The sequence below is a fragment of the Paenibacillus sp. J22FR21 genome (assembly GCF_056269135.1).
Map to the genome: position 1 here is coordinate 57,672 of NZ_JBWDNJ010000012.1, position 57,671 is coordinate 115,342.

A 57,671-nucleotide genomic window follows, 5' to 3' on the forward strand; every position below is an offset into this window, starting at 1 on the left:
TAATCTCATTCAATGATCCATTGGCAAACGAGCACCGATCAAACGTACAACTGATTAGCTCACCATACCTTAAATCCTGTGTGCCAAATTTCACTCCTGCATATTGCTGATTACTATACTGGAACATGAGGTGCCTCCGTAAACTACATAATGTCTCTCACCGTAAAATCACCTTTTTACTATAGCATACGGAAGTCAAGTACCTGTCAGTTCCCCTTGAATAGTCAAGTCTATTATTTTTTCTTCATCTGTATCGGACAGCAGTAAGCGCGGCCTCTGCATCCGATGAGCGTCCATACACGATCCAATGCTCAGAAATGAGCGGATTAATCTGCGGCCCTTCTCCCGATACTTCGGTTTCGGTGTCCTTGTCCAGATCTCCTAGGTAAATGTCCGAATTGTGGGATTCAGCTCCTACATCATGCGTGGAGGAACCGTTTCGTTCATCCATCCAGGCGACAAAATGACCATAAATGACGGGGGTCCTTTGAGCCGCATCCAAATAGGTCACTTGGGTCGTTTTTCCTGTACCTATGTCATGGACGAAAACATCTCCTGCGTAGGAATCGTTAAAAACCTCCCAAGTTACAAGGCTGCCCGATACTTGGGGACGTCCTTCCTTGTAGTCTTCTGCTGCAATGGGAATGGTTTCGCCGGTTTCGATCCGATATAGATAAATGTCCGTGTTGTTCTCCGGCACATTCTCTCCTGCTCGTAGCACCCGTTTCGTCACACGATGCCCATTCTCCCAAACGACGTTTCCTGCATCAATATCTGGATTCGTATGACCGCCGCTCTCTGATGTAATCGTCTTCTGCTCACCAGTCTCCATATTGTACAAGACAAGCTGCCAATGGGACGGGTACTCTTTGATTGCGTCGCTGGCATTATCCATCCAAACGATGTAATTCCCCCATATCTTCGGGTTGATCTGCGCCGATGGGTCCTTTGTCAGTTGGCGCTCCTCTCCTGTGGACAGATTATAGAGAAAGATATCGGCATCAGAAGCATCGTAGCTGCCCAAATCTCCGAGAGGCGTTTTCTCGTTACGCAGGTCAGACCACACCACGAAGTTACCCGAAATATCGAAGCCAGCATCATCTTTAATCGAGATCGAGGCTAGAAGTTTATTCGCGGCCAGGTCAGTTACCGTCAATCCACTCTTGTCTCTTGTGACCACCCTGTCCCCGTCTAGGGCACCTTGCCAGCCGGCCAATTCGCGCTTCTCCAGCGGTTGAAATGAATCACCTTTGGCTAAGCCTTTGACTAAATCGCCGGGCTTCGAAGTCGCCGTCCCGCATCCGCTTATAACCAGCAGCAGTATCAGCACGGAGCTGATAACCCCGTTGTATCTATTACTCATCATAATAGGTCCCCTCGCAGCATCTTTTGCCATATTAGACGATGATGACCGCTGCAAGGTTACATCGTAATAGAAGTCCAGCCTTTTCCCGCACGAATCGCTTCACACTAGCTGGATTTCAAGTAAAATAGCAGCCCTGCTCGGTCGACATCAGAAAATTGTAAAGGATCATCCTTCATTAGTTCTCTCAATAGATCTACTGCAATCCATCTTGGGTTCTTGGTTTCGTCACCGGATAGCAATAATTCCCCTTGTACTTTGCAGCGGAAGTACGCTCCAACTGAATCAAAGGGGCCTTTAACTGTCTGGTATACCGCGAATGGTTGTATGCATTCCACTTCAAAGCTCGGATCGATACCCACAGTATCAATCCTTGTCTGTTCACCTTCAATTTCCACTACATCCAACCCAGTCTCTTCTTTTACTTCTCTAATAAGCGCTTGTAAGAATGATTCGTACGGCTCGATTCTCCCGCCCGGAAGTTCGATCCGCTCAGGTCCGCCGGATTTACTCCTTGTCTGAACTACGATTTCGATTACTCCATTTAAAGTTCGTTCTATGATTGCACGAGAATTGACGAAAAACATGTGATTCACAGCTCCCTTGTTTACTGAGTAATGATTAATAAAAAGCCAACATATCACCTAGCCAACTAGATAGGTTCTACACATATATTATGGCACAAACAAATGTATAAAAAAGGAAGACATCCGGATACCGGCTGTCTTCCTTTTATCTTTGTCGAGTAGTTGTTGATTTCTCTTTAGTTTACAGGCTGTGTTTTCTCTTTCGTTATCCTATTGTTTGGACGTTTTAGATCTAAGCCTACTCCAATACGCCCAATTAAATAGCTCCCCCACGAAAATTGGTTAAGGACAGCCACTGTACCCATTGAACCTCCAAGAGCGAAAATAAATAGAATCATTGCGCCAATCATGTTGTTGGGTAAATCTAAGAAATGATCAACAACAAAAAGCACTAGCGGATGGAGCAAATAGATGCCAAATGAATACTGGCTTATTCTCACAATAAAGGATGGCATTGCTCTTAGTCTAGCCGCAATAATTAGCAACATGAACACTGTGCTCAATGTGAAAAAAATCATATCAAAGCGCTTAGAGGATATAACAGGAATAATATCACTCACTAAAAGATAAATCGCAGCTAAACCTGTGAGCGTGACTAATGCGTAAATATAATATTGATACCTTCGCAACCAATCTAGGCATCTCATATAATGGATACCCAAATAATAAGCGACTACAAAATAGAAAACCCAGCCAATAAAAGGCATCCTGTAGAACGTATCCCAAATATAGATCGCAGTTGGATGATCAGGCGGGCTGATTAAGTTAAAGAAAGCAAGATAGAGAATGTTCACCGCACCGGCTATAATCAGAATCCATTGTGGACGGAACCGATTAAACACATATCGGACGAAAAACATATGTAGAAGATAGAATTGAAAAATAATAGCGACGAAATAGGCTGATGTTTCTCCAAGAACGAAGCCTTTAAACAAATTAGCTACTAAAGCTGAGATATCCCCTTTCCCACCTGAAGCAAACGTGTTCTGAATCGAATAGATAATTACAAAACAGGTATACGGTATTGCGATATAACGTAGTCTTTTTCTCAAAAATCCATGTGGCGTATGAGTGGGGTATGCATTTGCTAATACGATCTCGGAAATGAGGATAAACGCAGGCGTGCCGAAAGATAATAGCAACCTTAACCCACCAAAGAACCAGCCATCCGCGACGTCAACGCTGTGTAGAAAAACAATACTCAGGCATGCGACAGTTCGTATCAAAAATACCTCTTTCAAGCTAACCTTCCCCACTAATTCGCCTCTTTTCCATATTTGTTCCTGTTTACCGTATACGAAATGTATCAATAAATAAGAGTGATGTAAATAGAAAACTATGAATTGTCTTGTTAAAATTAAATAAATAAGTGACTACGAATCGTAACTCATAGAACTACACTTCCAACAAAAGAGGCTGCCCATTAGGACAACCTCAGAAGTTATACACTTTGTTGATTCCTACCCGCTCCACATCTGCCTTATTGTTTCTCTTTATTATAGTGAATCTCAACATTCTCATTTTTTAGAATCATTTCATGATCCTTCAATTCGATTTCGTAGATTGAATTGTTTATTGAAATTTCGTTGTCTGACTTCCATTCATAGTTCATTGTGGCATCTGACTCTTTTACTATTTTAACCGTGCTGCCGTCCTTCATTTCATTTACATAGTTCCCTAAAGTGATTTGTCCTTCTTTAACTTCCAAGTGATTGAAGTGAGACAATTCTTCGTCACTACCCGCTCGTTGAGAAGCTTGATCGGATATCCAACTCCCTAGAATTTGTGATTTATGATCTGTCGAGCAGCTAGCTAACATCATTGATACAACAACTACAACGAGAAGAGTCCCTATATGTTTCATTTCCAGCTCCTGACGATAGTTCAATTCTTATTATTGCTCCTCAATAGCCCAGAAACGATTCCCGTAAGGATCGTTGAACATCATGACTTTATCGCCGGCGCCGCCGATGGAGATCGCCCCGGCCGACACCCCGCTTTGGATTAAAGCTGCTCGCAGTCCTTCGATATTATTCGTTTCAAACTGAATCGAATAATGCGGATTCTGTTTAATGTTACCTGTGTACCACATGCTGCTCTCTTCATCTTCTGCGCCATAAAGTAGAATCTCTGAACCGGATGCCAGCTTAAGTTTAGCAATGCCCGATTTCCAAACCAGCTCAAATCCCAGCACGTTCACGTACCACTCGATCGCCTTCTCGTAGTCGTCGAAGTTGCCCGATTGTGTGACCGGAATGCCTAGTACAAGTCCTTTTACGCCCATTGTGATTGTTACCTCCATTTATTTGATTAGTTCCCGTTAACGAAGCATTGCCATTCAGCAAAGGCCATATAGTTTAGTTAAGGACGCCACTTGAATACGAAGGAGTGCACATGCTGTGAAAAAACACATTACTGCAAGCTTGTTGTGCGCACTGCTGCTGTTTACGTCCGCCTGCACCTCGGATTCCTCTACCAACAAGGATCAGCCGATTTCGAACACAGCACCAAGCACAACGCCCAACACCAACAATGAGCCTACGACAAGTCCTTCTGACAACACAACCAATACGGACACGGTCAAACCTGATGATGAACCCTCATCCACGGGTACCAATGATCCGGCGACCAGTCCATCGGAAGATCCATCCACAACGCCTACCGATGATCCAGCAACGACGCCTGCACCGGATCCGGATCCAGACCCGACCCCGACCTTTCAATCGCCGTATGTCTTTGAATATCCCGATGCCGTACGAGGCATCTATGTTACGGGGTGGTCAGCAGGCGGCGCGCGCATGGAATCTCTGCTGAAGCTCGTAGATGACACCGATCTGAATGCTATGGTTATCGATATCAAAGACGACGATGGTTATATCACCTTTAAGCCTGAAGGCGAATTGAAGGCGAACGGGCAAGCCTATATGAGAGATCCGGATGCCATCGTCAAAACACTGCATGACCACAATATCTATCCGATCGCACGTATTGTAGCGTTCAAGGACACTGTCCTGGCTAAGAAACATCCAGAGCTGTCCTATGTGCTGGACGGCAAAGTATGGCGGAATGGGAACGGTGATGGTTTTATCAATCCATTCTTAAAATCAAACTGGCAATATAACGTGGATGTGGCTATTCTGGCTGCCAAGCTTGGATATCAGGAAATTCAATTCGACTACGTTCGATTTCCTGAAGGCTTCGAGAAGAAAGATAAGGTTCTTTCCTATTCTATGGGGGAGTACAAAGATAAGAAGCCAGCCAAATTCATTGAGGAAGAGAAAGCTTATGCAGAAGAGATGGCTGCTTATGAGGCGGGGCTTCCTCCCCTTCAGAGCGCTTATGACACGGCAACTACAACTTATAACGGTGATAAAACCGATGAGAACAAGAAGGCGCTGGATGCCGCCCACAAGGCGCTCAGCGACTATAAGAAAACCTTACCGAAATCGCCGGACTTCAGCGAGAAGGCACGTTTTACCCAGCTGCGCGTCGATGCCATTACGGACTTTGTTCATTTTGCGAAGGAGCAGTTAAAGCCATATCGGGTTAAAGTGTCGGTCGATATCTTCGGCTATTCCGCCACGCTGCCCGAAGCCCCCGGCATTGGGCAGAACTTTAGCCGCATATCGGAGAATGTCGACGTCATCTCCTCGATGATTTATCCGAGCCACTGGAGTGATGGGTATTTCGGCATTAAGCATCCGGATATTGAGCCGTACCGACTTGTCCAAGAGTATGCCAAACGCGAGAAGGAGAAGCTTAGCGCGCTCGAATCCCCTCCGATCTCACGGCCGTGGATACAAGACTTTACAGCCTCTTGGCTGGCAAAAGGAAGCTACGTCCATTACGGCAAAGAGCAGGTGGATGCGCAAATTCAAGCACTACACGACTCAGGCATTAATGAATACCTCCTGTGGAATGCCGGTAACAAATATACCGCTGGCGTTAACTATACCCCTTAGCTGGCAAAAGCCCCGTTCGAATTCGAGCGGGGTTATTCTTTAAACGACCCTCGGTTCGTTAGAGGTGCTTCGTGCAGTTGAAGAGAGTGCACTCCCATTCATCATTGTGATTAGCGATGATAGTCAAGGAGGTATTATCGATGTATGTAGATTCAAATCGCTGTGGCATTAGTCGCTGCAGTGATAGCCCGATCAACGCTCCGTGGCTAACGATTAATATCCTCTGATCCCGGTGCTTAGCTGCAACTTCTTCGATGAACGCTGCTCCCCGCTTCGCCACGTCATCGAACGCTTCGATGCCTAGATCTAGTGAGCTCCAATTGACGCCCCATTTTGCAACCCGTTCTTCTTCTGTGGTTCCCTCGATCTGACCGCAATTAATCTCTCTTATTCGTTCTTCCGTTAGTAAGCTGTCGATCCCCAACGAGCTGCGTACTGCCTCGGCGGTTTGCTTCGCTCTGGTTAGTGTGCTGGAGATGATGATGTCCCAGCTTTCGCCCGATAGCCTGTCGGCTATGGCCTTCGCTTGGATCATTCCGGTTTCGTTAAGAGGGATATCCGATATCCCCTGAGCCTTGCCAAGCTCGTTCCAATCCGTCACGCCATGCCTGATAAGCCCGATGGTTGTCATGTTTATCTCCTTCCTAGTCAATATGAAAAACCGCGATCTCTATTTTATCTATAAATTAAATTCAGATCTAATTCTCTCCGCGACTTCCTCTGGACTCAAGTTTGTGTTGTTGATTTTCATATAATTCTTGTGCTCAATCTCTCCGTCCAATGAGTTCAAACGATGCTGTTCCACTGCACTTCTCATTCTTTGCTCCGATTGTTCCACATTTCGTTTGGAAGGCTTGTGCTCCAGTCGATGGGGTGTCTTGTTACGCTCAATTCTCTCTTCCATATCAGCTTCAAGTTCAACCAAGTAAACTTCTCCGCCTTCTCGCTCAAAAGTTTCGCTGACCTTCTTCACATAATCCCAATCCGCTTGCTGATCGAAAGCCCATACATACGTGAAGATCAACCCATACGCGTCACTCTTGGCAACGGTTTCGAATATCTTCTGACGAAATAGATTCGTTAGCTCCCACATCTCGGGCGTAAATCCCAGTAACGGAACGAGTAATTCAATGGTCATGTGGTTATGAAATAGCTTTAACTCCGTGATCTTCTCTAACTCTTGTCCAACGGTCATTTTGCCAACTGCCATCGGCCCGAATACTAGAACCAGCTTCATGTTGTTTCACTCCTGCCTAAGTTGTTATTCACGTCGCTTCCTCCTCGTTCAACCAACCTTCAATCTCAGCTTGTTGCTCCGCATATCGCCTTAAGGAGTTAATCGTTCCGATCACTTGCTCCGTCCCCATCTGCTGCTCTTGTTCATCCGTGCACTCCAGCCATAGGGACCGTTTGAAGCTATATTCCAGCCAACCCAACATCCCTGCAAAACCGTTGTCTAGCACGACTTTCCAATTCGCCTCAAACGTTTCGCCCGTCTTCTTATAACCGCTTAAGAATGCCTGAAATCTACTGCGGTCTAGATGACCAGCTTCATCCGCTGACCAATAAATAGCAGTCTCAATTAAATTCTGCATGGGATTTATTGCTCCTGAGGCTTCCCAATCAATAAGAATAGGTGAGTCTTGGTTCCACAACACATTCTTGGAATCTAGATCCGCGTGACTGATCACTATGTTGGATGCCAGCAACTGCGCCGCATGGTTCGCCTTGGCGTTCCAGTCGTAGAGCTGATCCACGACACCCTTAGCCAAGCTTACCCACACCGACTGATTGCTTTCACCTAACTCTATATAGGAATTCCAATCCGTCGCATGCACACCGCCGATGCTCCCATTCGCCTTGATACCTAACGAGGAGAAGTCCATCTTATGGAGAACGCCGAGAGTCTCACCTATCCGTTCAGCGTGAGCACTCGTTATTTCAGGCGGCTTCAGACTTCGTCCCTCTACCCAATCGAATACGAGAAAATAGTGGTCATCTACTTGCTGCACGGAACTGCCGTTAAATCGCTTGGCCGGTAAAGCAGGTACGTTATTGGCTGCGATCGCAGCAATCATTTCGGAATGAATCATATTGGACATCGCGGTAGGTCGGAGCATGATTTGCGGGTTTAGTGCTTTAATGGCATATTTCCCTGTGGTTGTTTCCATTGCATACATGCGATGTAACAGCCCGCCTACCACAGGTACTGGCTGACTGACCAACTCTCCTAGCTGCAAAAGCGTGCACAGTTTCTCGAGTATCATGTTCATCTAAGATCACCTTGCTTGTACCAACTAGGTACGACGCTTTCGAAATGGGTATGATCGTCCAGCAGGATACGAATACGGTCCATCATCGAATCGAGATGCTCCGGAACGACCTTAAGCGTCCACGTAATCGTGCCAAATATCGTCATTGCCGTATACAGCGCATATAGCTGCCAGAAATGCTCCGGAACTTTCCCGTCGAAATACCCATCGATTTGCCCAATGGAGAACGGAATGCTGACCTCACGGCTAAAGTAAGCGATTTTCAAAAAGTCATGATACGGGTCTCCCCAGTCATACCGATTGAAATCGATCGCCGCGACATACGCTCCATTATGGACGAGCAGATTGGCAGGATGAAAGTCGTCGTGCTGGAACCTGTTCGGACGCCCTTCCAGCAGCGGTAAATGCTTCTCGACAAAGGCAACAATAGCCTCTTCCTCAGGAACCTTAACCCCACAGCGGAAGTATTCATCCATATGACGTTTATGCTTCGCAGCCCTGTGCGTGGACCACGTTTCCGTATCTTCCGGCGCTTGCACCTCGTGCATCATAAGAAGTTCTCGCCCGGCTTCGACGCCTACTTTATACTGTTGATCGACCGTCATCAGTGGCAGCTCTTCAAGAGCATCCAAACCCTCGACATATCGCAAAACCATATAACATCGATCAAGCGTTTCGATCGTACCGAATGCAATGGGTTCAGAAGTACGCACGCCGAGACCATGTATAAGACCGACTGCCTCAAACTCGCGGCGTTTGGATTCGGACTGTTTGAAAGTCGCAGTACGCAGAACATAAGCCGGACTGTCGCCGTCTTCGTAAACGAGATATTTGCCATCATAGGAGAAGCCTTTATGAATCTGTGAAACAGCTGTCGCTTTCTGCAATTGCGGAATATGCTCTAAAACTTCATTTACATGCATCGGGGTACTCCTCTCTCGTATAACTTGCCCATAAGGTGAAGAGAGGCAGCTGATCAAAGTGATCGCTGCCTCCTATTCAACCAGTTCCAAAACCTTCCAGCTTATAATTACTAGATTATCTTACAGCCGTTCCCATGTAAACAATTAGTTTCTGGTCTTCCTCATAGAGTTGTTCCTATCAAAATACTCGTCTTGCCGTGACGAATCGAGTTTTCCATTGCCCAGTAAACTCCTCGATATGGACGCCAAGCTTGTCCGAATAAGTGTGAAGGATTTTGCCATCCCCGGCATAGATGCCTACGTGTCCGATATCGAGACCGCGTGCGCTGAAGAACATCAGGTCCCCTTGTCGCAAGTCATCTACTTTAACTTCCTTCCCTTCCTTCGCTTGGTCGTAGGAGAGACGAGGCAGATCGACCGAAAGCACCTGATTAAACACATGCTTGACGAAAGAAGAGCAATCGAAGGTTTTCGTTTGGTTCGGATCTGCGCCGAATTCATAATGCGTGCCGAAGTAGGTTGAGCCAAATGCGATGATTTGAGCGGCTTGCATCATGGTCAGGCTCGGGCTCGAGTAGTTCGTGTACTTAGGTTTAGCCGAAATAAATCCGATCGTCTTGTCTACGGTCTGTACCTCGAGCCAGTTGGCATCGATTTCGCGAATGACATGAATCCGCTGGCCCTTCGGAAGCATTCGGATCACAGACGCCTCATCGGTTGAATTCGGCAGCGACCTAAGATTTGCACCGTATGTAATCTCTGTTTCAAACGTATTCGCAGACGAGATCGTGATGGTTTGAGAATAGGCATGCCACTGGACGACATTGCCCAGCAGCTCGCTAATGAACCGCAGCGGAACCATCGAAGAGCCGTTGATGACTTTACCGGGCACGGGAAGCGCCAGCTTGTCGTTATTCTTATAAGCAAACATATTGCCCATTTGGTAGGTTATAAGGTTGCTTTCTTTAGTAGCCGTCACCGTATGCCTGGGCTCGTCCCAGCTAACTTTAGCACCTTGTGCTTCGAATATCGGACGTAACGGAACGTAGCTGACTCCGTTCTCAATCACCGGCTGAACCGGCAATACAAGAGGTTTCCCATCGAGCAACAAGGCTGGCGATTGTTCATTCGCCGCCGCAAACACGCTATTAGTATGAATCACTGTCAGGAGTACAAGAAGAGACATGATCGTCACGCGTTTAATGGGTTTATTTCCCAAATTAATGACACCCTTTCCTTATGATGTAACTATTAGACGCAAGTAGAGGGTGAATTGTTCTGATCCGGATTATGAACATATCTTAATAATTAAATTGCCGATTCCTTCTGCAGGTTCGATAACTCCGCAAAATACTCCAGAACCACCTCACGGAACTCCTGAGCAGCCCGTGAAATGTACCGACCTTTGTTCCACAGCAAAGCGATCTCCAGTACCAATTCATGATCCTCGATTTGGAGATAATGGATATTTTGCCGTGAATGTCTGGCTGTACTTGGTATGAAGGCTATGCCAATTTCGGCCTCTACAAGATCACTTAGCCTTGCAGGTTCATCACCCTCATACACATACTTAGGCAGAAATCCGGCCAATTTACATAAAGAGTCCACGAAATTGCGAACACCATAGTCTTTCTTGACACCAACGAACCACTCATCTCTAATCTCTGTCAGAGATATGCTGCTCCGATTGGCCAGACGATGACCTTTAGGAACTGCTAATAGAATGGGGGCAATGTATACAGTCTGACTCGCTAAGTCGTTATTCTCTTGTATAGGGGGCAAAGTTATACCAAAATCGACCTCTCCTCGATGAAGAAGCGTAACCATTTCTGCGCGCTAACCATCTGCACAAATCTCCTGTTTCCCCTGTTCCAATTCAAATAAAGCCCGCTCCGCTCGGAGAAGGAATTTGCTTCCGAATTCATTTAACTTAAGCTTTCGCCCCGTTCGATCGAACAGAGGAGCGCCCAGATCTTCCTCGAGACGTTGAATCGTCTTGCTTAGCGAAGATTGCGTAACATGTAGACTGCGTGCCGCTTCCGTCACATGCTCCTGCCTGGCAACTTCGAGAAAATAGTGCAATTGAAGAAGTTCCATTCTATTCTGATCCCCCGATCATTCCTTTAAGCCAATGAAATCATACCATATGTGCCCGGAATCTTACTCTTCTGCGACGCACAAAAACGCCTCATCCTGCTGACGAGCCAGGCTGAGGCGCTGTAAGATATCTATTATTGCTCAACGGTTATCTCATATTTCTCGGCAATCTTCTTCAAATATTGCTCGACATAATCATAATCTCCAACCTTGTCGCTGGCTATGACGACCGTGCTCTCCATGCCTCTGACATGCAGCTTGATCACTTTCACCTCAACGGTTCTGAGCAGCTTTCTTACCGACTCTCTCGCCAATTCTAACCGCTCAAGCTTGCTGTACTCGATCCTCTTAGGTGCGCTATCCTTCTCCAGCTTCAGCACCATTTCCCCCGCGTCCAAGTTGACATCCACTGCTTTCAGCAATTCGATCAACCTCCTGGTTTGAAACAGAACTGGTAAACCCGTCTTATTTGCCATTGTATTCAACCTTCTCTGCATATATGCCTCTATTTGATTCCTACATCATGTAGGGTATATTATGGATACAAATTCAATATGCGGTAACTGAGGTGCAACAATATGGAGTTCATTCTTTATCTATTTCTCATCTTATTACTCACGAAGATCTTCGGACATCTCTCCACGCTGCTAGGGCAGCCTTCCGTACTCGGTAAACTAATCGTAGGCATCCTTGTTGGTCCGGCAGTCCTTGGGTGGATCGAGAATAATGAATTCATTCATTACACAGCGGAAATTGGCGTTATCTTACTCATGTTTATTGCAGGCCTGGAAACCGATCTTGAACAGCTCAAACAAACGTGGCGGTCTGCTTTTGCCGTGGCTGTCGGAGGAATCATTCTACCTTTTCTGGGTGGTTATGCCGTAGCGGAAGCCTTCGGCCTCGATCCTAACTATGCTCTCTTTATGGGGGCCGTATTTAGCGCAACATCGGTAAGTATTTCGGTGCAGGTACTGAAGGATTTGAACAAGCTTAACTCTCGAGAAGGTACAACGATCCTCGGGGCAGCAGTCATCGATGACGTCATTGTTATCATTCTACTGGCAGTTATGATGAGTTTCCTAGGAAGCGGAAACGATATCTCGATCGGGATGCTAATTAGCAAAAAGTTGCTTTTCTTCATCGTGACGCTCTTCGTCGGATGGCTGATTGTGCCAAGGTTCATGAAGCTATTCGCGCGTATCTCGGTTACGGAGCCGGTTATCACCATGGCGCTTGTTGTTTGTTTCGGTTTTGCTTATTTTGCAGAACAGATGGGGATGGCTGCTATTATCGGTTCTTTTGCCGCTGGCATCGCAATTTCCCAAACCTCGTTCAAGCATACCGTGGAATCCAAAATCGAACCCATCGCGTACTCCATATTTGTGCCTGTTTTCTTCGTCAGTATCGGATTGAACGTGTCCTTCGCTGGGGTAGGGAATCAGATTGGCTTTATGGTGGCTTTAACCCTAGTTGCTGTTCTAACGAAACTGCTAGGCGGAGCACTCGGAGCAAGAATAACGGGAATGAATTCCCGCTCGTCCTTAGCCATTGGGTCAGGTATGATCTCCCGAGGAGAAGTTGCGTTGATCATCGCAGCCACTGGTTTACAAGCTTCATTACTTCCGGCGGAGTACTTCACCTCTGTTGTCATTACCATTATCTTAACAACCTTGATCGCACCGCCATTGTTAAAATATTTCTTCAATAGAACCGCAGCACAAGGAGGGGCTCACGATGCTATCAACTGATATTCTCATCGGGATTGACGGCGGCGGGACGAACACGCGAGTGTTAGTTTGTGATCTTAAGGGACACGTTCTTGCTTATTGCGAGAAAGGGGCTGCTTCCCTCCATAAAGATATATTAGCTGTACAGAATGTACATAACGCTATTACAGAAGCGCTGGCGCTTGCTAATAAAGAGAGGCATCAGGTGGCAGGAACTGCCGCAGGGATCGCAGGATATGATGCAGCATCCGATCTCGAATGGGTGATTCCTTTAACCGATATCCCCGGCTTAACTGGTCCACATTGGCATGTAAATGATGCCGTGGTAGCTCACTATGGGGCCTTATTAGCTAAGCCCGGGATTGTTGTAATCGCAGGTACCGGCTCTATTATCGTAGCTATTACCGAAGAAGGCCGGTTTATAAGAAATTACGATTTCCATCACTACGCAGCAAGCGCTGCTCGATTTATTGCATACGACGCCGCCTATGAGATGCTTGCAGGACATACCGATCAATCGGACGAAGAACTCATGAAGTCCATGCTGCAGCACTGGCATGTACAATCGGCAGCTGAATTCTCCATGCTGGCACGAGGTGGATTTATGGAAGATCGTCAAGAGCGCGACAAGAAATTCGGACAGTTTGCACCGACGATAACCCGAGCAGCTGAGCAAGGAAGTTCTCTCGCGATCAGAGTTTGTGACCGAGCGATTAACCAAATTAAAGTTGGCATTGAGCTTCTGGCTGCTTCTTTTTCAAGCGATACGGTTGAGGTTACGTTGATAGGAAGCGTCGTGAACAGTCCTTATTTCTCTCATACGTTAAGCGGCATGCTCTTAAACGGATCAAACAGAAGGTACCACCTTGTAGAACCCACACTTCCTCCTGTTGCCGGAGCTGTTCTATACGCAATGAATCAGCTGCAGATTCCCATTACACCCGAAATCATTCACAACTTACAAAAGAATCCCTCTTAAATAATGAACCCCCGCTCATTCATTGAGCGGGGGTTCATTATGCAGCAAGTAGCTACTTCACCATATGCACCGGATAGTAAGCCGGGATTGGTTTCGTATAGTTCTCTCTTGCGAATTTGATTTGGTTAGGTGTCCATTGCGAGTAGAACAGGCGGGTGTCATGATCATCGCTGAGCGCGAGCACCTCAGGAACCGTCGCCCAGTTGGTCAGCGGGTAGCTCGATGCCCGGGAGTGGTAGTTATGCATCGTCCGCCGGCCGTGCGTACAATCCGCTCTTCCGCCCTTGCGCGTATGATAGGTCGTTATATTGTACAACACGGCGGTACCGGCTTGCCCCCGTATCGGGATCTCCCGGTAAGCTTCCCCCTGCTTCTCCTTCGCTTCATCAAGCGACCCATACATATGGCTATTCGGTACTAAGCAGAACGCCGGGCAGCACTCGTGAACATCTGACAAATAATAGATGACACAAGTATAGGTGCTGATATAGGGATTCTCCGGATCGTAAATCTTCCCGCCTATCGTTCCGTAATAGCTGATATCACGGTGGAAATTCATCTCGCTGGCGCTCGCTCGGTCTGCGGAAACATCCCGAAAATCAAATTGGGCAAAACGAGCTTCCCCGAGCAGCACCTCCTGAATGAGTGGAAAGATCCTTGGATGACGAATGAACGGATCCATCTCAAGCGGATGCTTCTCGAGGAAGCTGCCTGTACCGACTGCGCCTTCAATCGGTTGATGCCAATGCTCCGGAGACTCTTTCAAGGAGGCCTCTACCAATCCGTTCAAGTAGTCCAGTTCCTCCTGCGACAACGCATTCGGTATGACTGCGAAACCATTTTCCTTGTAGTGCGCCAGAATCTCTTCTTTCGTCGTTTGGACAGCATTCGAACCCATAAACCATCAGCCTCTCTTTCATAGCCTTATAAGATGAATATTATGGCGATACCCACTCGTAGAGAATATCCGGTAAATTTTCTTCATTTTCATGGCCCCTGGCAATAACTTTAAATCCATGCTTTTCATAAAATCGTTGCGCATTCACATTCACTTCAAACGTGTATAGGTTTAATTTGCCGCTCGATTGCGCTTTGGCTCTATTTAATAAGGTCTGTCCAATTCCGATCCCCTGATGATCGACATGAATATAGAGCTGACTTACTTCACTCTCATTGTAAGCAATGATGCCAGCTACTTTCTCATCTATAAGCGCTAAGTCAATATGAAACCGCTCCGGCAACATATTGTTCAGAAAGTAAATGTGATCGTCCAAACTGTGGAGTTCCTTCTGCCCAATCGCCTTCTCCTTACTCGCACGCCACATTTCTATCGTTTGCTCGGCGTACTTGGAGTTGTACGGAGTAATGCTAATAGGATGTTGCATCATGGATCCCTCCTTCATCGAACAATTCAACATTCATGATATGGGTCATGCATGTTAGATATAACTCAAGACTTGTTCGGCATTTCTCTTCATATCCTCTGTACGTTCCTTAAAAGCGCAGTAGGCGATATGGTCAAGCCCAATGTGAATGAGGTAGCAAAGTAGGCGTTCCTTCATCTGTGTTGGCTGGCCCCCGCGCTGCTCCCAGTGGTGGTCCAGCATGGCTTGCAAGTCGATCCCGTGCCACTGCGGATACCATGGCCACCAATAAAGAAACCAAGCATGGTCGTAGAGCGGATCGCCGTAGAACGCATTTCCCCAATCGAAAACCCCGGTTAGTTTCCCATTGTTCACCAACACGTTTCGGTTTAATAGATCATTATGGACGATTCCTCGGATCTCCGGGAGCTGCGCGGCGTTTTTACGAAGCTTTATTACGCCGGCATCAAAGATACTTGCCTCGCGTGGCGAAGCGTCTAACCGTTCGCGCCAGCCAGCAAGCCTCTCCCTTGGCTCAGCTACCGATAATAGCTCAGCTCCCCAGCTCGGACCAGTTCCCTCCGGACGCCAAAGTCCAACTTCTTGGGTGCTAGTAATATCCTGCTTCTGCAGCTCGTAGAGTGCATCGAACAAGTGCGGAAGGACAACCCGCATCTCCGATTCGTCAAGCTCATCGAGATGCTTCTCGCCTCGAACCCGTTCAGATACGGCGAAGAATCCGTTCTCCGTCTTACCCACCTCTATCACCTTCGGAATCGGCAGCGCAGCCGTGGAAAACGCCCCCATGACGCGATCCTTCTCAAAGTCCTCCACATAGGCGCCGAAACGAATAATCATTTCATGTCCATCGAGCGTAAAGGAATAGGCTTTCGACCAGTCACCGGATGCCAGAGGCGCGAGATGCTCAGCACGGCTGCCGAAGTGATCCTTCACAAAACGGTTCGCTTTTTGATTGAAATCATCCATTAGTGATCCCTCCAGATATAAAACTATTCGCATTATGGATAAATTATCCTGCTAATTCGCACGACGAAAATTACCAGTTTAACGCAGCAAAAAAGAGCTTATCTCTGTGCCCTAATCCACTGACTATCTTGATTATCTCTCCATGCAATGGCAAAGTGAAGGCTGCGCGAGAAAGTCTCGGGCAGCCGCTTTGTTGTCTATACATCATGAATAACATTTTAACGGTTGCCAGCGTGGCTATTTCATACAAATAAGCCTTTTTGAAAATCTAACGGTTGCCACAGTCGTTATTTGCAACAAATGGATCGATTCCAAGGGGAAAATGATTAAATAAGCTCGCTGGCAACCGTTAGACTATAAAAAGGGCTAATTTATGGCAAATAACCACTGTCACAACCGTTAGCGTTAGAATGCGAAGACAAAATATGCACTCATTACGGAGGTACATAGAACTACCGTACCGGAAGCTAAAAAACGACGTTGTATAAACACGGGTTTCTCGACAGAAAAAGCCTAGGACATGGTCCTAGGCTTACAGATAACCGTCAACCCCTGCGCCGGTTGAGGTGAATGAACGTGACCGCCAGCGCCAGCACGAGCACTGCCCCTTTGATGATGTCCGTAGTGTAATACTCCACGTTCATCATCGTCATGCCGTTGACGAGTACGCCGATCAGGATCGCGCCGAAAAACGTGCCGATGACGTTCGGACGTCCCGCACCGAAGACGGAGTAGCCGACAAATACGGCGGCGACCGCTTCCATGAGCATCGGCGCTCCGGCATCGACTTGACCGTTGCCAACCCGGGCGGTGAACAGGATGCCGCCGATCGCCGCCAGCACGCCGGACGCGACATACGCGAGTGTACGAACGCGTTTGACGCGCAAGCCGGATAAGCGGGCTGCTTCCTCGTTTCCGCCCATCATGATCATCTGCCTGCCGAGGCGCGTGTACTTGAAGAACAGATGCGCCGCGACGACTGCAATCACCATGAGAATGACGGGGAACGGCACGCCAAGCAATTTGCCTTGACCAATCCAGAGAAATTGCTTCGTGATCTCGCCGGGCGCCTTGCTTCCGTCCTGCATCTGCATGTTGCTGTAGATGGAGTAGCCCTTGGTGTACGTCTTATGCACGCCACTAACGATATACATGACCGCCAGCGTGGCCAGCAGATCCGGAATGCGAACCTTTACGATTAGAAAAGCATTGATCAGTCCGATTAGAGCTCCGAACACGATCGGTACGATAATGACGACGGCGAGCGGCATTTGGTACCAAACCATCATCGTCGCCGACAATACGGTTGCCAGTGACACGGTAGACCCGACGGACAAATCGAAGCCGTCGACGGTGAGCGAGATCGTCACCCCGATGGCGACGAACGTCACGATGGAGATGGAGCGCAGGATATCCGCGATATTGTTGTACGTTAGAAAATATTCGTTATAGAGCGAGAAGAACAGCAAGACGATTCCGATGAAAATAATCGCTCCATACTTAAACGAGAATTGCAGCAGCCGATTGTTCATAACATTTCCTCCTTACCCGCACTCGCAAAATAAAGCAAATCTTCCTGCGACGCTTCACCCCGCCGGAACGAGTGGACGATCTTCCCGTCGCACAGGACGAGAATTCGATCGGCCAGACCCAGCGCTTCCGCAAATTCACAGGTTAAATACAAGATGCCTTTTCCTTGTTGCGCTAACTCCCCGATGATCCGGAAAATATCTCGCTTCGCGCCGATGTCGACGCCCTTGGTCGGCTCGTCGAACACAAAAACACGCGCGTCCGTGCTCGTCCATTTGCCGATTGCTACCTTCTGCTGGTTGCCGCCGCTGAGGAACGCCGTCGCGATATCGGGATGCGACGCCTTGATGCCGAGCCGCCCGATCACATCCGACCCGTGGCGTTTCTCCTTGGCGCCGGAGATAAAGCCGAACTTGCTGAGCGAGCGCAGAATCGGCAGGCTCAAATTGTGCAGCACGGATTCGCGCACGAGAATACCTTCCTTGCGCCGTTCCTCGGGCACAAGCACGATACCCGCTTCCACGGCATCTGCCGGCGAACGCGGCACGACCTCCTTGCCGGCAAGCGCGATGCTGCCGCCCTCTGCGACGTCCACGCCGAACAGAAGTCGTGACAGTTCCGTCTTGCCGGCGCCGACAAGACCGACGACCGCGACGATCTCGCCGCTGTGTACGGTCAGATCCACGCCACGCACGCGACGTCCCGCTGCCAACCCGCGAGTCTCCAGGATCGGCTCTCCAATAACTGCCGGCAGTTTCGGATACTCCTCCTCGAAGCTCTTGCCGAGCATCGCGCGGATGACATCAACGATGTTTGTAGCGTCGGCCGATACGTTCATGACGACGCCTCCGTCCCTCATGACCGTGATCCGGTCGCTAACCCGGAACACTTCCGGCAAGCGATGCGAGATGAATACGATGCCGATGCCGGCCGCCTTCAAGCCGTCCATCAGACCGAATAACCGGTCTGCTTCCTCTATACTCAGCGGTGCCGTCGGCTCGTCGAGAATGACGAACTTCGCATCTTGCGCGAACAGCCGCGCGATAAGCACGAGCTGCTTCTCCGCCAGCGTCAACTCCGACACGCTGCTGTTAATATTGATGCCAAGCCCGAGCTTATCCAGCACCTGCGCGGCATCCTGCTTCAGTTTGCTCCAAGAGATCCAGGCGCTGCCTTCTGAAGCGGCCAAGCGGTCGAGCATAATATTCTCCGCGACGCTCAGATGCTGCACAAGCGACGTATCCACCTCCTGATACACGCAGTGGATGCCGTTCTTCTTTGCGTCCGCCGGCGAGCGGATGATTAGCGTCTGGCCGTCGATCTCGACCGTGCCATTGTCGCCCGCGTATGCGCCGGATAAAATCTTCATCAACGTGCTCTTGCCAGCGCCGTTCGCGCCGAGAAGTGCGTGAACCTCGCCGCTTCGCAGCTCGAAATCGACGCTCTTCAGCGCCGCGACGCCTGCGAAAGACTTACCGATGCCATTCATGCGCAGCACGCTCGCCGTGCGTGATGCTTGTCCAGCTACCATGATCGCTCAACTCCTCTCAGAAGCTCTTCCGGATAGAAGAAAACGGCGCGGAAGCTCCGCGCCGTTTCCTGCTGATTCTTCATCATTGCGTATCGCTATGTCGCTTATTACCAGCGCTTATTTCGCGCTTACCGCTTGCTCCAGCTCTTTCAAATAATCCGTGTTGCCTTGCTCGCTCTTGCCCCAGCCTTCGACGTATTCGCCAAGATCGGCTGTCGTTACTTTCTTGTCCGTCGGCAGCGAGTCGCGGCTGACGAATACCGGTTCAATCTGCACCGTCGCGTCCGTCTTGTCGCCATTCAGCTTCTGGTACAGGTAGCGCACTTGCACTTGGCCGATGGAGGACGGATCAGCGCCTGCCGATGCCACCCAAGGGCTGGTCGGATCTTGAATGAGCGCGAGATCCTCGTCGCTAAGATCGATACCATAAACTTTGATTTCCGTGCGTCCAGCTTGCTTGATCGCGTTCGTAACGCCTTTCGCGAATTCATCCCAAGCGGCCCAGACCGCCGTAATGCTGCCTTTCTCCGGGTACTTTTTCAGAATCGCTTCCATACGCGTTTGCGCGTCAAGCTGCGCTTTACTTGCATCGCCGAATTGCGCAATTTCCTTGATATCCGGATTCGCCTTCAGGAATTCAGCGTATTTGATTTGACGCGATTCCATCGGCGGGAAGCCGGCCACCCATACTTTGACGATGTTGCCTTTGCCGCCAGCGTCTTTAGCCAGCGCCGCAAGCGACTTGTCTGCCAACAATTGGTCGTTCTGAGCCAGGCTCGTTACGCCGTCCACGGTCAGTCCGGAGTCGAAAGCGACGACCGGGATGCCAGCGGCGACTGCTTTGTTCACGCCGTTCGTCAGCGCGTCAGCATTGCCGTGGTCGAGCAGGATACCGTCGAATTTCTGGTTGATCGCCGTATCTAGATTAGAGACCATTTTATTCAAGTCGTTGTCGGATGCCATAACGGTTACTTTGCCGCCGAACTTCTCGACTTGCTTCGTTACGCCGTCGACATATTGGGCCGAGAACGTGCCTTGATTGAATTGCATGACAAGCGCGATCTTCTTGCCCGCAAGTGCATTCTGCGCCGTATCGCCGGAGGATGCCGTATTATTCCCATTCTTATCTTTGCTGCCGCAAGCGGACAGCACGAGTGTCAATGCGAGGATGAGTGCGAGCGTGAGGCCCGCGTGTTTCCGGATGTTCATGATATTGTTGCCTCCCTATTTCTTGTTCTCTTAAATTAGAATGTTTTTACTATAAGAGCAAATTCCGAGTATGTCAATCGGAAAAATAAATTTAACACATTAAGCGCCTCCCGCACAAAAAAAACGACGCTTTATGCGACGTTTTTGTGACAAGACCCTAAACTCCCTTAAGCCCTATACCTAATAACAGTCCCCGCTATCAAGTCGTATATCGTTTGTTTCTTTTTACTAAATAAAGGACTGATCAAGTAGATAAGCACGAGACCGTAAACGGTCCCTAATAAAGAGTAAATGAATGAGTCGGGGTAATCAGTAGGAATGACCATATGCCAAATGGTAAAATGGGCCAGCTCCCACGGGGCGAATTTAAAAGCGGAACGCAGCAGTGAGACTCTAAAACGGATTGGCTTTCCATTCAGACCAGTCACTTGAATTCCCATTTTCCGTTTTCCCCATGTTGCATGCGCTGCCGATCCCTCACAAAGTGCAAAATAAAGATAGACAGGCAGCGTAATAAATAGAAATCCACTGAGCTCCGCCAACAATGGCGATGTCGTAAACAATGGAGTCAGCCAAGGACGAATCATGAAAGATAGCCCGATTAACAAAACGATATAGCCCGAAATAATCACATAATCCCATAAGAAAGCGATTAGTCGTTTACCTAAAGATACGCGATGTAAATCTCCATGCCGATGCATAACCCTACTCCTTTTGATCAACTAAGGAACGTAACCTTATTTGATTATTCAGGATTGGATTCCATTATCCTGCAAAAGTTAACCCCCATCTTGACTACAAGTTGGGGGCTGTGTGCTGCATCTATTCCTCTATGAGGCGTCCATTATCATGCCATTGACCGTACATCTTGTTCTCTTTCGTGTTGGCAATGAATTTTTCGAGTCGGCTCTGGAATAATTCCGGCTGATCTTTGTAGCTTTGGATCGTGTCGATCCTGATTCTCGTGTAGAGCTCTGGGAAAGCCATGAAGTTCTCGTAGACTTGCTGATCTTCTTTGAGCTTTTGCTCTATAGCCCCATCGATTCGAAAAGAATCCGGGCTCATATCAGGAAGCACTTTTCTTCCTCCGTCATGCATGAACCCCAAGCGTTCGAGCCGCCGGACGCGTTCTTTGTTCAATTCCGTCCATGAGCTTTTCTTACTTCGAGGAGATAATCTCTGCGCCAGCTCGGTTTCAGAAATTTTCTTCTTCACGCCATCGATCCATCCAAAACATAACGATTCCTCGACCGCGTCCAAATATAACACTGCATCGGGGGATGGCGTCATGCTTACCACGACCCAGCACGCTTTCTCAGTCGTACTGTGCTCCAGTAACCATGCCCGCAAATCTTCTCTTGATTTTGCTGCAAGTAAGTTTATCATTTCCATAAATGTTTAATTTCTCCTGTTTAAACTTACATTAAGTATTTAACGACAGCATAGGAGATCAGATTCCGATCCCGGTAAGTTGAGGTGATGATGTCTTCGTGTTTACTCATAATCCCGTTTTGCAACATGACTGGTTTAAATCCTCGTTCACTGGCACCGTTATAGGTAAACAACACGCATTGCTCTGCCGCAAATCCGGCAAGGATGACTAATTCCACTTCATGCTTCAGCAGTACTTGCTCCAAGTCTGTTTGCCAGAAAGCATTCGAGCTTTCTTTGCTTACGATGATGTCTGTGTCCTGAACTTGAATCTCCGGGATCGAATTGAAGGAATCTCTGTTTGAGTCCGAAATACCTTCAATGTCGTGAATGTGAATGACGGGGTGATGATTGGAACGAAGCACATCTGATACATAGTTTATATACTCACTGGCTCTTTCTATCATCTGCTTGTCTATTTCCTGTAGATGGATTGTTTGCATATCAATAATTAGGAATCCAATTTTCATCGATTATACGCCTCCATTTGAATGAATCCTGATACCTTTCCAATTATACCAAATGATCTTGACCCATATAAAGGGAACCAAACAAGGCAGCTGAATTAATAGGAGAGTAACAAAAATTAACTTGATTAACTTTAAGTCCTATTATAGTATCTTTGTGGGTCATACAAAAATTAACAATTAATAAAGGGGATTTTAATCAATGGAAGCGAATGCGAATCCGAATTACTACCAGTCTGTTGCTCCACAGCCGAGTGCACCTATTATCTCCGTAAAAGACTGGATGCTCACAACTCTCCTGCTTGCGATTCCAATTGTAAATATCATTATGCTTCTCGTCTGGGCATTTGGCGGCGGTGCGAATCCGAATAAAGCGAACTATGCCAAGGCAGGCTTGATCTGGGCATGTATCGGAATCGCGTTCTATGTAGTCGTGTTTGTTATCATCCTAGGCGTTTTCACTTCAAATTTCTCATAGTCATTCCATGTAAAACAAACAAGGCAGCTGATCCACGTGATCGGCTGCCTTGTTTGTTTTAAGCGGAAATTAATCATGTCTCAAGTGCTGTAACGTTTGAATGAATATTTGCTCCACATGATCATCATCTAAGGAGTAAAATACGGTTTTCCCCACTTTACGCCTCTTTACGATACGAAGGTTTCTTAGAAATCGAAGCTGATGCGAAATCGCGGATTGCCCCATATCGAGTACTTGTGTCAAATCATGTACGCATAACTCGCTCTGAGATAGCGCATGAATAATCTTCACCCTAGTGGGATCCCCTAGTGTCTTGAATAAATCGGCCATCGCACTGGCTGAGGACTCATCAACTAAATGTTCTTTCACGACTCTAAAATCAATCTGAGTCCCGCTGCATGAATCGTCGCAGGTTTCTAGCGTAAGTTTATCGTCCAAATCGTTCCACCAGCCATCGAATATGATGTCCTTTATTATAACATAGCCGATGGCCGATTGTTGCAGCACGCCGGATGGAGGAATTACATTTGACAGAAAAATAATTCCAACATATCATATGAATACATACTCATATATTAATCAAAAGAGGTGCACTTATGAAAGAATCCCGCTCCAATGGACTCTCGTGTGATCATTGCGCACCAGGTCATAACCACGCTCACGAGGGTAGTCATAATCATACCCATGATCACACTCATAGTCATGGTCATAGTCATAATCATGATCATTCTCATGAACACGGGAATTCCAAAATGGTTAAAATGTTGTTCGTCTCCGCGATCTTCTATGGTGTCGCTTATATCTCCGGCGATCAGTTAAACAGCGGTATCCAGATCGGCATGTATTTGGCAGCCATTGCTCTGAGCGGCTATTCGACCTTTCTACGCGGGCTAAAGAATCTATTGGCATTGCGATTTAACATCGACACCTTAATGACAATCGCATTGGCAGGCGCCGTTGCAATCGGCGAGTGGAAGGAAGCTACGCTCGTGGCCATTCTATTCGGCTTGAACGAACTGCTCGAAGGACTTGGAATGGAGAAAGCCCGTCGCTCTATGGAGACGCTCCTTCAAGTAGCTCCTAAAGAAGCGGTGAAACTTGAGAATGGCCACGAAGTCGTCGTCCCTATCACTTCTTTGACAGTCGGTGACCTGGTCATCGTGAAACCCGGAGAAAAGATCCCATCCGATGGAGTCGTAGTCGGCGGTAAAAGCTCGGTTAACGAAGCTGCAATTACCGGAGAGGCATTACCGATCGAGAAAGACAATGGAGAGCTTGTTTTTGGTGGGAGCATCAACAATGAAGGTGTCCTACACATCCGGATCGAGAAGGCTTACAGGGATTCTTCACTGGCGAAGATTCTGCATTTGGTTGAAGAAGCCCAAGAAACGAAAACACCGACTGAGCTGTTTATTAATAAATTCGCTAGGTACTATACACCAATCATTATGCTGATCTCAGTGCTCGTCATCTTGATTCCTCCCCTTCTCCTAGGCGGAGATTGGAGCAAATGGATCTATCAAGGCTTGGCCGTCTTAATCGTCGGATGCCCTTGTGCACTTATTCTCTCTTCACCGATAGCGATTGTAGCTGGTATAACTCGAAGTGCGCGGAACGGTATTTTGATCAAAGGCGGCGTCTTCCTAGAGCAGTTAGGCCGAATCGATACCATAGCCTTCGACAAGACGGGGACGATAACCAAAGGAGAACCGTACGTCGAGAAGATGATCGTATACGAAGAGCATCAATTCTTAGAAATCGCAGGTGCCATCGAAAGCTCTTCTTCCCATCCACTGGCCAAAGCAGTAATGAAGAAAATTACGGAACTGGGAATCCAGGTCTCAGCACCAGATGAAATCCAGACGATTTCCGGCCGAGGGATTGCCGCCCTTGTACAAGGAAAGCAATATTGGCTTGGAAATGAGCGTAGCATGGAACATCTCACTATTCCAGCCGACGTCCAAACTCAAATTACTGATATGAAGAATCAAGCGCTCACGTTAGTTCTCCTAGCTGACAGTGAGCAGGTACTTGGCATGTTCGGCATCGCTGATGAAATCCGAGCAGAAAGTAAAACGGTCATTGCAAAGCTTCGTCAGGCCGGCATACGTAACACGGTCATGCTTACCGGCGACCATCAGACGACCGCAGAGAAGGTTGCTAAATTCGTTGGTGTTACTACAGCTTACGGCAATCTGCTGCCCGAAGATAAAGTGAATAAGATTAAAGAACTCGCGCGTAGCGGTAAAGTCGCTATGATTGGGGATGGCATCAATGATGCACCTGCGTTGGCGACGGCTCAACTGGGGATTGCCATGGGCAAAGGAACGGATAGCGCGATCGAGACGGCGGATATCGTGCTCATGCAGGATCATCTGGGCAAACTGCCGGAGGCCGTATCCGTGGCAAAACGAGTGAATGCGATCATTCGGTTTAATATAGGCGTTTCACTCGGATTGAAGCTGGTCGCCTTACTGCTTACCATTCCGGGGTGGCTAACGCTCTGGATTGCTATTCTGTCCGATATGGGCGCTACCATCTTCGTTACGTTAGTGAGTCTGACGGTGCTGATTGGCCCCGATAACAAGCAAGGCAGCCGATCCCAGTGATCGACTGCCAATGTGTTGGGCAGGATGAATATGGTACAAACCAACTAATCTAGAAAACGAGCTTCTACATACCCGTTCTCTTTAAAATTAATAAACACATTCACGGTTTCTTTATGAGCGGAGAATTTGTGTATCTTTCCTTTTCGAATATCGCGCAGCGTTCTTTGGAAGAAATTCAGATGAGATACCTTCTCAGATGAATAATTGATAATTAATGACCTTCGTACATATTTTTCTCCTTCTTTGCACATCTGTTTTAATTGATCAACATCTCTGTTCTCTAAAGTTAAAAGTCGTTTTATTAACTTTAGTTGAATAAATGTCAGATGGTTCAGAGCGGATTCAAGCTCAACATGAAAGGAGTTTTTGTAAAAGAGTTCGTCGATAATCAACGAACGTAGAATCCACTCTTTCCCTTCTACCAATTTATTTTTATCTAATAATACGAAACCATATTTTAAAAAGAGAATACCAATATTCGGATGGTCTGTACTATAATATTTCCTCCTTATTTTATAAGCGATCTTTATGTTCCGTATTGCTTCACTATGATTTCTCATATTTAAATACGTACTAGCTAAATTATCATATCGGTAAGCAAGTACGGGGTGCTCGTTACCGTAGTAACCAATATCAATTTCCAGCGATTTCTGCAGAGCCAATATCGACCACTTCGGTTTCTCACGTTTCATGAGTTCAACCGATAAGTTATTGTAAACGATCGCAGCATGAACGGTATCCAACTGATTAATTTTTTTCAAGAGCTTTAATGCTCTAATGAAATATCGATTAGCCTTCTTTCTATTTAGCTGTTGTAGAATTAATCCATAATTATTAATAAAATGAATGATTAAAGGGTCATCTTCACACAATAACTGTTCAGCTAGTTCAAATGCACGTAATAGTTTGTCATGCGATTTATTGTATTCACCTAGATCCATATCTAAACGTCCGGAATTCATTAAACAATTAGCGAATTCAAAAGTATTCGTATAATCTCCTTTTTCAAATATATTTAATGCTTGGTTATAGTAGTCAGCAGCTTCCTCATATTGGTTTTGATGCTTTAGTGCAAGTCCCATATTGTTTCGAATATTAGCCTCTTCGACCTCTTCAATTCCGGGCAATTGTTTATACTGATCCGAAACATATTTAAATAAAGAGAAAGCTTCCGAGTATCGAGCAATTTCATTCAAGTAAATTCCAGTATTATTGAGCAAAGTAAGAAATCCCCTATCCTTCATATCACTCTCGTAATGTTCGGCCAATGTTTGAATATGATTAACCAATTCAACTATTTTACGATATTCTAATGGACCAGTTTCCTGCTTTTGGATCAAACGATTTAATAAACTTGTCACTTGCCGGTGCCACTCACTCTTTTCATGAAACGACAATCTTTCTCGTATTGTTGATTGCAAGAGTCTGTGTATGCTAATCATGTTCTTTTTATTATTCCGATTAATTAAGGAGTATCTTAATAGAGCAAGATGAACATCGTCATACAATAAATCATCTTTGAAAACAGAAACAAGCGAGATAATCTCAAGTTGTTCACCGAACCATTCCAGAGGTACACAATCTGGGGATAAGAACGACAACAGGATTAAGAAATCCAGACTTTCCGGTTGGATGCTCTTCAATTCTTGAAGAATAACGTCAATCAAATTCTCAAAGCTACTTCCAATGGAAATTGTAGATCCTATTCTCCTTTTTACGTCAATTGGCCGATTCAACAATAGCAAATAGAGTTGTTCGTATGTTCTGTTCGATTGATTCATAAATGCACCTGCCTGTTCGATAGCTAAAGGCAAGCACCCGAAATACTCCGTTATTTTAACTGCATAATCGTCTTCTTTCCGTCCCGTTAACTGAAAAAGCAATTCCAAAGATTCTTCTTTCGTTAGCGGCTTTAACTGTATCAATGCATTAGTGTGCTTAATAAGTTCATTTTGACTCGTCACAATCACATGTCCCTGCTTCATGCTCGGCAGGAGAAGTGAAATTTCACTTTCAGCTTTCACGTTATCGAAAACAAACAAATAATCTCGATTTTGTTCCATCCAGTTGCGAACATAACCCAGAAGTGAGAGCTCATCAAAGTTTTCCGCATTATAATCTTCATTAGCGATCCCTTGCCGAAAACGGTGCAAATCTATCATCATTGCGCTTCGAGTTTCCGCTCGAACCCAACAAATAGTTCGGTATTGTTGTCTGTTCAACGTTAGATAGCGTACAGCTAGTTGTGTTTTTCCTATTCCCGGCATACCCGTGATGTATACCGCTCCACCGTCTTCCAGTAGTGTTCTGACATTTTGCAATTCTGGATCTCTACCATGGAAATGAGAAGAAATAGGGAAAAAGTGATTTGTAATATTCGAAGTAGAGATTGGTTCAACTATAGCCTCCGACTGTGATTGCCATTTTACAATTTGATCTCTAACATAGATATAAGCATGGTTCTGATGATTAGATGCCTGAAGTATTCCCTTGTGCGTGCCAGGAAGTGGAATACCGGAGAACATGAGTGACTCCATAAAGTGCGGAACCGCGCTTTCTTTAGTTACAATGCTATCCTCAGTTCCATATGCGAAAGAGCAGATAGGCTCAAGAGTTGTTTTATAAGCGACACCAAGCCTATTTAAATGGTCCAAAAACTTACTGTTCGGAGCCAAATCGCTAATCTGATCATGCGGATGAAACCTTATAAGCTCATTAATAAACGCTTTCGATGAACCATTATATGGAGCTGCCAAACTAATAAAGCCCTTAATTGGATGGTTGGAACCATGAACAAGTTCTTGCACCAAATACCCTAATCCAACTAGTCCCCCCATACTGTGCCCGATTATGTAAACATTCTTATAAGATTGAAGATCTGTGCGACCTAATTCCCTCTTTAGCTCCTGTGTTAAGATTTCTAGCTCAGTCAGCTCATTCTTTTTACCGATTGTTAGTTTCTGTTTGAAAACCTGTATCTCATTTAAACCGAAACTAGTGAGTATTTTTGAAGCTAAGTGTGCCGTATTGTAATGAACTAAAGCGACATCGAAAACTTGAAGTTGCGAATCCTCCAAAAAAAGCTTAACCCAGTCCGTTTCTTCGAATCGCCAAGTTTGATTTGTGGCTCCAAGACCGTGAATGAGCAGGAGCATATTCTGCCGGTTACTCTGTGAGCTATAAAAAATTTCATCGATTTGGAGTCCCAATACTTGTTCCCTCGCTTTTAGTCAACATTCAATTAGAATTAATTCCCAAGTTTATTATACCAAGATTGTCTAAATAGCTCCTAATATTTATGGGTGAGATGAATTTGAACCAAAGAAATAATAAACAAAAAACCTCCATCAGCTCAGCTGACGGAGGTTTTTCACCAGTTTCTTCGATGTTGAAATCTAGCTTAATTGAATACGATCTTTCATCTTCACATGATAATAGCCGATCTTGATGCAAGGCTGCGGCGAAGCCGTGAGTTTACCCACAAGCGCCAGCTCATTATTACCTTCTCTGAGCCATGAGCGCCAGACATAGAATCTTCGTTGATAGCCGCCGGGATAATATTTGCCGATTAACTCGCCATTTACATAAATCAAAGTGAACTCTTGTACGCCCTCCAGCTCGATGTACACCGGATGAACCACATCTGTCCATTCTGAATAGGCAAATTGACTTCTAGCTACAATCAGGGAGCCTTCTTGCTTAGCTACCAAGCCTTGCAAGCTATCCTGCTCATAAGTACCGAGCTCACCCTCGATCGCAGCCTGAATTCCTGATGCTAACGGAGTAAAGCTCGCTTCCCCTTCGATTGCGGCTTTGTAGTAGGAGATACTAGCGGGCTGAAGGACACCGCCGCCTCTTGGCCCCATTAGACAACGCAGAAGGATTTGATTGTATTCTCCGAATTGAATCCAAGGGGTGATATCCCAATATTTCGGGCTATTCTCGAATCCCCAGTTGCTCCACCCTTGCCAAATCGCAGCGAGATGCTTGCCATTCACATACAAGGCGTAGATTAGATCAGCATCCCGAACTTCAAGCAGCACCCGATTTCCGGCATACTTGGCATCCGCATGAAATTGTGTTCGGTTTAGGACTTCACCCGAGCCCGAATAGTCAATATTGGCATCTTTCATCAGAAGGCCTTCCGAGCCAAATTCGAATGAGGACCAATTATTCGTCTCCTTACCGAGCGCTGCGATATCAATGCCGATCTCCTGCGCATAGCCATCTTCGTGATAGGAGAGTAACTGATCCTTGTCCTCAAACATCGCATCCTTCTCTTCCTTGGTGAACAACATCTTCTGTTTCCAGCTCACCAGCTCTTCGGAGTGAAGGGCACCCACATACAAAGGCAGCATCATTCCGCTTAAAGCCGGATCCAGCGCCATATCTTTGTCATGCCCCGTGGAGTAGCAGCGAAGCGTCAAGCTGTTGCTCCCGGCAATAAGATTGGTTAACCGGAGCTTCATGGTGCGTTGTCCCGAAGCAACCCATTCATTATTGATAAACAGATCAAAGTAATCATTTACTTCCGGTATCAATAATTGCTGCTCCTCACCATCACTGATCCATTCGCTTGTGTAGACCGCATAACCGCAATCGTTATGCCCATTGGTCTCAAAGGAACGCCCTAGATTGGTTTTCTTGGCTGCAGCCTGCGAGGACACAAATGATTTCTCCCAATCCTGACAAATGTCCCAATTCATGATTTCGGCGGTTTCCTGAAGATCAGGAACGTTATGATGAGGTGCCGTGTAAGTCATTTGCTTCATGGATGCATCCGCACTGCGAATCACCGTCAACGCATGGGTAACACCGGGTTCAGCTTCCACTTGAATATGATCGTCGTCAGATGCCGACCATTCCGCATAATAAAGGTCCGAAATAAGCAGATCCCGTTTGCCGTCGACTTCCGGCCCAAACCAGGTATGCATGGCCCGCTCCCGCGAAATCATCATAATCCGATAGGCATCCAAGCAGATCCACTGATCTTCCGGCCCAGGTGTGAAAGTAATGGTTAGTTCATTCGCACACCATGCTGTCTGTACGGCTCCGGAATCAACCACATGCGGCAGTAACTCGCTGTTCCACATCAGCTTCAATTGGTTTTCTTGTCCGATCTCCCCAAATACGATACAAACGCTCGCATCCCTGTAGAGGAATTCAGCCGAGGAATGAATCCATTTCAAGCCCGCATGTAAATGAACATGGAGCGGATAGATCTTGGTTTCCATCGGCTGAAGCACGATTCGGGTTGGAAATACGCCCAACAACTCGGACTCCCAGGTGAAAGCTTGGATGTCATCGGAAGCATTACTGAAAGCTAGCAGCTGCTTACCGCGAAGGTTGACCAGCACTTCGGGAGGAACCCCTTCTACGCAAACTTCTGTACCCGTCATCATTTCCGGCTCTTCCACCAGTAAGGATTCGAAGGAAAGCAGCTGAGCATGCGTAGTCTTATAGCGATAGTACAATTCCCCGAGCTCGCCCCACTCTTCGATGGCGGCTTCGTTATAATAGCGATTCGGGAAGAATTTAGCAGGCTGCATCCCCGGATCGGTTCCACCGGCAAACATAAAGTAGTTCAGTCCTGCGCAGCCGTTAATGAACGCAAGCTTCGTCAAGCTTTCCAGCCATACACGCGGTAAATGTCCCATTGTCGTCACGTCTGAACTTAGAGCGGTGTTTAACCAGCCCGCCTCGAATTCCTGACTAAAGATCGGCTTATCCGGATGCGTTGCCCGGTAGTTCTGAAAGTAAGCAGAGACTTCCCGTATCTGATCCGGAGCAGGCGTAGGGTAGTAATCAAATGCCCCGAGCAGCCCCTCTTCGGCATAATAATCTCCGTTATTCAGCACGATAGGTACCTCGATGCCAAGCTCTTTCACTCTGTTGGCCAGTTGAAGTAAATACGGCTTATTCCCGAAACCGAACTCATTCTCCACTTGCCAAATAATTACATTTCCTCCCGCTGTAATTTGAGTGTCTTTCAACAAAGGTGTGATCGTATCCAACCAGCGATGCAAATAAGATAGAAAAGCGGGGTCACCGGTTCTCGTTCTGACTCCTTCCGCCCAAATCCAGCTTGGGAATCCCCCACCAGAGATTTCATCGCAAACATATCCGCTCGGCTTTAATATGCCTAATAACTGATTCTGTTTCATTAACTCCACAAACTCGGCGATATCTAAACGGCCCGAGAAGCTGAACTGCTCCTTCTCGTTCTCATGTAACCCCCAAGGCACGTAGGTGCTGATGCAATTCAAGAGATTGGCTTTTAATTTGCGGATGCGATCCTCCCATTCGATCGGATCCGTTTTGAAATAAGACAACTCCCCGGAGATCACCAGTCTGCTCTTGCCATATATCTTAAAATAAGACTCCTTGCAGCTTATTGCTGGTTCAAGCTTAGTCGTCATTATGTAGTCTCCCTATCGCTGAGTGCCTGCCGTATGCTCCATTCTAACGGCGAGTAGTCACGAGGTTCATCTCGATTCAAGTTCATGCGTTCTGTTAACGGAGTCGTTCGGTTGCACATGAAGCGTGGAACGCCGTTATGGTTCTGCGATGAGGTATGATACAGAAACGGATGACAGAGGATGACATCGCCCGGAGAGCCGGTCGTTTCAACCACACGCAATTGAATACCCTTTGAATCCGTATGCAGCGTGTTCATGAAGATATTGATGCGCTCTTTCGCAGAAGAAGCAGCTTTCCCGCTCGTAATGCCGGTCAATTCCGCTAAATAGGGATGCTGCAGGTTTAGCGCATCTATTGCAGCCTGTGATTCAAGTCCCTCGGGATGCTGATCTAAGAAACGAGCGACCAGCTTATGTGAACCCTCAAGCACTAGCGTACCGCCGCCGCGAGGAGCAATTTCGGAGAATAAGCATAAACACAGCAGTCCCTGCTCCGGGCTATCTACATAATGACGGAAGTGTATGCCATCCCAATGCCACCCTTCAGTTGGAACGCTCCACTCTTTCTCCGCCCCCAGTGCAAAGTTCACCGGCCACCAGCCCCATGTAGAATGAATCTCATCCACGCCGTACACACCTTTATCTGTCCATCTGTCTGTGCCGATCAACTCTTCGATCGCATTAGCCATTCTCAGCGTGTTGCAACGGTCAAATTCCGGACTCCGATAAGCTTCCTGGATGTAAATCATCGGCTCTGTCCAAGTCGATGGATCCTCTTGCAGAATCCCTCTCACTCTCAGCTTCTCCCATAGAAATTGCTGACAGGAGCGTGCGGTATCCGGCGCAAAGGCTTGCTCGACCTTGACCCAGCCCCGTTCCTTGAAATGCTCGATTTGCTCGAAGTTAAGCACATGATTAAGCACCCGAATCCCTCCTTGGTATAAATAAGGCTAACGCTCCGAAGAGCGTCAGCCTTTGAGATGTACATTGCTGAATGGTTACAGCATTACTTCGCTGTTTTTACCCATTCATCCAGTTGCTTCTGCTTCTCTGCGATGATTTTATCTACCCCGATGGATTTCATTTTATTGATGTATTTAGGCAGGAATTCATTAGGATCAACAGTTCCGGTGAATAAGGCTGGCTCGAATTCCTTCTTCGCATTGTTGAACGCCGCAATTTCATTCTTAACCGGTTCCGGATTAAAGACAAAACCCAGTACGCTCGACTTCTCCGCGGATTCATTGAATTTCAAGAAATTGTCCCATTTAGCCGGGTTCTCATTGGCCCACAGATAATCGTTAAACTGATTACCGAACATCCAAGCGCCATTAAGCACGTAACCTGATGTTGCAGCATCTACGCCTTCCGGGAAGTCAATCACGTTATCGCTTTTCTTCACGAAATGCTTGCCTTCAATACCGAATGCAATCAAGTTAACTAAGTATTTGTCCGTGTAAAGGAGATTCAGGAACATCATCGCACGATCCGGATCCTTCGAGGTTCTGGAGATCGATGTCATCGAACCCGTTGTATCTGCCGTTCTCACGATCGGCTTTGTTAACTCCACCTGCACAAATTCAACGCCGTTAGCCAAACTATCTTCCGCATCTTTACCCGGCTTCAGTTGTTGGACGTAGGAGAAGGCTTTACCTGCTTTGAGTGCCCCCGAGATATCCGCTGCTGTTGCCGCATCCTTGTTCACATAACCGGCCAGGAACCATTTGCGAGCCAGATCCAATTCTGCTTTCACTTGCGGCGTTTCAATGCCGGACACGACTTTAAAGTCGTTCGCTCCGCGTACTACCGATCCAGGGCTGGCGTCTCCCAAATCTTCGAAATTCATCGGATTATAAATCCAATCCACGCTTGTATCTTTATTCAAGTAGAGCGGAGTAACACCGGACTCCTTCTCTTTGATCATTTGATAGATCGGTTCTAAATCTTCGACCTTCTTAATTTGAGTAATATCGATTTTGTATTTATCTACAAGATCTTTGCGGAGCATGACACCTGCCTGGCTGGCAAGCTCTTTATTGATAGGAATCCCATAATTGCGTCCATTCACCTTCGAACCCTCGAGCAACGCCGGGTTAATAACTGATTTCAGATCCGGTGCGTTTTTGTCGATCAGATCAGTCAAGTCGATAATGTTGCCTTGTTGAATCTTCGTGCCGAAGTTATCCCAGTTCATCGTTTGAAGCAAGTCAAACTGCTCGCTCGATGCAAACTTCAAGTTCACTTTGTCCTGCCAGCTGCCCCAGTCGATGACATCCAGTTCAAACGATGCGTTGATTTTATCCTTTAGATACTTGCTGATTTCCTCATTGACCAGTGCCAAGTCTTTCGGCACCGCTCCGCCCGGAACGACCATCTTGAGTTTGTATGGCGCCAGCTCCGGTGCGGAAGGAGCTTCATTGGTTGCGGTGGTAGTTTCATTGGTCGCCGTCGTTTCTTGTTTTGTATCATTAACTGCCTGCTCGTTGCTTGCGTTCTGATTATTGCTTTTTCCACAGCCTGACAACAATAGAGATGCCGAAACAATCGAGGCTACAACGAGTGGAGCTGCTTTTTTCATTTTCTTCATACAAACCCTCCTGAGTATATTTATCTATGCTAACTAGCAATGCTAGTTTTAGCCTTTTACAGCGCCTACAGTCAATCCTTTGACGAAATACTTCTGGAAGAAGGGATAGGCGAACACCATTGGCCCCGTACCAACAATACACATGGCCATACGAACGGATTCACTAGGCAAATTCGCAATCTCTGTAGAGCTCGGACCACCCGCTTGGGCGTTTGCCAGCAAGAACTGCAGGTTCATTAACACTTTATACATCATGTACTGGAGATTGATGATGTCGTCATTATTAATAAAGATCAAGCTGTTGTACCAGCCATTCCAATACCCGAGCGAGTAGAACAAGCCGATTGTCGCAAATACAGGAAGCGATAACGGGACAACAATCTGAACGAGAATTCGGCCTTCACCTGCCCCCTCCATCGTTGCGGATTCAATAATCGAGGGATGAATCGTCGTTTGAAAGAACGTTCTCATGATAATGACATAGAAGGCGTTCATTAGCAGGCCCGGGACAATCAAGGCGAAGATTGTATCTTTCAGATGAAGGAGATTCGTGTATACCAAGTACCATGGCACCAGACCGCCGCTGAATATCATCGTGAAGAAGATAAAGAAGGAGAAGAACCCGCGAAAATGAAAATCCTTCCTCGATAACGGATAAGCAAACAAGGCAGTCATAATGATTCCGGCAATTGTTCCTACAACCGTAACTACGATTGATATCCCGTAAGCCGTTATAATGCTGTGAATATCGAACCACAAATACTTGTAAGCGGACAAGCTGAATTTCTCAGGTATTAATTTATAGCCGTGGAGTGCGATCGATTTCTCATCCGAGAAGGAAACGCCTACGACCAACAAGATGGGAAGGAGACACAGACAACCGTATAGGATAAAGATAATGTTCAGAATGATATTGGACTTGGCTGAGACAGCCAGTATGTCTCGCTGGTTCCTTCTTACAGCCGAAGGTTCATCTTGCAAAGAATAGTTGACCGAAGATGTAGTTTCCAAGCTTCTCCTCCTCCTGTTCTAAAAGAGTGCATTCTCTTTGTCTATTTTGCGTACCAGGAAATTCACACTAACGACTAGAACGAATCCGACTACGGACTGATACATGCCCGCTGCCGATGACATTCCCGTATCTCCCAGTCGAATCAAGGCCCGGTACACATACGTATCAATGACATTCGTTGTTGAGTATAAGGCTCCCGCATCAAGCGGCAATTGATAGAACAAACCGAAATCCGCATTTAAGATATGACCGACTGCGAGCAAGGTCAGAATGATCATCATCGGCTTGATGGAAGGCAGTGTAATGTTTCGGATTAACTGCCACTTGGTTGCACCGTCGGTTATGGCAGCTTCATAGTACTCCTTGTCGATACTGATAATGGCCGCCAAGTAAATCACGATGGAGTAGCCGACGTTCTTCCAAATGTAGACGATCGGCAAGATGAACGGCCAATATTTCGGCTCGCTGTACCACGAAATCGGTTCAATGCCAAGCGGTGCCAATAGGATCGTGTTAATGAAACCAAATTCCTGGCTCAGCATCGAGTAACCAAGATACCCTACAACGACCGCAGACAGAAAGTAAGGGAGGAACATGATGCTCTGATACAAATTGGAGAAGAAGCGGTTTCGCAGCTCGTTCAGCAGGATAGCGAATGTAACGGCGCTGACCAGTGTAAGAACGATAAATACTAGATTGTACAAGATCGTATTCCGCGTAATGACCCAGGCATCGCTTGAGTTAAACAGAAACTTGAAATTGTCGAATCCGACCCACGGGCTCTTCAAGTAACCCAGCGCGTAATTGATGCTTTTGAAAGCGACAACCGACCCAAGCATCGGAATGTAATTGTTAATAATTAAGTAAAGCACGCCCGGCAGTAACATGAGTAATAAATAGCGATTTTGAAATACTTTCTTCATAAAGGATGTTTTGTATTGATTATTAATGGGTTTATTACCCATATTCAGCACCTTCTTTCTCGTTATCCCCATCTGTTACCTTTATTATAGAGTCTCGATTAATGGCATTCTACGAAGTGGAATGACATCATTGCCGTTATTATGACAGCAACAAGGTGAAACGGCTGCCGCCGTCCTTTTAGCGGCGCAGCGCGTTTCATACCGGAGAATTCTAAGCTCATTTATGAAGTGAAACTTATACATCCTTAGAAGCTAAAATAAACCCTCGGATGAACAATAAATTGTTCACCGAGGGCCTGTTCTTGCACTTATTTATCCAGCATTTGATATCGCTTGCGAAATTCTTGCGGATGAACACCGACTTGTTTTTTGAAAATTTTACTAAAGTGAGAGAAGTTTTCGTATCCCATAGATTCACAGATTTCACTAATCTTTAAATCTGTTTCGATGAGCATAATTTTCGTTTGATTCATGCGAACGGTAATGATGTAGTCCATCAAGGTTTGCCCTGTTTCTTTCTTAAACAGCCTTGATAGATAAGCCGAATTCAAATGCACATGAGAGGCAATCCCTTCCCTCATTACATCCTTCAAATTCGCTTGCACATACTGCCTGATCTTCTCGATAATGGCAGAGCTGTCCATCCGCATCAACTGCATATATTCAATTCCTGCTGTAATAACACGTGCGGCCCATTGCTGGAAGTGAGCAATGGAACGGGTTGCCGAAGCATCTCCAAACCACTTTCCTGTACCCAGCATTTCTTTCACAGACCGTCCATGCTTATGCGACACTTGGTACACCATATGTAAGATGGAGTGATACAGGGCATCAATCGTTTCTGCGGCACTGGCTTGATCCTCCCGAAGCTCTGCAAGGACGGCCTCCAATCGCTTCATGAGCTCCTCTTTCTTCCCTAACTCGAACAGCACGACCCAATCCGCACATTCAATATGGACCGGCGCTTTGATCGGATTCGTCGACGCGCTGCCAGTGCGCTCCGGCTGGAATTGGACAACCCTCGTATTCACAATATTACGAGCCTCAAGCTCCAGTAACGTATGATAGCTTTCCGATAGATCGCCTATCTCTGCCGGCCGTCCGATATAACAAGACAAGCTGCAATAGAACAGTCGTGAACACACGTCAATATAATCCTGACATTTGGCATGCCATTCATCCTTATCTGCTTCTGCAGGGTTCGTCAAGTAAATGAGTATGAAATGAAGGCCGTTGCGATCTTGGATCACGTCACCTGCATGTGATTGCAGAAACATCTCAGCTGCCGCATTACGCAGTGCGTACTCCATGATTTCTTCATCGCGCAGATTGAACTCCTTGCTCCACATCTCTACACTAAGCAAAATAGGCAAAATCCATGTATTCGGGTCAAAAGTGACATTATACGCAGGAAGCTGCTGCATCAAATTATCCGTGGTCGGAATGAGGCGCTGAGCTAATATATCCTGCCAGAATCGTTCGGTCAGCAGAGGCTTCTGCTTCTCCCAAAGCTTCTCATAGGTTTGGAAGCGTTCATCGAATTGCTCCACCTTCCTCAGATCCTCTACCCGCTCCTGTACCTTCACCATGACCGTTCTTAGCTGATCATAGTTAACAGGCTTCAGTAAATATTCATAGCTGCCCAGGCGAATGGCTTGTTGTGCATAGGCGAAATCGGCATGACCGGTCAAGAAAACCGGCACGATCGACGTGTTATGCTCTCTAACCCAGCCAACCAGATCGAGTCCGTTGCTGTCAGGCATTTCAATATCGCACAGCAGCACATCGATGCTCACGGTTCGAATAATCTCCATCGCTTCATCTGCGTCGCTCGCGCTGTACACCTCGCTGTAGCCTAACCCGTTCCAATCGATCCCTCGCAACAACGCTTTAATCGCATAGACTTCATCATCTACGATAAGTAACTTATACATGCTAGAGATCCCCCTGCTCTTCATATGCTGACTGTTTGGGAATAATTAAGCGGACGACTGCCCCTTTAATGGCTCCATTCTCGAACAGAATACGGAATCCCTCGCCATACTTCATCCGTAAGCGATGGTGTACATTCCAAATACCGAGATGTTTATCGCCTGAGCCCTGCCCTTCGGCATATTGACCGGCTTGGAACAGCTGTAGTTTATCAGGAGCAAACCCTTTACCGCTGTCGCTGATCCTCACTTCATAGCAATCGGCCGACTCTTCGGATTGGCTCACCGTGATCGCAATCTGAAAGATCGCTTTTCCTTTATCCATTCCATGTATGATCGCATTCTCAACAAAAGGTTGAATGATTAAGGGAGATATACTGTATGGCTTGTACATGTCAGGGACTGTAATTTGAAAGGTTAGCTTCTCCGGGAATCTAAGCTTCTGAATTTCCAAATAGTTCTCGATATGTCCAATCTCTTCGGCAAGTGTGATCGTATCCCGATGGGAACGAGTAATGAAGCGGAAATAATCGCCTAGATGCTCGGTCATCTTCTGAACCAGCAGATTCTCTTCCAGCACCGAGAGGCTGAATATAATATTCAAGGAGTTTAAATAGAAATGCGGGTTAATTTGCGCTTGCAGATGATTAAATTCTGCCCGCTGTGCTCGCAGCATTTCCTCGTATACGTTGATTTTCAAGCCTTGCATTTGCGAAGCCATCTTGTTAAACGTCTCGACCAGGAATGAGAACTCTTTGGTTGAATGGTCGCCAAGCCTCACATCCAAGTTCCCCCGGCCGATGCTCTGCATTCCTTTGATAAGAATGTTCATGGGCCGCAGCAGTACGTTCTTGACGAATAACAAGTAGAAAGCAAGTATGATAATTAACCCAATGGGGAGCAAGAAGAGCAAGCGTTGAAAATATAACAGCTTCTGCAGCACGACTTTCTCCGGTATGAAGACGGCCAGGCTAATCGGTGCATATTGGAATGGAAGACCGACAAGCATATACTTGCTCCCGCTCGATGACTTCGTAAAAGAGACGTACTTCATCTCATTGTGTTCGAGCTTCTTCACGATTTCATTCACGTTCTCGGAAGAGAGGGTCGTTTCAATAAGAGAAGTGCCCGCGTTCGACATCAGCAGCAATTCTTTGCCGCTGTTTCCGAAATTAGATTGTCTAAGCGGTTGAATTAAGTGATCAATATCGATTAGTGCGCCTACATACAGCTCTCGATTGATTTCATTCGGGCTGATCGGAATGACACGAACCAAGTAATACTTATCCTCCCATGAAGTGACCGTCCAGTTCTGTGTATCCATGTCATTCGCATGTTGTTCGAAGAAGGAATACAGGACGCCGTCAAATTCCTGGGTATCTTCATAGCTTTTTTTCACGCTGATCATATCATTATTCTTCTTCGAATAGACGAAGAAGGTTTTGATTCCTTTATAGACGCTGAGATCATCATCAAACTTGCGCAATAACCACTGCTTGGCCATAAAATAATCGCCGTTCTCCTTCGGATACAGTGTAAGCGGTATCAAATTGGTGTAGGAGAAATCGCTGCTTCCAAGGCGCAGAATATAATTGTTCGTTTCCTCCAACGTTTGATCGAGAGAGGAGACCTGCGTTTCGAGGAAGTTGTAATACGACTGGGATACCTCCGTACGGACGACATTCATGGCATAGAAATTATTATAGAACAGAAAAAAAATCAACGGCGTCGTTACGATAAAAAAACCGAGGATGAATTTGAAACGCAATGTTCTCTTCTGGTTCATTAGCTTACCTCTCTCTGCGTCAATCAATCGACCTCAGTCCGGTATGATCATAATGACAACCGCTATGGTAATGCAAATTGTAACCCGATTCCTAAGAAAATGTCGATACTTGGATTAATCATAACGGAAGGGGATAGACACAATATACGAATAGCCATGACATGATTACCGTTATTATCGCTAGTTTCGTAAACAGCGCAGCAATAAAGCCGCTGCCCTGCTGCTTAAGGCAGCAAAACAACGGCTTATAATCAAGCGTAATTATAGATGTCACCCGTAAGGACCGTGCTGATGAAAGCCCAGCAATCGTTTCAGACGAGGATTCCCTTCTGCGTAATCAATGACATCCTGCGGCATCACATAGTTAATGAAGGGCCAGAATCGCTGCGAAATCCACCTTTTCCCGTACATCATTTGCTGCACGGCGCGATCTGTATCGCTTTGATTCGTCGATCCGCGATGCCAGGTCTGTCCGGAGAAGATCAGGCAATCGCCTTTGCGCGCGTTAATCGTAACAGGTTCTTGCCCTTTATAGGTTGGCGGATCCTGATTAGCCGGCGGATGCTGACCGCTCCGGTGACTCGTCGGGATCAACTGCGTTGGACCCATGTCTGGTGCAACATCTACCAAATAGTAGATGCACGTAATGAGATAGGTCGGCATTTGGATACGCTCATCCAGCTCTGTTCCTTCAGGCAGCGGGAAGAATAGCTCCTCATCTACATGCCACGTATCAAAGCCTTTGCCTTTCTTAGTCGTGAACGCATTCATACAGAACATATGGCATTTCTCGCCAAGCAGCGCTTCCGCGAAGTCGACGATAGGTTCATTCTCGATCAATCGGATATACGCCTCTCCCCGCTCAAACATACGCGTACGGAATCCGTCCCATTGACCCGGCAGAGGCGGTTCTTCCAAATACTGCAGCAACCCGGCATGCAGCTGATCCGCCCACGCTTCCGAGATTGCCCCCCGAAATACGGTGAAACCTTGCCGATTAAACTCATCCAGATGCGATTGTAAGGTTGTCATGATCAACGCTCCTAATCCCAGCTATATTTAGGTTGCTTGAGTCCGTCCTCTATCCATAGGAATCGGCCGGTAATGGAGTCCGACTCCGGCTTCAGCAAATCGGCAATAAGCTGAACAGACTTCGCCGGCGAATCACCGCCTGTCCGCTCTACCCAAGCCACCCAGTCCTGCAGCTCTCCCGGCACGCGAACATTGTCCCTTATGGCTTCGAACATTTCGGTTTTCACTTCGCCGGGGTGAAACACGTTTGCAGTCACACCTGTACCGCTAAGCTCTGCAGCCAGCTGTCTTGTAAAATGATTTAAAGCCACTTTACTCGTAGCGTAGGCACTGTTGGTCCCCTCAGGCTCGGCCAATGCTGCCGCGGAGGTAACGTTAACGATGCGTCCCCACCCTGCCTTCACCATCTCTCCAGCCAGTGCTCTGCAGATGTAATAAGGGCTGACGGCATTGATCATCATCGTTTCCATCCATCCTGTTGGATCACTTTCCAGAATCGGACCGATTTCTTTGAACACCCCGGCCGCATTCACGACTACGGCTGGGACACCATAGCTTGCGAAGATTGTCCGGGCCATCGCCTCTACTTCATTCAACTTCGAAATATCAGCTGCAATCGGGTAAGCCGTGCCGCCTTGTTCATGGATTAATGCTGCTGTTTCTTCCAGCTTCGCCGCTCTGCGACCTACCAGTACGAGCTTCGCTCCTTGTTCCGCCAAGCCGATGGCAATTGCTCGCCCGAGCCCGCTTCCGGCCCCTGTTACAAGTGCAATTCGGCCATCCAGCAGCCTTGATGCTTCCGACATACGATCCTCTCCCATACGATGATGCGGATGATAACTATACTTAACTGTTATTGTAGAATAGGTTCAGGTATGCGTCATTGATCACAGTAGACTCAATATATACGAAATATGACTTTATCAGAAAAGGCTACCGCGCGGGTAGCCTTTGGTGAGATATGCGAGCTGTGCGATCAGCTTGTAACAAGACCAATCATGAACCCATCGTAGCCTTTGCTACCCACGGTTTGAATCGCAGTGGCTGTAATTCGGGACTCTTCTGCCAAGAGATCATAGAACTGTCTCACCCCTATTACACGTGGATCGGGGTTCTTCTCGTCTAGCACCTCGCCTCCACGTACAACATTATCGCCAACAATGACCGTCCCGGGATGGGAGAAATGAAGTGCCCATTTCAAATAGTTCGGATTGTTTGGCTTATCCGCATCAATGAAGATGAAATCGAATGTCTCCTCGCCTTCGTCCCGCATGAGAGCCAATTGTTGTAAAGCTTCGCCCACTCTAATTTCAACTTTATCCTGTACCTGTGCAAGAGCTAGATTAGCTGCTGCAATTTGTGCATGATGGGGGTCGAGCTCAAGTGTGACAATTTGGCCATCCGAAGGAAGGGCTCTCGCTAACCATATGGTGCTATAACCGCCTAAAGTACCAATCTCCAAGATTCGTTTGGAACCATGCAGCTGTACAAGCAAGTTCAAGAATTTGCCTTGTGCCTGCGAGACATCAATCGCCGGTAATCCCGCTTCTTGATTGTTCGATAACACGTTGTGGAGAATAACATCCTGTTCAATCAACCGCTCCGCAATATACTGATCAACTTTACTCCAGACCGCAGCTTGATTCATAATGATCACTTCTCCTTCTCATAATGAACTTCTGCTTCCAGTGTATTCGAGCTATAATCATAAATATAATATATGTTTAAATTGGATTTATATATTTCATATATGATTTGGTGATTAGGAGGATCTGGCTCGCGATGAATCTACATGCCTTACGATTATTTCATGTGATTGCAAGTACCGGGAGTGTCACTCGTGCATCGGAGCTGCTCAATATCAGCCAGCCCGCCATCACCGCGCAGATTAAGAAATTCGAGAAAGAGCTGCTGCTCCCGCTGCTCAAGCCGCAAGGAAGAGGGATCGCTTTAACGGATGCGGGCGAAGAAATCGCTTTGCTGGCAAAGCGACTTTTTGCCGTGGAACAACAAATTGAACAATATGCCCAGGATTACCTGAGCGGCTCGCATGGATGCATTCGTTTGGCAGCGACGTATTTGCCGGCTCATTTCTTGATTCCCGCTTGGATTGCAACCTTCAAACAGCAGTACGAGCAAGTCGAAATGATCATCACAACGACGAACTCCAGTGATGCCTTGAAACAGCTCTTGAATGTAGAGGTCGATATCGCCATTTACGGGGGACTGCCGGAGGCTTATCCGGATACGATTCAGACGGAGGAGTTGTTTCGGGATGAGCTATGGTTCGTCGTTGCTCCCGGCCATCGCTATGCGAATCAACAAGTTTCATTGTCCGACATGATGAAGGAGCCTTTCGTTATGCGCGAAGAAGGAAGCTCCACCCGTGAGCGATTGCTGTCTCTATGCCGCACCTACAACTCCTCGACACCGACGATCTCCTTGCAATTCAATGGATTGCACGAAGCGATTACCGCTGTAATTGCAGGCTACGGCGCCAACTTTGTCTCTTCCTTGGTTGTGCGAGACTACGTCAAACGCGGGGAGCTATGCCGTGTTTATGTGGAGGGGATCCATTTAACTAACACTATCGCCATATGTACGCGCAAGCACGAACCGCTCTCTGCTTCCACGATGAATTTTATCCAGATGATCCGCGCGAATCCGGTTCGCGGATAGGGATTCATAGAGCATCTGAGAGTACGATAGCCGAGAATGACGAAAATACTATTTTCGCTCAAATAAGGCCCTATGTGTTCGTTAGAAAAAACGGCAACAAGTTGCCCCCTCCCAATCGAGCCACTGGCGCGCAATACTAATCCTAGCTTCGGTGCTTCGCTCCGAGTACCAGCATTGTCCTTCTTTCCACGCCGGGGTTGGCGAGAAGCTGATACCCGTAATGGCTTCCAATGCCTCGCAAGCTGCACTGAAAGTCGAGACACTTTGCGATAAAGCATCCTGCATTAAGCCCGAACCAAAAGGCATGGGTAGAACGATATTTTCAGCAGGAGCAAGGATCTCCGGGACCCATTTGCCTTCAAAAGTGATGCCCCGGCAGCAATGGTATGGACTGGCGTCTTGCATATATCCACTTTCAGGAACAATAACGCCGCCAACTGACAGGACGGAAGGAGAAGAAGCAGGTCCATTGCAAGTCAATTCCTTCGTGTTACCTACAGAAGATACAAGTAGAAGATCATCGTCCGCTAACTCTTCGCAGAGCACGCGAATGGGATCTGCCTGCCAGGGGAGGAGTCCGGTATCATGGGCTGACACAACTGTCAGAACAACGCCACGAATTTCATAGTTTCGCCAGTTATGTTTTAACCAGCGCAGAGCGCTGCCAATTCTCTCATTAATATCATTAGGCGTGTAGAACGGACCCGTTTGTAGCAGGAAAAGATTCGCCTCCGGAGCCGATCCGCAATAGTCACCATTAGAAAGCTGACCTGAACCCGCGGAAGCTGCTGCTGCCCACAAACCATGTATGCCATTGTTCCACGGTCCTTCACTTTGCTCCATTAGGATGGGTTCGGCGCCAACAGCAGAAGTACTCACGATATAAGTATGGCGACGTTCATTTGTGACAATATCCGGATGGTCCGGAATACGCAAAAACTCTCTGATCGATGGCCAGTACAAACGATACGCCTCCTATTTACTCAACATGCATGTAACGGTTGCCAGCGAGCCTATTTCATCAAATAATCGACTTTTAAAAATCTAACGGTTGTGACAGAGGCTATATACCGTAAATTGGTTGATTTTGAACGTAAAATGTCCATTTAGGCTCTGTGGCAACCGTTAGAAATTTAAAATGGGCTTTTTGTGCAAAATAGCCGCTGTCACAACCGTTACAATTTTGAATGCGATGGTTATGGGGCAACTATAGTGCCGTGAACGAAAAGAAACCCGACGTTGATGGCAACGTGGGGTTTCTCTCTCTCTAGGCCGAATGAGTTGACAGCTCGTGATCATTACAGATAATAATGATTAGTTAATATCCTGACGGCGAGACCAGAGGTCCAGTTAACTCAGTATTGGGACAAATAACCGGAGCCGATGACCGTGATCGTCGAGATGCCCGGTCCGGTCCAGCCGACGGCCAGGTTATCTCCGCCGCCGCCGTCTTTATGCAAGATTTCAAAATAATACGGCTGACCGGCAGTCAAGGTAATGGATGCCGATTGCTGGGAGCTATTCTTGTTCCATTCACGTACGCCCGTATATTCGTAGACGCTGGCAATCACGGAACCGTTCGAAGGACTGTTATTGGTGCTGAGCAACAGCTGCGATGCATCATCACTTGCAATGTAGAACGTGTAGGTACCGCTTGTTGCAGGCGTGATATAACCGCGAATACGGTCACCATAGTTATCCGCCCAGTTCGTTGCTCCTTCAAGACTGGTTAGCACCGTTGTGCCCGAAGGCGCCGTGCCCGTTGGAATGCTGCTGACACTCGTTCCGGATACGCCGGTCCAATACTCTTGAATGACGCTGCCCGTACCGCCGCCGCCTGAAGCATTGGTCGTCACATTAATGGACGTGCTGGCAGAGGATATATTGCCGGCTGCATCCTTGGCTTTGACAGAGAAGGAATAGGCGGTGTTAGCCGAAAGTCCGCTAACGGTAAAAGCAGTTCCCGTTGCGGTGCCGACCAGTGTCGTTCCACTGTAGACATCATAGCCCGTTACAGCTACATTGTCGGTCGAAGCCGACCAGGACAGACTGACGCTCGTGGATGTCTTCGATGGTGATGTCAGATTGGCTGGTGTAGTTGGTGCTTGTGTATCGGCACCGCCACTACCGCCAAGGTTCACATCACAAGTTTTGTACGAGCCCGGAATCGGGTCGCCGAATGTGCTGTTGCCGCAATAGACGGAATTCGTGAACGTCCCGTATGCGTAAGCGCCATTCGCTCCATAACGAACTTCTTTCGTTCCGCTGAAGGAGCAAGTATTGTTCTCGCCTGCGCAATTCGTCCAGTTCGCCGCAGCCGAGCTGCTTGTCGTGACGCTAAGCGAGCTGCTGGCCGAAGAGATGTTACCCACGGCATCCTTCGCTTTCACGGTGAACGAGTAGGACGTATTCGCCGTCAAGCCGGAGACGGTGAACGTCGTGCCGGTTGAAGAGCCTGCAAGCACGCTTCCGTTATAAATGTCATAGCCGGTTACGCCGACATTGTCGGTCGATGCCGTCCAGGACAGGCTTACGCTCGTGCTAGTCTTCGAAGGCGAAGTGAGACCTGTCGGCGCGGTTGGTGCTTGCGTATCCGTCGCCGCGTTCGTCGTGACGCTGAGCGCTCCGCTCGCCGCCGATAAGTTGCCGGCCGCATCCTTCGCTTTCACAGTGAAGGAGTAGCTGGTGCTGGCAGCCAAACCGGTCACGGTAAAAGAGTTGCTTGCCGGTGTTCCCACCAGAGTCGAGCCACTATATACTTCATAGCCGGTTACACCGACATTGTCGGTCGATGCCGTCCAAGACAAACTGACACTCGTGCTCGTCTTCGAAGGAGAAGCGAGTCCGCTCGGAGCAGTCGGTGCCTGCGTATCCGCTGCGGCATTCGTCGTGACGCTAAGCGCATTGCTTGCTGCGGAGGCATTACCTGCCGCATCCTTTGCTTTGACGGTAAAGGAATAAGTCGTCCCTGCGGTTAGCCCGCTAACCGTGAACGTCGTTCCCGCCGTCGTGCCTGCCAGCGTAGAGCCGTTGTACACATCGTAGCCCGTTACGGCTACGTTATCTGTCGAAGAGGCCCAAGACAGGTTAACGCTAGTGCTCGTTTTGGAGGGTGACGTCAAACTGCCCGGAGCAGTAGGCGCAGTCGTATCGCTGCTGCCGGTTCCGGCTAAATTCACTTCGCAAGACTTGTAGGCGCCTGGAGCCGGATCGCCGAATTGGTTGTTCGAACAAACGACCGAGTTCGTGAAGATCCCATAGTTAAAGCTGCCATTGGCGCCATAACGAACCTCTTTGGTGCCGGTAAAGCTGCAGGTTTGGTTCTCGCCTGCGCAAGCGGTCCAATTAGCGGCCGGATCGGTAGTGGCGGACACCGAACTGCTCGCCGCCGATACGTTGTTCGAAGCATCCTTCGCTTTGACCGTAAATGTATAGGCCGTGCTAGGCGTCAGCCCGGTTACGGTCTTGAACGTATTGATTGCGCCGGTCGTGGATGCCACCAAGGTCGAACCGCTGTAGATATCATAGCCGGTTACGCCCATGTTATCGGTGGATGGCGACCAGGCGAGGGTTACGGTCGTATCCGTTACGTCCGTGACCGTTAGACCCGTCGGCGTCGTCGGTGCCTGCGTGTCGCCTACATCCGTCGTTACGTTCAGCGTGTTGCTGGCAGCCGACACGTTGCCGGCCGCATCCTTCGCCTTAACGGTAAAGCTGTAAGCCGTGCTAGGCGTTAAACCGTTGACGGTTAAGGACGTCGCGGACGTGGAGCTGTAAAGCGTGCCGCCTTTATAGACATCGTAGCCGATGACGCCGACGTTATCGGTCGCGCCGGACCAGGACAGGTCCACGGTTACGTTCGATTTGGACGGGGAGGTAAGCGTCGGTGCCGTTGGTGCTTGGGTGTCCGGCGGACCGGCATAGACGTTGACCATCTGTTCCTTCAGACTTGCGCGGCCCGTATTGTCCCAAACGACGAGTGTCACGCGATAGTTGCCCGCAGTCTGATACGTGTAGGTCGGGCTTGTTGACGTTAACGGAGGACCTTCGCCCAGATCCCACAGGTTCTCTGCGATGGTGCCGTTGTCCGTCGAGGAGTTGGTGAACGTAATCGGCTGACCGAGCTGCACGGTCAGCGGGGCGCTGAAATTCGCGACGGGCTTCGGATCGCTGAAGCCGCGGCTCGTCAGCTGCGTGTTGGTTCCGTTGCCGCTAACCGTGTTGCCTGACCATTCGAGATCGGCCGCCGCGGATGGATATTGATCGATGGACGCTCCGGCATTGCCCGTAATCGTGTTGTTGATGAAGCTAATCCGATCCGTACCGGAGGCCGTCGTAATCTCGATCGCTTTGCCTCCGTTGTTCGTGATGATGTTGCTGTCGAAGGTCAGGTTCTTCGAATTGCCGTGAATTCGGATCGCGTTGCCGGCATAGCCGGGATAAGCGGCAGCCGGGTTGTTGTTCGGTCCGTTCTTGAACGTATTCTTATAGAAGTATTGGAACTGCTCCGTCTCTCCCGTTCCCTCGCCTTGGAGCTGCATGCCCCACATGACGATATTCTGAACGGTGTTGTAGCCCCAGTATTGGTAGCCGGTACCCGGGGATTGCTGCATGCCGACTTGCTGACCGCCATCGACTAAATTGTCGGTCGTCACGCCGTGCGTCACCATAACCTCGAGTCCCATGCCTTTGACCGTGCCGGCCGTGGTATGAACGACATTGCGCCGAACCGCGATAGACTCGGACCGTACAGCGCTGATCCAGTGGTCGACATTGTTGTCTTCAATGACGGAATTATTGCAGTTCGTGTGCAGCTCGATCGAGAGGCCGTGCGCGTTAACGCCCGATCCCGTGATCGTGTTGCCTTTGACGACAACCCCGTTACAGCCGTCACTCGCGAAGATACCGCCACGGCCCGTGTTGGAAATCGTGTTGTTCAGGAACTTCGTATTGTTCGAGTTCCAGCCGGCACGAATCCCTGCGCCCCATTCGGAATTGACGCCGATATTCGAGATCGTATTATTGGAGATAACTGAGTCAGAGGAAGCTGACAGCAGGATGCCAAACGGCGCGAAGCCATCCGATTTGGTCAGATCCTTAATGATATTGTCATGAATGTAATGACTGCCGCCGGGCTCGCCCCAGATCCCGGAAACAACATGATTGTTGCTGTTGCCGTCGATGGTGAGCTGCGCAATCTCAACACCGGTTTTCCCACTGAGGGAAATCATATTGTTGTCCGTCGTGCCGTTATATTTGATGATGGCTGTCGATTTGCTTTGTCCGATCAGTTTAACGCCTGACTTCGCGACAATAGTCCCGGACGTATAATAAGTACCGGACGGGAAGTACACCGTGTCGCCGCTGGCCGCTGCCGTAATGGCATTGTTGATAGCCTGCGTATCATCCACAGTATCGCCGCCATTAGCTCCGTATGAGGTGATATTGTAGCTTGCTGCACTGGCAACAGGTATGGATACGGCTGATAAAAGCATGGACAGAACAGGCACGATCAGGGCTACGCTTGAGACTGATTTTCGCTTACGGAATTTGAATCTTCTCACTTCATCACAACTCCCTTATTCATCATGTGTACGGCTCGATGATTCCCTTGCCTGACGTCTGCATGGATCATGTTGCATGTGTACGGAGATTGATAAGCTGCAATCAGCCCCTTTCGCATTACAGAATGTAAGCGCTTGCCAAACGCTTATTTTATATGCTACATGCTGGTAGAAGTGGCTGAAAGTGTACAATAACTGAAAGCCTCTTTATGGGATTGCCAACCGACTATGATTTTTTCGAATTCATGCACTATCTTGAATTTCTACAATAAAATGGACATAAATACACACGAAAGGGCTATAGGGTATGATCCCTACAGCCCTTCAACTAAACCTGACTAATGCTGATCCTACATTCTCCTTGGTCAATAGGACTCCTCAATTGAAGTCCAAACCGATACAAGTGATCTCCCCATGCACCTCGCATGATTGGATCCTCTAACGTAATGGTTTCGACCGAGCCCGCAAACATCGTACTGTTGTATTGGATGCAAACCTTGTTGTGACTCTCATCCTGCAAAATAAAGCTTCCGCTCCCTTCGGTTTGAGGGAGATGCGGCGACAGCAGCATCCACGTTATATCCTCCGTTATCTGCTGCAGGAGAAATTCATCCTTAATCTCCACATAAGAGGATGAATCACGAATGAGGCTTATCGTCCGAATCCAGCTCTTAATCCCGGCAGCCTCCGGATATGCGTTTGCGATATTCATCGTTAGCGATACAGCCTTATTATCAAGCTGGCAATCGACATCGACTGCTCGATAGGATCGTCCATTCCTTTGCTCTACGCCATTTACGATCGGAACATTGTGGTAAGCGGACTTCATGGCCCATATCGAATAACGCTCTGCAAAGAACGATTGCGAGGTATAGGTCAACACGCCGGGATCGATAATCATCGGAGAGCCATTGCAATACACGATAAAGTGACCAATGTCATTATGATTATGGCTTTCATCGTTATGTCCGCCCTTCGCTGCAACGAATAACCCCTTAGACGAACCCTGCTGCTCTCTAGCCACCATCATTTCAATGCCATCCAGCCATGCATCTCGGACATAAGGCGTTTCTCCTACATAGTGCTCGATTTCCGAGTAATGAAATAACGCAGGCAGCAGGCGGGACATCGAAGAAAACTCAGGGTCGGTTGCTGCTTCCCGCTCCTTCCTCAGCATCATGGCTCCCAATCCGGCAAGCTTATCATCTCCAATACGGCGTCCATACCGATAGACAAGCTCTGCGGGGATCTGCACCGTAGGCGAACTGTCTGCAAAATTGACATAGTAGTTGTCATCGATAAAAGCTTTGTACAGATAACCTCCGACCTGTTGAATGAGGGGCTCATGATAAACGTTGATTTCACGAGCCGAGGCGCTGTAAAACAGCTCCAAGCAATCGAATAGCATACCGCCGGCGTACATCCAATACTTAGGTCCTTCCTCGCAGCCTCCATCGGAATGGAGCCGTTCCATATACTGATCCAAGCTGCGCATCGCCTTCATAACAGCTGCTTCACGGCGTCCAGGGTCATCCTCCAGCAGCAGGAATGCCACTAAGCAGTTCGAATTGCACCACGGATTCCAATTATTCAGCATCCTCTCTTGATTGAAGCCCATCCACCAGTAATCGTTCCGATTCAAATACGGATCCAGAATCCGCTTCCTTACTTCATGCTGTATCCGCTCGCAGACCATCTTACTTATGCCGTCCAGTCGAGTCCTCAGCAAATAAGAAGTCCAAGCGAGCAGTGCCGCAGTTTCGGCGGAGAACAATTCAATAACGGGATCCGCCACATCCGGAAGCTCGCTCTGCCTCTTCATCATATACCCGTGCCCGGGAATTCCCCAGAACGTTTCCTCGCAGATACACCATATTCCGTTCACGATGTCATCCAGGAATCGCCCCTCGTTCTCGATACATTCCGCTATGACCAAGGAAGCCAAATCCCGTCTCCTCTCCCATGAAGCCGAATCGTACCGCGACCGATTGCCCGTTCTGCTATAGTCCATGTACGCGGTGGCCGGTAACGGATTCCATACATGATTGAGCTTCTTAGCGCCTTTATTCACCCAATAGGTTCGCAGATGAAGCGGCAATCCGTCCCATTCTTGGCGGTCTTCACTAGTAGGATAAGGCTTGTAATTCTCCCGCGAGGTCATCATACCCCTCAGATCCGCAGTCATATATCGCTGTGCCAGCATCGAATCGCCAACCCCCTCTCCTGCCAAAAGAAAGGCAAGCAAACGGACATTCCGCTGCTTGCCTCTTCTCTTATTTAAAATACTTCGCCAGATGTTCAGTCGCCTTAATAACTCCTTGTCTCTCGGCCTCTATAGAGCCCCAGAAACGGTGATCCTCCAGCTCAATGCTTACGGCTCCTGCATAACCGAGGCGATCCAGACGAACGGCCACTCTCCCCCAGTCGACTTCCCCGTGTCCTGGAATCGTATACCGCCAGGAGCCCTCGGAGAAGTCGTATTTCGTACCGAAGGTCGGCGTTATAACGCCGCTCTCGTACTGTTCTTCCCGGAGGATTTCTGTATCCTTGCCATGGCAGTGATTGATGCGTTCCCCAAATTCGTCCAATGCGCGAAGGTAGTCAATGCCTAAGCGCACGAGATGAGAAGGATCGTAGTTCAACCCGAAATGCTTCGATGGGATCGCCTCGAACATCGCTCTCCACATTTCCGGCGTACAGCCAAGCGTTGGATAATGCGGCGCAGGTCCGGGCCATCCTTCAATCGCAATATAAATCCCCGTCTGCTCTGCATGGCGTACGAGCTCCGGAAATGTTTCCTTCCAGATCGCAAAGCCTTCCTTGCGCGGGAGGGTATGATCCTCGGGTACAAGACACATAAACAGCACGCTTCCGCCAAGTGCAGCAATGGAGCTTAATTGCTTCTTCGCCGCTTCCAGCGCTTCCTCGCGGCGGCCTTCATCGCGGCTTAACAGCCGTGACGTATGATGGGCATCGATCGATCCGATACCCATCCGAGCATCCTCGCAAGCAGCCTTCACATCGGGAGTCAGATTGGACACATCCAGTACATCAAGCCCAATGCTTGCAGCCCACGCGGCCGTCTTCGCAATTCCTTCCGCCCCAATCTTGGGCGGAATACGCATACCTAATTGAATTGTCATGCCGATTGCTCCCCCTTCGCTTCTGCGTCTGCATGCGGCTCGTAGCCGGCAGCTTGATAGATCATCTCCGACAGCTTCACGACCTTCAAGGCAAACTCGCCCGGTACAAGCACCTCATGCCGGCCAAGAATCGCATCGATGAAGCTCTTATCTTGGTTGGTCGTTTGCTCCGGAAGCTCCGGCACGATCGGATCTTGCCCGAGGCGGCGCAGCGTGATCTTCCCATTATCGTAGAAGATGCCGCCTTGCTCCCCGCAGAATACGAAGGTTTCATGCCAGCACGGCGAATACCCGACCAAGTTCAAGCCGGCAACGGCACCTTCCGCGAAACGGATCGACGTGAACGTGTCGATCTCGACGGTGGCGCCGTGCATATGCAGCTGCGGCTTCACTTCAATCGGCGTAAGGCCGGTCGTCCACAGCAGCACATCGATGATGTGACTGCCCGAGTCCATCAGGAAGCCGCCGCCGGATAATGCTGGATCAGCCCGCCAAGAACCCGGCGTTCCTTGTCTCCATTGCTGGTAGAGCGATGCCGTAATCGACGTGAGCTTGCCGATTTCGCCGCTGGCGATCGCATTTCGAATATATAAGAATTCAGGTTGGAAGTGGCGTTGGTAGGAAACTTGCATGATCCTGCCTGACTGCTCCGCGACTCGCATCAGCTGCTCTGCCTCTTCCGACGAGCAGGTCATTGGCTTCTCGATCATTACATGCAGCCCGCTGCGAAGTACATCTTGCGCCTGAGCGAAATGCAGCGTGTGCGGGGAACAAATAATGACGGCATCGATGTCCGCCTGCTCCAGCATTTCGCGATAATCCGAGAATTGCAGCACATCGGACAAGCTATTTTTGGCAATAAAGTTGTCCCTATTCTTGCTGCTCGTATCGGCGACAGCCTTAATCTCAGCCTCTTGAAGCTCCAGCAGCTGGCGGGCATGCCAGCCTGCAATGCCTCCCGTTCCAATGAAACCAATGCGTACTTTAGTCATAGTTAACCCTCCCAATAGTGAGTATATGGCCAAGCTGGCAATTCGCGTCTTACTCTACCAAACCGGAACGCTCCACGCCTTGAATGAAATACCGTTGAAGGAAGAAATAAAACAGCAGCATCGGTAACAACGCCATGAAAGTAGCGGCCATAACAACTGGTAAGCTGAATACTTCAAAGCTGCTGCCCGTTAACGTATCCAGCGATTGATAGAGTCGAGGCAGCATCATCGGCAAGGTGAATTTCTCTTCCGAGGTGAGGAAGATCGACGGCTCGAAGAAATCATTCCAATGCCATACGAGCGACAGCAGTGTCGTTACGACAATAGCGGGCGGCGTAAGCGGCAATATAATCTTCCAATACACCTTGAAGCTGCCGCATCCATCCACACGGGCAGCATCCTCGAGCTCCCATGGAAGCCCGCGGAACAGCTGACGGAAGATAAAGATGAACAGTGCGCCACGAAGCCCGCCTGCAAAGAAGGACGGAACAATGAGCGGCAGCACGCTGTCCAGCCAGCCCATTGTTTTGTACTGCATGAACAGAGGAACAATGATCGTTTGCGGCGGAATTATCATGGTGAACATGCACAGGAAGAACAGCAGCTCCCGGCCGGGAAATTTGATGCGGGCAAAGCCGTAAGCAACAAAGGAACAGGCCAACACCTGGCCGACCACGCTCAAGACGGCAATGAGAGCGGAATTATTGAAGTGCGTCATAAATTGCAGACCCTTCATGCCGTAATAGAAATTCTCCCAGGCCAGACTCGTCGGAATCCACTTAATCGTAAAATCCATCAGATCCACCGGATGTTTGAGCGCAGTCGTAACCATATAGATAAATGGATAAAGGAACACGAAGGCCAAATCAATAAGAATGACATAAACGAAGGTGCGATAGATGAGCGAGATCCAGCGGCTCTTGCTCCCGATTCGGCTAACCAAGCTGTGGTTTCGGATCGCCTTTACTTTGCTGCCTACCTCTGTTTGCGCAACAGCAGCAACGCGCTGCTTGGATTTCGGAATGGGAATCGACTTCACGCTGCAATCACCTCCTGTATTATTTTTCCCCTGTGTATACTACAAAGCGCTTGGTAGAAACGAATACGAGAATGAGCAGCACGAAAATAAACATGAAGTAGATCCAGCCCATTCCGGAAGCATACCCCATCTGGATGTCGGTGAAGGCCGTATCTTTGATATAAACCATCATCCTATTGTTAATGTCCGTGAAGGAATCGACGCAGGTATAAACCAAATTAAGCAGAATAATCGGCGTCATCAGCGGCAGGGTGATCTTCCAGAACATCTCCCATTCGGTTGCGCCATCGCATCTTGCCGACTCGTACAGGGATATGGATATGCCTTGAAGACCGGCTAAGAATAGTAGAATTTGCACGCCCGTCTTCCAGAAAATCACGGTGAGCCGGCTTAACATATCAAAGACGATCTGCGAGAAAGTAGGTCCCATATAGAGAAACACTTCATCCGGAACGCCGATTCCGTTGACCAGCGTATCCTTGCCTACCCCGGCATACAGCAGCTGCTGCATGGCCAGACCGGAACCGATCAATACGGGCAGGAAGAATGCGGCTCGGAAGAACGCTCGCCCTTTAATGTTATGATTGAGCAAGATCGCGATAAACAAAGAAAACACGAGAACAAGCGGCGTATTGATGACCGCATCTTGAATGACCGAGATAAACAGCGGAATAAACTGCGTATCGAGCACGAAAGCGCGATTGAAATTGTCCCAGCCCACAGACTCCAGCTCGAAGTTTCCTACGCCGACGACCTCATGAAAGCTAAGCCAAAGGGAATATACCAAGGGATAACACATAAACAAGGCGAAGCCTATTGCCCATGGGGCGATATAAACATAGCCAGCCAGCATCTTCTTCTTCTCTAAACTCATCCTCCGCTCGCTCATGCTTATCCCCCCTTCGGTACGACGATAAAGTCTTTATCCGGCACAAGGTGACCATCAATCTTGACCTCTCGCGGCGAATAATTGACGATTAGTCGGCTACCATCCTCATAAACAACTTCATAGACGTCCTTCTCCAGCTTGCGATGCTCTACCATCGTTTGAGACCATACCGGCTGAAGCTTCTCGCTCATTTCTTTATATTGATCGACCGCTTGATCGACCCAGTTGTGATAGGCTGAACTGAATAAATCGCTGTAATACGTGTCCTTGAGATCCTCGGAATGTTTCTTCGTAAATTGGTAGTAAGGCATATAGCCGTATTCCACCATCTTCAGAAACTGCAGCCGCGGATCGTAAAATAAATTCTGTGCATCACCCGAGTACGGGATCAGCCCATGCACGACCATTTGGTAGAACGGAATCGTTTCATCCGTAAAGAAATAGCCGCTGTCTTCCATCGGAATACTGAACAAACGGGACGAGTGGGGAATGGTATACCCGTTGCCCCCGATTGCGGCGGCTGCGCCAAACTGGTCCACTGATTTACCCATCATTTCCAGCCACTTCGAAGCCGTTCCTTCTCGATTCAGCGGGTAATCCTTATTAAAGTCGTAGTAGTCCGTATAGCCGATACCATCGAAATTAATGCCGGTAATCGCCAATTTGCTGAGCGGATCAAGCACCTTATCTTGAAAACGTTCATTTTGCTTGCCCGCATTCAAGTAGAAGAGCTCGCTATACCGATCCGTGACTGCAAAGTGATTCGCTCCGACAACGACATCGCTGCGTGTAGAGAAGCCGTCGACGCCTTTCCAGGCCATGATGTAATTGTCCTGTAGAAACAGCTGATCGTTATTCGCCTTGGCATACTCGCTTAATTTCTTTAGTCCGCTTGTGCCGCCGATCTTCGAAGATGGTTTATAACCGGATGGGTACTCTAAGTAGCCCTCTCTAGTCCAGCCCAGCAGATTGGCGGAGATGCTGTCTACTCCCCGCTTGGTCAGATCCTCCATGATTTGCTGAGCTTCATCAAAGGATGTCGTAGGAATGAAATGATCGAACAGAATTTGGCCTTCCTTAATGCCCATTAGCAGATCAAGTCCGAACGGAATCGGTTCTCCTTTCTTAATGCGCGGAGCGACCCCTTTCTCATCGATGAGATATTGCCGATACGCGGAAGCCATATGGCTGTAATCCGCTTCCTTGCCGCTGAAGAACACATATCGAATGGTATGATCTTCCCGCAGCAGCTGCTTCTCCGGCTTCTTGGTCAAATTCCCGTCCTTCTTCACCGCTTCATACTCACGCCTATAGACAAGCTCCGAGGATACGCGATTCATATTGATCAAGTAGCCGCTGGGCGAATACAGAATGTTCGCATCGTACTCGCCTTTCGTGATCATGCCGAGAAAAGCATTATCATTCACCTTCAAGCCGAATATAGGCAACAGCGCATTCTGCTGCCGTTGATAGTTATTAAATGAGATCGTATCCGATCCATACACGCTCGCACGATAGGGATTCAAGTAATTCGGATGATTCGACTTAAAGGTCGACAGCGCCCCGGGACCATCCGGGTAAATCGCATAGCCTTGATCATGATCCAGGGCCGCTCCGAAGAACGGAAGCGGCGATATCGCCATCAGCCAATTATTCTCTGCTTCTTGAATGGATTGTCCGGGAACGGTGACTTCTAGGGCGTTCCCTTTCAATTCGAAGATCATATCGAAACTGATCTGTAGTCTTGGCAGCTCGTAATGAACGGATATTCCGTTATCCAGCGCCGTTGTCTTGATCTTCGGCTGCTCGATCACCGAGTTCGTCTCCTGCGTTTCAAGTGCCGGTAAATTCGGATCCGTAAACGTCATATGGAAGATGGACTGGCTGCTTGCGGTCCATAGATCATTGCCTTCCGTTGCTGCGTCCTGAATCGGAACCGCCGATTGCCATGTATAGCCATTACTCTTATCCTTCACCACAATCGCGGAATCGGAAGAACGAAACAGCAGCTCAAGCCGCTCGGTTTCCGCCACTTTCTCGAATTCGGTTGGTGTCTGCTGCTCTGCATCATCACCTGCCGGCGTATCGGCCGCAGCCTCCACTACTTCGTTCTTCGGCTTCATTTCCAGCTGCGCGCGGGCAATGGCACTCTTAAGCG

Annotated in this window: 47 protein-coding genes and 1 pseudogene (2 of these 48 cut by a window edge); 6 read left to right on the forward strand and 42 right to left on the reverse strand. The window is 48.1% G+C overall.

Features of this window, described 5'->3' with window-relative positions:
- The 6 genes from AC0YNS_RS28975 to AC0YNS_RS29000 all read right to left on the reverse strand — a co-directional run.
- Positions 1–127 carry the 5' portion of a pentapeptide repeat-containing protein gene (locus tag AC0YNS_RS28975; protein ID WP_475784393.1) on the reverse strand. Its footprint begins 479 nt before the window's first position, so only the first 127 of its 606 coding nucleotides appear in the window; its start codon is at positions 125–127; its stop codon lies beyond the left edge, outside the window.
- Positions 128–244: 117 nt separating this feature from the next.
- Entirely contained in the window at positions 245–1,366 is a 1,122-nt protein-coding gene (locus AC0YNS_RS28980) for a hypothetical protein (RefSeq protein ID WP_475784394.1), read from the reverse strand.
- A gap of 104 nt (positions 1,367–1,470) precedes the next feature.
- Entirely contained in the window at positions 1,471–1,950 is a 480-nt protein-coding gene (locus AC0YNS_RS28985) for an NUDIX hydrolase (RefSeq protein WP_475784395.1), read from the reverse strand.
- A 176-nt stretch (positions 1,951–2,126) separates the two neighbouring features.
- Positions 2,127–3,206 carry an acyltransferase family protein gene (locus AC0YNS_RS28990; protein WP_475784396.1) on the reverse strand — a complete coding sequence of 360 codons (1,080 nt, stop codon included), beginning with the start codon at positions 3,204–3,206 and terminating at the stop codon, positions 2,127–2,129.
- Between the two features lie 224 nt (positions 3,207–3,430).
- Positions 3,431–3,838 carry a hypothetical protein gene (locus tag AC0YNS_RS28995; RefSeq protein WP_475784397.1) on the reverse strand — a complete coding sequence of 136 codons (408 nt, stop codon included), beginning with the start codon at positions 3,836–3,838 and terminating at the stop codon, positions 3,431–3,433.
- A 6-nt stretch (positions 3,839–3,844) separates the two neighbouring features.
- A complete protein-coding gene (locus tag AC0YNS_RS29000) occupies positions 3,845–4,234 on the reverse strand; it encodes a VOC family protein (protein ID WP_475784398.1) in 390 nt (129 codons plus the stop codon).
- Positions 4,235–4,349: 115 nt separating this feature from the next.
- On the opposite strand from AC0YNS_RS29000, the gene AC0YNS_RS29005 reads away from it, so the two are divergent.
- The gene (locus AC0YNS_RS29005) at positions 4,350–5,912 is read left to right on the forward strand and encodes a putative glycoside hydrolase (RefSeq protein ID WP_475784399.1); all 1,563 of its coding nucleotides are present in this window, start codon (positions 4,350–4,352) and stop codon (positions 5,910–5,912) included.
- 58 nt (positions 5,913–5,970) lie between these two features.
- Here the strand turns inward: AC0YNS_RS29005 and AC0YNS_RS29010 are convergent, their stop codons facing one another.
- The 7 genes and pseudogenes from AC0YNS_RS29010 to AC0YNS_RS29040 form a co-directional block, all read right to left on the reverse strand.
- Entirely contained in the window at positions 5,971–6,543 is a 573-nt protein-coding gene (locus AC0YNS_RS29010) for a histidine phosphatase family protein (RefSeq protein ID WP_475784400.1), read from the reverse strand.
- 48 nt (positions 6,544–6,591) lie between these two features.
- Complete coding sequence (locus tag AC0YNS_RS29015; RefSeq protein WP_475784401.1) at positions 6,592–7,149, reverse strand: AAA family ATPase; 558 nt, start codon at positions 7,147–7,149, stop codon at positions 6,592–6,594.
- Between the two features lie 28 nt (positions 7,150–7,177).
- Entirely contained in the window at positions 7,178–8,185 is a 1,008-nt protein-coding gene (locus AC0YNS_RS29020; protein ID WP_475784402.1) for a phosphotransferase, read from the reverse strand.
- The gene (locus AC0YNS_RS29025; protein WP_475784403.1) at positions 8,182–9,108 is read right to left on the reverse strand and encodes a phosphotransferase family protein; all 927 of its coding nucleotides are present in this window, start codon (positions 9,106–9,108) and stop codon (positions 8,182–8,184) included. Before AC0YNS_RS29025 ends, AC0YNS_RS29020 begins: the two co-directional genes overlap by 4 nt.
- 178 nt (positions 9,109–9,286) lie before the next feature.
- Complete coding sequence (locus AC0YNS_RS29030) at positions 9,287–10,327, reverse strand: stalk domain-containing protein (protein WP_475784404.1); 1,041 nt, start codon at positions 10,325–10,327, stop codon at positions 9,287–9,289.
- Positions 10,328–10,416: 89 nt separating this feature from the next.
- Positions 10,417–11,205, reverse strand: a pseudogene (locus AC0YNS_RS29035) (LysR family transcriptional regulator).
- 134 nt (positions 11,206–11,339) lie between these two features.
- A complete protein-coding gene (locus AC0YNS_RS29040) occupies positions 11,340–11,627 on the reverse strand; it encodes a hypothetical protein (protein ID WP_475784405.1) in 288 nt (95 codons plus the stop codon).
- Between the two features lie 156 nt (positions 11,628–11,783).
- On the opposite strand from AC0YNS_RS29040, the gene AC0YNS_RS29045 reads away from it, so the two are divergent.
- Together AC0YNS_RS29045 and AC0YNS_RS29050 are read left to right on the forward strand one after the other, a co-directional pair.
- Positions 11,784–12,953, forward strand: a complete 1,170-nt coding sequence (locus AC0YNS_RS29045) for a cation:proton antiporter (RefSeq protein ID WP_475784406.1) — start codon at positions 11,784–11,786, stop codon at positions 12,951–12,953.
- Positions 12,940–13,911 carry an N-acetylglucosamine kinase gene (locus tag AC0YNS_RS29050; protein ID WP_475784407.1) on the forward strand — a complete coding sequence of 324 codons (972 nt, stop codon included), beginning with the start codon at positions 12,940–12,942 and terminating at the stop codon, positions 13,909–13,911. The genes AC0YNS_RS29045 and AC0YNS_RS29050 overlap by 14 nt, the downstream gene beginning before the upstream one ends.
- A gap of 52 nt (positions 13,912–13,963) precedes the next feature.
- Here AC0YNS_RS29050 and AC0YNS_RS29055 read toward each other — a convergent pair whose 3' ends face one another.
- The 9 genes from AC0YNS_RS29055 to AC0YNS_RS29095 all read right to left on the reverse strand — a co-directional run bounded on the left by AC0YNS_RS29055 (position 13,964) and on the right by AC0YNS_RS29095 (position 22,433).
- Positions 13,964–14,809, reverse strand: coding sequence for a phytanoyl-CoA dioxygenase family protein (locus tag AC0YNS_RS29055; protein WP_475784408.1), 846 nt, complete (start codon positions 14,807–14,809; stop codon positions 13,964–13,966).
- Between the two features lie 40 nt (positions 14,810–14,849).
- On the reverse strand, positions 14,850–15,299 hold the full coding sequence (locus AC0YNS_RS29060) for a GNAT family N-acetyltransferase (protein WP_475784409.1): 450 nt from the start codon (positions 15,297–15,299) through the stop codon (positions 14,850–14,852).
- Between the two features lie 51 nt (positions 15,300–15,350).
- Positions 15,351–16,262 carry a phosphotransferase family protein gene (locus AC0YNS_RS29065; protein ID WP_475784410.1) on the reverse strand — a complete coding sequence of 304 codons (912 nt, stop codon included), beginning with the start codon at positions 16,260–16,262 and terminating at the stop codon, positions 15,351–15,353.
- Between the two features lie 545 nt (positions 16,263–16,807).
- Positions 16,808–17,794, reverse strand: coding sequence for an ABC transporter permease (locus AC0YNS_RS29070; protein ID WP_475784411.1), 987 nt, complete (start codon positions 17,792–17,794; stop codon positions 16,808–16,810).
- Positions 17,791–19,323 (reverse strand): sugar ABC transporter ATP-binding protein, encoded by a 1,533-nt coding sequence (locus AC0YNS_RS29075; protein WP_475784412.1) that lies wholly within the window; start codon positions 19,321–19,323, stop codon positions 17,791–17,793. The genes AC0YNS_RS29070 and AC0YNS_RS29075 overlap by 4 nt, the downstream gene beginning before the upstream one ends.
- A gap of 117 nt (positions 19,324–19,440) precedes the next feature.
- Positions 19,441–20,532 carry a sugar ABC transporter substrate-binding protein gene (locus tag AC0YNS_RS29080; RefSeq protein WP_475784413.1) on the reverse strand — a complete coding sequence of 364 codons (1,092 nt, stop codon included), beginning with the start codon at positions 20,530–20,532 and terminating at the stop codon, positions 19,441–19,443.
- Between the two features lie 167 nt (positions 20,533–20,699).
- Positions 20,700–21,233, reverse strand: a complete 534-nt coding sequence (locus AC0YNS_RS29085; protein ID WP_475784414.1) for an RDD family protein — start codon at positions 21,231–21,233, stop codon at positions 20,700–20,702.
- A 121-nt stretch (positions 21,234–21,354) separates the two neighbouring features.
- A complete protein-coding gene (locus AC0YNS_RS29090) occupies positions 21,355–21,924 on the reverse strand; it encodes a YdeI/OmpD-associated family protein (RefSeq protein WP_475784415.1) in 570 nt (189 codons plus the stop codon).
- A gap of 26 nt (positions 21,925–21,950) precedes the next feature.
- Positions 21,951–22,433 carry a cysteine hydrolase family protein gene (locus AC0YNS_RS29095; protein WP_475784416.1) on the reverse strand — a complete coding sequence of 161 codons (483 nt, stop codon included), beginning with the start codon at positions 22,431–22,433 and terminating at the stop codon, positions 21,951–21,953.
- A gap of 199 nt (positions 22,434–22,632) precedes the next feature.
- On the opposite strand from AC0YNS_RS29095, the gene AC0YNS_RS29100 reads away from it, so the two are divergent.
- Complete coding sequence (locus AC0YNS_RS29100; RefSeq protein ID WP_475784417.1) at positions 22,633–22,908, forward strand: hypothetical protein; 276 nt, start codon at positions 22,633–22,635, stop codon at positions 22,906–22,908.
- 69 nt (positions 22,909–22,977) lie between these two features.
- Here AC0YNS_RS29100 and AC0YNS_RS29105 read toward each other — a convergent pair whose 3' ends face one another.
- Positions 22,978–23,346 carry an ArsR/SmtB family transcription factor gene (locus tag AC0YNS_RS29105; RefSeq protein WP_475784418.1) on the reverse strand — a complete coding sequence of 123 codons (369 nt, stop codon included), beginning with the start codon at positions 23,344–23,346 and terminating at the stop codon, positions 22,978–22,980.
- A 158-nt stretch (positions 23,347–23,504) separates the two neighbouring features.
- Here AC0YNS_RS29105 and AC0YNS_RS29110 point away from each other — a divergent pair, with 158 nt between their 5' ends.
- On the forward strand, positions 23,505–25,517 hold the full coding sequence (locus tag AC0YNS_RS29110) for a heavy metal translocating P-type ATPase (protein ID WP_475784419.1): 2,013 nt from the start codon (positions 23,505–23,507) through the stop codon (positions 25,515–25,517).
- A 44-nt stretch (positions 25,518–25,561) separates the two neighbouring features.
- On the opposite strand, the gene AC0YNS_RS29115 is transcribed toward AC0YNS_RS29110, so the two are convergent.
- The 11 genes from AC0YNS_RS29115 to AC0YNS_RS29165 form a co-directional block, all read right to left on the reverse strand.
- Positions 25,562–28,726 (reverse strand): tetratricopeptide repeat protein, encoded by a 3,165-nt coding sequence (locus AC0YNS_RS29115; RefSeq protein ID WP_475784420.1) that lies wholly within the window; start codon positions 28,724–28,726, stop codon positions 25,562–25,564.
- A gap of 186 nt (positions 28,727–28,912) precedes the next feature.
- Entirely contained in the window at positions 28,913–31,936 is a 3,024-nt protein-coding gene (locus tag AC0YNS_RS29120) for a beta-galactosidase (RefSeq protein ID WP_475784421.1), read from the reverse strand.
- The gene (locus AC0YNS_RS29125; protein ID WP_475784422.1) at positions 31,936–32,859 is read right to left on the reverse strand and encodes a phytanoyl-CoA dioxygenase family protein; all 924 of its coding nucleotides are present in this window, start codon (positions 32,857–32,859) and stop codon (positions 31,936–31,938) included. The genes AC0YNS_RS29120 and AC0YNS_RS29125 overlap by 1 nt, the downstream gene beginning before the upstream one ends.
- 83 nt (positions 32,860–32,942) lie before the next feature.
- Positions 32,943–34,523 (reverse strand): ABC transporter substrate-binding protein, encoded by a 1,581-nt coding sequence (locus AC0YNS_RS29130; protein WP_475784423.1) that lies wholly within the window; start codon positions 34,521–34,523, stop codon positions 32,943–32,945.
- Positions 34,524–34,571: 48 nt separating this feature from the next.
- Positions 34,572–35,534, reverse strand: a complete 963-nt coding sequence (locus AC0YNS_RS29135) for a carbohydrate ABC transporter permease (RefSeq protein ID WP_475784424.1) — start codon at positions 35,532–35,534, stop codon at positions 34,572–34,574.
- 18 nt (positions 35,535–35,552) lie between these two features.
- A complete protein-coding gene (locus AC0YNS_RS29140; RefSeq protein WP_475784425.1) occupies positions 35,553–36,500 on the reverse strand; it encodes an ABC transporter permease in 948 nt (315 codons plus the stop codon).
- A gap of 266 nt (positions 36,501–36,766) precedes the next feature.
- Entirely contained in the window at positions 36,767–38,392 is a 1,626-nt protein-coding gene (locus tag AC0YNS_RS29145) for a response regulator transcription factor (RefSeq protein WP_475784426.1), read from the reverse strand.
- Position 38,393: 1 nt separating this feature from the next.
- Positions 38,394–40,175: a sensor histidine kinase gene (locus tag AC0YNS_RS29150; RefSeq protein WP_475784427.1), complete on the reverse strand. Its 1,782-nt coding sequence runs from the start codon at positions 40,173–40,175 to the stop codon at positions 38,394–38,396.
- A gap of 270 nt (positions 40,176–40,445) precedes the next feature.
- Positions 40,446–41,207 carry a phytanoyl-CoA dioxygenase family protein gene (locus AC0YNS_RS29155; RefSeq protein ID WP_475784428.1) on the reverse strand — a complete coding sequence of 254 codons (762 nt, stop codon included), beginning with the start codon at positions 41,205–41,207 and terminating at the stop codon, positions 40,446–40,448.
- 11 nt (positions 41,208–41,218) lie between these two features.
- A complete protein-coding gene (locus AC0YNS_RS29160) occupies positions 41,219–42,013 on the reverse strand; it encodes an SDR family NAD(P)-dependent oxidoreductase (protein WP_475784429.1) in 795 nt (264 codons plus the stop codon).
- A gap of 170 nt (positions 42,014–42,183) precedes the next feature.
- Entirely contained in the window at positions 42,184–42,855 is a 672-nt protein-coding gene (locus AC0YNS_RS29165) for an O-methyltransferase (protein ID WP_475784430.1), read from the reverse strand.
- A 134-nt stretch (positions 42,856–42,989) separates the two neighbouring features.
- Between AC0YNS_RS29165 and AC0YNS_RS29170 the strand changes: the two genes are divergently transcribed.
- Entirely contained in the window at positions 42,990–43,886 is an 897-nt protein-coding gene (locus AC0YNS_RS29170) for a LysR substrate-binding domain-containing protein (RefSeq protein ID WP_475784431.1), read from the forward strand.
- An 81-nt stretch (positions 43,887–43,967) separates the two neighbouring features.
- Here the strand turns inward: AC0YNS_RS29170 and AC0YNS_RS29175 are convergent, their stop codons facing one another.
- From AC0YNS_RS29175 to AC0YNS_RS29210, 8 genes are all read right to left on the reverse strand, one after another.
- Positions 43,968–44,849 carry a S8 family serine peptidase gene (locus AC0YNS_RS29175; protein ID WP_475784432.1) on the reverse strand — a complete coding sequence of 294 codons (882 nt, stop codon included), beginning with the start codon at positions 44,847–44,849 and terminating at the stop codon, positions 43,968–43,970.
- A gap of 392 nt (positions 44,850–45,241) precedes the next feature.
- Positions 45,242–49,450, reverse strand: coding sequence for a fibronectin type III domain-containing protein (locus AC0YNS_RS29180; RefSeq protein WP_475784433.1), 4,209 nt, complete (start codon positions 49,448–49,450; stop codon positions 45,242–45,244).
- A gap of 328 nt (positions 49,451–49,778) precedes the next feature.
- On the reverse strand, positions 49,779–51,653 hold the full coding sequence (locus AC0YNS_RS29185) for a heparinase II/III domain-containing protein (RefSeq protein ID WP_475784434.1): 1,875 nt from the start codon (positions 51,651–51,653) through the stop codon (positions 49,779–49,781).
- Between the two features lie 70 nt (positions 51,654–51,723).
- Positions 51,724–52,593: a sugar phosphate isomerase/epimerase family protein gene (locus AC0YNS_RS29190; protein WP_475784435.1), complete on the reverse strand. Its 870-nt coding sequence runs from the start codon at positions 52,591–52,593 to the stop codon at positions 51,724–51,726.
- Positions 52,590–53,585: a Gfo/Idh/MocA family protein gene (locus AC0YNS_RS29195; protein WP_475784436.1), complete on the reverse strand. Its 996-nt coding sequence runs from the start codon at positions 53,583–53,585 to the stop codon at positions 52,590–52,592. The genes AC0YNS_RS29190 and AC0YNS_RS29195 overlap by 4 nt, the downstream gene beginning before the upstream one ends.
- 49 nt (positions 53,586–53,634) lie before the next feature.
- Complete coding sequence (locus AC0YNS_RS29200; protein ID WP_475784437.1) at positions 53,635–54,624, reverse strand: carbohydrate ABC transporter permease; 990 nt, start codon at positions 54,622–54,624, stop codon at positions 53,635–53,637.
- A gap of 19 nt (positions 54,625–54,643) precedes the next feature.
- Positions 54,644–55,513 (reverse strand): carbohydrate ABC transporter permease, encoded by an 870-nt coding sequence (locus AC0YNS_RS29205; protein ID WP_475784438.1) that lies wholly within the window; start codon positions 55,511–55,513, stop codon positions 54,644–54,646.
- 2 nt (positions 55,514–55,515) lie between these two features.
- Positions 55,516–57,671 carry the 3' portion of a DUF5696 domain-containing protein gene (locus AC0YNS_RS29210; protein WP_475784439.1) on the reverse strand. The gene runs 88 nt beyond the window's last position, so only the last 2,156 of its 2,244 coding nucleotides appear in the window; the start codon falls outside the window, past its right edge — the gene reads right to left on this strand; its stop codon occupies positions 55,516–55,518.

Bases quoted from the DNA above. Each gene is read 5' to 3' on its own strand.
- AC0YNS_RS28980 (WP_475784394.1), bottom strand. From the start codon at position 1,366: ATGATGAGTAATAGATACAACGGGGTTATCAGCTCCGTGCTGATACTG.
- AC0YNS_RS28985 (WP_475784395.1), bottom strand. From the start codon at position 1,950: ATGTTTTTCGTCAATTCTCGTGCAATCATAGAACGAACTTTAAATGGA.
- AC0YNS_RS29000 (WP_475784398.1), bottom strand. From the start codon at position 4,234: ATGGGCGTAAAAGGACTTGTACTAGGCATTCCGGTCACACAATCGGGC.
- AC0YNS_RS29010 (WP_475784400.1), bottom strand. From the start codon at position 6,543: ATGACAACCATCGGGCTTATCAGGCATGGCGTGACGGATTGGAACGAG.
- AC0YNS_RS29015 (WP_475784401.1), bottom strand. From the start codon at position 7,149: ATGAAGCTGGTTCTAGTATTCGGGCCGATGGCAGTTGGCAAAATGACC.
- AC0YNS_RS29020 (WP_475784402.1), bottom strand. From the start codon at position 8,185: ATGAACATGATACTCGAGAAACTGTGCACGCTTTTGCAGCTAGGAGAG.
- AC0YNS_RS29025 (WP_475784403.1), bottom strand. From the start codon at position 9,108: ATGCATGTAAATGAAGTTTTAGAGCATATTCCGCAATTGCAGAAAGCG.
- AC0YNS_RS29045 (WP_475784406.1), top strand. From the start codon at position 11,784: ATGGAGTTCATTCTTTATCTATTTCTCATCTTATTACTCACGAAGATC.
- AC0YNS_RS29050 (WP_475784407.1), top strand. From the start codon at position 12,940: ATGCTATCAACTGATATTCTCATCGGGATTGACGGCGGCGGGACGAAC.
- AC0YNS_RS29055 (WP_475784408.1), bottom strand. From the start codon at position 14,809: ATGGGTTCGAATGCTGTCCAAACGACGAAAGAAGAGATTCTGGCGCAC.
- AC0YNS_RS29060 (WP_475784409.1), bottom strand. From the start codon at position 15,299: ATGATGCAACATCCTATTAGCATTACTCCGTACAACTCCAAGTACGCC.
- AC0YNS_RS29065 (WP_475784410.1), bottom strand. From the start codon at position 16,262: ATGGATGATTTCAATCAAAAAGCGAACCGTTTTGTGAAGGATCACTTC.
- AC0YNS_RS29070 (WP_475784411.1), bottom strand. From the start codon at position 17,794: ATGAACAATCGGCTGCTGCAATTCTCGTTTAAGTATGGAGCGATTATT.
- AC0YNS_RS29075 (WP_475784412.1), bottom strand. From the start codon at position 19,323: ATGGTAGCTGGACAAGCATCACGCACGGCGAGCGTGCTGCGCATGAAT.
- AC0YNS_RS29080 (WP_475784413.1), bottom strand. From the start codon at position 20,532: ATGAACATCCGGAAACACGCGGGCCTCACGCTCGCACTCATCCTCGCA.
- AC0YNS_RS29085 (WP_475784414.1), bottom strand. From the start codon at position 21,233: ATGCATCGGCATGGAGATTTACATCGCGTATCTTTAGGTAAACGACTA.
- AC0YNS_RS29090 (WP_475784415.1), bottom strand. From the start codon at position 21,924: ATGGAAATGATAAACTTACTTGCAGCAAAATCAAGAGAAGATTTGCGG.
- AC0YNS_RS29095 (WP_475784416.1), bottom strand. From the start codon at position 22,433: ATGAAAATTGGATTCCTAATTATTGATATGCAAACAATCCATCTACAG.
- AC0YNS_RS29100 (WP_475784417.1), top strand. From the start codon at position 22,633: ATGGAAGCGAATGCGAATCCGAATTACTACCAGTCTGTTGCTCCACAG.
- AC0YNS_RS29110 (WP_475784419.1), top strand. From the start codon at position 23,505: ATGAAAGAATCCCGCTCCAATGGACTCTCGTGTGATCATTGCGCACCA.
- AC0YNS_RS29120 (WP_475784421.1), bottom strand. From the start codon at position 31,936: ATGACGACTAAGCTTGAACCAGCAATAAGCTGCAAGGAGTCTTATTTT.
- AC0YNS_RS29130 (WP_475784423.1), bottom strand. From the start codon at position 34,523: ATGAAGAAAATGAAAAAAGCAGCTCCACTCGTTGTAGCCTCGATTGTT.
- AC0YNS_RS29140 (WP_475784425.1), bottom strand. From the start codon at position 36,500: ATGGGTAATAAACCCATTAATAATCAATACAAAACATCCTTTATGAAG.
- AC0YNS_RS29145 (WP_475784426.1), bottom strand. From the start codon at position 38,392: ATGTATAAGTTACTTATCGTAGATGATGAAGTCTATGCGATTAAAGCG.
- AC0YNS_RS29150 (WP_475784427.1), bottom strand. From the start codon at position 40,175: ATGAACCAGAAGAGAACATTGCGTTTCAAATTCATCCTCGGTTTTTTT.
- AC0YNS_RS29155 (WP_475784428.1), bottom strand. From the start codon at position 41,207: ATGACAACCTTACAATCGCATCTGGATGAGTTTAATCGGCAAGGTTTC.
- AC0YNS_RS29160 (WP_475784429.1), bottom strand. From the start codon at position 42,013: ATGTCGGAAGCATCAAGGCTGCTGGATGGCCGAATTGCACTTGTAACA.
- AC0YNS_RS29165 (WP_475784430.1), bottom strand. From the start codon at position 42,855: ATGAATCAAGCTGCGGTCTGGAGTAAAGTTGATCAGTATATTGCGGAG.
- AC0YNS_RS29170 (WP_475784431.1), top strand. From the start codon at position 42,990: ATGAATCTACATGCCTTACGATTATTTCATGTGATTGCAAGTACCGGG.
- AC0YNS_RS29185 (WP_475784434.1), bottom strand. From the start codon at position 51,653: ATGCTGGCACAGCGATATATGACTGCGGATCTGAGGGGTATGATGACC.
- AC0YNS_RS29190 (WP_475784435.1), bottom strand. From the start codon at position 52,593: ATGACAATTCAATTAGGTATGCGTATTCCGCCCAAGATTGGGGCGGAA.
- AC0YNS_RS29195 (WP_475784436.1), bottom strand. From the start codon at position 53,585: ATGACTAAAGTACGCATTGGTTTCATTGGAACGGGAGGCATTGCAGGC.
- AC0YNS_RS29205 (WP_475784438.1), bottom strand. From the start codon at position 55,513: ATGAGCGAGCGGAGGATGAGTTTAGAGAAGAAGAAGATGCTGGCTGGC.